The 51,673-nt window shown below is 68.5% G+C and carries 50 protein-coding genes and 2 tRNA genes; 39 read left to right on the forward strand and 13 right to left on the reverse strand.

What is annotated here, in order from left to right:
• The 10 genes from Q0C57_RS17470 to Q0C57_RS17515 form a co-directional block, all read left to right on the forward strand.
• Positions 1-454, forward strand: a 454-nt coding sequence (locus Q0C57_RS17470) for a copper chaperone PCu(A)C (protein WP_296578116.1), incomplete at its 5' end; no start/stop codon positions are given.
• Between the two features lie 398 nt (positions 455-852).
• Positions 853-2,283 carry an aldehyde dehydrogenase family protein gene (locus Q0C57_RS17475; RefSeq protein ID WP_296578118.1) on the forward strand — a complete coding sequence of 477 codons (1,431 nt, stop codon included), beginning with the start codon at positions 853-855 and terminating at the stop codon, positions 2,281-2,283.
• A gap of 214 nt (positions 2,284-2,497) precedes the next feature.
• Positions 2,498-3,451, forward strand: coding sequence for a phosphate/phosphite/phosphonate ABC transporter substrate-binding protein (gene phnD, locus Q0C57_RS17480; RefSeq protein ID WP_296578119.1), 954 nt, complete (start codon positions 2,498-2,500; stop codon positions 3,449-3,451).
• An 84-nt stretch (positions 3,452-3,535) separates the two neighbouring features.
• On the forward strand, positions 3,536-4,375 hold the full coding sequence (gene phnC, locus Q0C57_RS17485) for a phosphonate ABC transporter ATP-binding protein (RefSeq protein ID WP_296578121.1): 840 nt from the start codon (positions 3,536-3,538) through the stop codon (positions 4,373-4,375).
• Between the two features lie 2 nt (positions 4,376-4,377).
• Positions 4,378-5,193, forward strand: coding sequence for a phosphonate ABC transporter, permease protein PhnE (gene phnE / locus Q0C57_RS17490; RefSeq protein ID WP_296578124.1), 816 nt, complete (start codon positions 4,378-4,380; stop codon positions 5,191-5,193).
• Between the two features lie 16 nt (positions 5,194-5,209).
• Positions 5,210-6,028, forward strand: a complete 819-nt coding sequence (gene phnE / locus Q0C57_RS17495) for a phosphonate ABC transporter, permease protein PhnE (RefSeq protein WP_296578127.1) — start codon at positions 5,210-5,212, stop codon at positions 6,026-6,028.
• 210 nt (positions 6,029-6,238) lie between these two features.
• Complete coding sequence (locus Q0C57_RS17500) at positions 6,239-6,937, forward strand: heme-binding protein (RefSeq protein WP_296578130.1); 699 nt, start codon at positions 6,239-6,241, stop codon at positions 6,935-6,937.
• 456 nt (positions 6,938-7,393) lie between these two features.
• A complete protein-coding gene (locus Q0C57_RS17505) occupies positions 7,394-7,606 on the forward strand; it encodes a hypothetical protein (protein ID WP_296578132.1) in 213 nt (70 codons plus the stop codon).
• 96 nt (positions 7,607-7,702) lie between these two features.
• On the forward strand, positions 7,703-7,915 hold the full coding sequence (locus tag Q0C57_RS17510) for a hypothetical protein (protein ID WP_296578132.1): 213 nt from the start codon (positions 7,703-7,705) through the stop codon (positions 7,913-7,915).
• 96 nt (positions 7,916-8,011) lie between these two features.
• Positions 8,012-8,224, forward strand: coding sequence for a hypothetical protein (locus tag Q0C57_RS17515; RefSeq protein ID WP_296578135.1), 213 nt, complete (start codon positions 8,012-8,014; stop codon positions 8,222-8,224).
• Between the two features lie 116 nt (positions 8,225-8,340).
• Here the strand turns inward: Q0C57_RS17515 and Q0C57_RS17520 are convergent.
• The 4 genes from Q0C57_RS17520 to Q0C57_RS17535 form a co-directional block, all read right to left on the reverse strand.
• Positions 8,341-8,417: transfer RNA gene (locus Q0C57_RS17520), tRNA-His, on the reverse strand.
• A gap of 261 nt (positions 8,418-8,678) precedes the next feature.
• Positions 8,679-9,206, reverse strand: coding sequence for a phasin (locus Q0C57_RS17525; protein ID WP_296578137.1), 528 nt, complete (start codon positions 9,204-9,206; stop codon positions 8,679-8,681).
• Between the two features lie 174 nt (positions 9,207-9,380).
• Positions 9,381-9,755 (reverse strand): phasin, encoded by a 375-nt coding sequence (locus Q0C57_RS17530; RefSeq protein ID WP_296578140.1) that lies wholly within the window; start codon positions 9,753-9,755, stop codon positions 9,381-9,383.
• 106 nt (positions 9,756-9,861) lie between these two features.
• Positions 9,862-10,683: an ion transporter gene (locus tag Q0C57_RS17535; RefSeq protein WP_366937852.1), complete on the reverse strand. Its 822-nt coding sequence runs from the start codon at positions 10,681-10,683 to the stop codon at positions 9,862-9,864.
• A 251-nt stretch (positions 10,684-10,934) separates the two neighbouring features.
• Here Q0C57_RS17535 and Q0C57_RS17540 point away from each other — a divergent pair, with 251 nt between their 5' ends.
• On the forward strand, positions 10,935-14,912 hold the full coding sequence (locus tag Q0C57_RS17540) for an ATP-binding protein (protein ID WP_296578142.1): 3,978 nt from the start codon (positions 10,935-10,937) through the stop codon (positions 14,910-14,912).
• 3 nt (positions 14,913-14,915) lie between these two features.
• On the opposite strand, the gene Q0C57_RS17545 is transcribed toward Q0C57_RS17540, so the two are convergent.
• Together Q0C57_RS17545 and Q0C57_RS17550 are read right to left on the reverse strand one after the other, a co-directional pair.
• Complete coding sequence (locus Q0C57_RS17545; RefSeq protein WP_296578147.1) at positions 14,916-15,317, reverse strand: type II toxin-antitoxin system VapC family toxin; 402 nt, start codon at positions 15,315-15,317, stop codon at positions 14,916-14,918.
• Positions 15,314-15,562 (reverse strand): AbrB/MazE/SpoVT family DNA-binding domain-containing protein, encoded by a 249-nt coding sequence (locus tag Q0C57_RS17550; RefSeq protein WP_296578150.1) that lies wholly within the window; start codon positions 15,560-15,562, stop codon positions 15,314-15,316. Before Q0C57_RS17550 ends, Q0C57_RS17545 begins: the two co-directional genes overlap by 4 nt.
• 173 nt (positions 15,563-15,735) lie before the next feature.
• Between Q0C57_RS17550 and trpS the strand changes: the two genes are divergently transcribed.
• From trpS to Q0C57_RS17620, 14 genes are all read left to right on the forward strand, one after another.
• The gene (trpS, locus tag Q0C57_RS17555; protein ID WP_296578153.1) at positions 15,736-16,773 is read left to right on the forward strand and encodes a tryptophan--tRNA ligase; all 1,038 of its coding nucleotides are present in this window, start codon (positions 15,736-15,738) and stop codon (positions 16,771-16,773) included.
• A gap of 120 nt (positions 16,774-16,893) precedes the next feature.
• Entirely contained in the window at positions 16,894-17,931 is a 1,038-nt protein-coding gene (locus Q0C57_RS17560; RefSeq protein ID WP_296578156.1) for an amino acid ABC transporter substrate-binding protein, read from the forward strand.
• Positions 17,932-18,014: 83 nt separating this feature from the next.
• Positions 18,015-19,169 carry an ABC transporter permease subunit gene (locus Q0C57_RS17565; RefSeq protein ID WP_296578158.1) on the forward strand — a complete coding sequence of 385 codons (1,155 nt, stop codon included), beginning with the start codon at positions 18,015-18,017 and terminating at the stop codon, positions 19,167-19,169.
• On the forward strand, positions 19,166-20,245 hold the full coding sequence (locus tag Q0C57_RS17570; RefSeq protein ID WP_296578161.1) for an amino acid ABC transporter permease: 1,080 nt from the start codon (positions 19,166-19,168) through the stop codon (positions 20,243-20,245). The genes Q0C57_RS17565 and Q0C57_RS17570 overlap by 4 nt, the downstream gene beginning before the upstream one ends.
• 82 nt (positions 20,246-20,327) lie before the next feature.
• Positions 20,328-21,548 carry a CoA transferase gene (locus Q0C57_RS17575; RefSeq protein ID WP_296578164.1) on the forward strand — a complete coding sequence of 407 codons (1,221 nt, stop codon included), beginning with the start codon at positions 20,328-20,330 and terminating at the stop codon, positions 21,546-21,548.
• Between the two features lie 107 nt (positions 21,549-21,655).
• Positions 21,656-22,135 carry a nucleoside deaminase gene (locus tag Q0C57_RS17580; RefSeq protein WP_296578167.1) on the forward strand — a complete coding sequence of 160 codons (480 nt, stop codon included), beginning with the start codon at positions 21,656-21,658 and terminating at the stop codon, positions 22,133-22,135.
• Positions 22,135-23,640 carry an ABC transporter ATP-binding protein gene (locus Q0C57_RS17585; protein WP_296578168.1) on the forward strand — a complete coding sequence of 502 codons (1,506 nt, stop codon included), beginning with the start codon at positions 22,135-22,137 and terminating at the stop codon, positions 23,638-23,640. Before Q0C57_RS17580 ends, Q0C57_RS17585 begins: the two co-directional genes overlap by 1 nt.
• Positions 23,637-24,713 (forward strand): ABC transporter permease, encoded by a 1,077-nt coding sequence (locus Q0C57_RS17590; protein WP_296578171.1) that lies wholly within the window; start codon positions 23,637-23,639, stop codon positions 24,711-24,713. The genes Q0C57_RS17585 and Q0C57_RS17590 overlap by 4 nt, the downstream gene beginning before the upstream one ends.
• A complete protein-coding gene (locus Q0C57_RS17595) occupies positions 24,713-25,630 on the forward strand; it encodes an ABC transporter permease (protein ID WP_296578174.1) in 918 nt (305 codons plus the stop codon). Before Q0C57_RS17590 ends, Q0C57_RS17595 begins: the two co-directional genes overlap by 1 nt.
• Positions 25,631-25,874: 244 nt before the next feature.
• Entirely contained in the window at positions 25,875-26,462 is a 588-nt protein-coding gene (raiA, locus tag Q0C57_RS17600) for a ribosome-associated translation inhibitor RaiA (protein ID WP_296578176.1), read from the forward strand.
• A gap of 81 nt (positions 26,463-26,543) precedes the next feature.
• A complete protein-coding gene (ptsN, locus tag Q0C57_RS17605; RefSeq protein ID WP_296578178.1) occupies positions 26,544-27,008 on the forward strand; it encodes a PTS IIA-like nitrogen regulatory protein PtsN in 465 nt (154 codons plus the stop codon).
• Positions 27,005-27,823, forward strand: a complete 819-nt coding sequence (locus tag Q0C57_RS17610; protein WP_296578181.1) for an ABC transporter substrate-binding protein — start codon at positions 27,005-27,007, stop codon at positions 27,821-27,823. Before ptsN ends, Q0C57_RS17610 begins: the two co-directional genes overlap by 4 nt.
• A gap of 127 nt (positions 27,824-27,950) precedes the next feature.
• Entirely contained in the window at positions 27,951-28,508 is a 558-nt protein-coding gene (locus tag Q0C57_RS17615; protein WP_296578183.1) for a hypothetical protein, read from the forward strand.
• Between the two features lie 67 nt (positions 28,509-28,575).
• Positions 28,576-29,358: a hypothetical protein gene (locus Q0C57_RS17620; protein WP_296578186.1), complete on the forward strand. Its 783-nt coding sequence runs from the start codon at positions 28,576-28,578 to the stop codon at positions 29,356-29,358.
• Here the strand turns inward: Q0C57_RS17620 and mutS are convergent.
• The 3 genes from mutS to Q0C57_RS17635 all read right to left on the reverse strand — a co-directional run bounded on the left by mutS (position 29,345) and on the right by Q0C57_RS17635 (position 33,123).
• A complete protein-coding gene (gene mutS, locus Q0C57_RS17625) occupies positions 29,345-32,065 on the reverse strand; it encodes a DNA mismatch repair protein MutS (protein WP_296578188.1) in 2,721 nt (906 codons plus the stop codon). The two genes, Q0C57_RS17620 and mutS, sit on opposite strands and share 14 nt — an antisense overlap.
• Before the next feature lie 131 nt (positions 32,066-32,196).
• The gene (locus Q0C57_RS17630; RefSeq protein ID WP_296578190.1) at positions 32,197-32,985 is read right to left on the reverse strand and encodes an IclR family transcriptional regulator C-terminal domain-containing protein; all 789 of its coding nucleotides are present in this window, start codon (positions 32,983-32,985) and stop codon (positions 32,197-32,199) included.
• 6 nt (positions 32,986-32,991) lie between these two features.
• Complete coding sequence (locus Q0C57_RS17635) at positions 32,992-33,123, reverse strand: hypothetical protein (protein ID WP_296578194.1); 132 nt, start codon at positions 33,121-33,123, stop codon at positions 32,992-32,994.
• On the opposite strand from Q0C57_RS17635, the gene Q0C57_RS17640 reads away from it, so the two are divergent.
• Positions 33,122-33,985 carry a type 1 glutamine amidotransferase gene (locus Q0C57_RS17640; RefSeq protein ID WP_296578197.1) on the forward strand — a complete coding sequence of 288 codons (864 nt, stop codon included), beginning with the start codon at positions 33,122-33,124 and terminating at the stop codon, positions 33,983-33,985. The two genes, Q0C57_RS17635 and Q0C57_RS17640, sit on opposite strands and share 2 nt — an antisense overlap.
• 4 nt (positions 33,986-33,989) lie before the next feature.
• Here Q0C57_RS17640 and lepA read toward each other — a convergent pair whose 3' ends face one another.
• A complete protein-coding gene (gene lepA, locus Q0C57_RS17645; RefSeq protein WP_296578200.1) occupies positions 33,990-35,795 on the reverse strand; it encodes a translation elongation factor 4 in 1,806 nt (601 codons plus the stop codon).
• A gap of 46 nt (positions 35,796-35,841) precedes the next feature.
• Positions 35,842-36,915, reverse strand: coding sequence for an acyltransferase (locus tag Q0C57_RS17650; RefSeq protein WP_296578203.1), 1,074 nt, complete (start codon positions 36,913-36,915; stop codon positions 35,842-35,844).
• 227 nt (positions 36,916-37,142) lie between these two features.
• Between Q0C57_RS17650 and Q0C57_RS17655 the strand changes: the two genes are divergently transcribed.
• Complete coding sequence (locus Q0C57_RS17655; RefSeq protein WP_296578206.1) at positions 37,143-37,640, forward strand: universal stress protein; 498 nt, start codon at positions 37,143-37,145, stop codon at positions 37,638-37,640.
• Positions 37,641-37,647: 7 nt separating this feature from the next.
• On the opposite strand, the gene Q0C57_RS17660 is transcribed toward Q0C57_RS17655, so the two are convergent.
• On the reverse strand, positions 37,648-38,991 hold the full coding sequence (locus tag Q0C57_RS17660; RefSeq protein ID WP_296578210.1) for a hydrolase: 1,344 nt from the start codon (positions 38,989-38,991) through the stop codon (positions 37,648-37,650).
• Positions 38,992-39,150: 159 nt separating this feature from the next.
• Here Q0C57_RS17660 and Q0C57_RS17665 point away from each other — a divergent pair, with 159 nt between their 5' ends.
• From Q0C57_RS17665 to Q0C57_RS17710, 10 genes are all read left to right on the forward strand, one after another.
• Entirely contained in the window at positions 39,151-39,711 is a 561-nt protein-coding gene (locus Q0C57_RS17665) for a NifU family protein (RefSeq protein ID WP_296578214.1), read from the forward strand.
• A gap of 59 nt (positions 39,712-39,770) precedes the next feature.
• Positions 39,771-40,463 carry a tRNA (adenosine(37)-N6)-threonylcarbamoyltransferase complex dimerization subunit type 1 TsaB gene (gene tsaB, locus Q0C57_RS17670; RefSeq protein WP_296578217.1) on the forward strand — a complete coding sequence of 231 codons (693 nt, stop codon included), beginning with the start codon at positions 39,771-39,773 and terminating at the stop codon, positions 40,461-40,463.
• The gene (locus Q0C57_RS17675) at positions 40,460-40,960 is read left to right on the forward strand and encodes a GNAT family N-acetyltransferase (protein ID WP_296578219.1); all 501 of its coding nucleotides are present in this window, start codon (positions 40,460-40,462) and stop codon (positions 40,958-40,960) included. Before tsaB ends, Q0C57_RS17675 begins: the two co-directional genes overlap by 4 nt.
• Before the next feature lie 168 nt (positions 40,961-41,128).
• A complete protein-coding gene (locus tag Q0C57_RS17680) occupies positions 41,129-43,660 on the forward strand; it encodes a PAS domain-containing sensor histidine kinase (RefSeq protein WP_296578222.1) in 2,532 nt (843 codons plus the stop codon).
• On the forward strand, positions 43,657-45,165 hold the full coding sequence (tsaE, locus tag Q0C57_RS17685; protein ID WP_296578225.1) for a tRNA (adenosine(37)-N6)-threonylcarbamoyltransferase complex ATPase subunit type 1 TsaE: 1,509 nt from the start codon (positions 43,657-43,659) through the stop codon (positions 45,163-45,165). The genes Q0C57_RS17680 and tsaE overlap by 4 nt, the downstream gene beginning before the upstream one ends.
• Positions 45,166-45,182: 17 nt before the next feature.
• On the forward strand, positions 45,183-45,881 hold the full coding sequence (locus Q0C57_RS17690) for a nucleotidyltransferase family protein (protein WP_296578247.1): 699 nt from the start codon (positions 45,183-45,185) through the stop codon (positions 45,879-45,881).
• A 100-nt stretch (positions 45,882-45,981) separates the two neighbouring features.
• A complete protein-coding gene (rbfA, locus tag Q0C57_RS17695; RefSeq protein ID WP_296578228.1) occupies positions 45,982-46,386 on the forward strand; it encodes a 30S ribosome-binding factor RbfA in 405 nt (134 codons plus the stop codon).
• Complete coding sequence (truB, locus tag Q0C57_RS17700) at positions 46,383-47,306, forward strand: tRNA pseudouridine(55) synthase TruB (protein WP_296578231.1); 924 nt, start codon at positions 46,383-46,385, stop codon at positions 47,304-47,306. The genes rbfA and truB overlap by 4 nt, the downstream gene beginning before the upstream one ends.
• Before the next feature lie 72 nt (positions 47,307-47,378).
• Positions 47,379-47,463: transfer RNA gene (locus tag Q0C57_RS17705), tRNA-Leu, on the forward strand.
• Positions 47,464-47,594: 131 nt separating this feature from the next.
• Entirely contained in the window at positions 47,595-49,163 is a 1,569-nt protein-coding gene (locus Q0C57_RS17710; RefSeq protein ID WP_296578234.1) for a tyrosine-type recombinase/integrase, read from the forward strand.
• Positions 49,164-49,187: 24 nt separating this feature from the next.
• Here the strand turns inward: Q0C57_RS17710 and Q0C57_RS17715 are convergent, their stop codons facing one another.
• Positions 49,188-50,099: an EVE domain-containing protein gene (locus Q0C57_RS17715; RefSeq protein ID WP_296578237.1), complete on the reverse strand. Its 912-nt coding sequence runs from the start codon at positions 50,097-50,099 to the stop codon at positions 49,188-49,190.
• A gap of 108 nt (positions 50,100-50,207) precedes the next feature.
• On the opposite strand from Q0C57_RS17715, the gene Q0C57_RS17720 reads away from it, so the two are divergent.
• Both Q0C57_RS17720 and Q0C57_RS17725 read left to right on the forward strand, forming a co-directional pair.
• A complete protein-coding gene (locus Q0C57_RS17720) occupies positions 50,208-50,888 on the forward strand; it encodes a recombinase family protein (RefSeq protein WP_296578239.1) in 681 nt (226 codons plus the stop codon).
• 175 nt (positions 50,889-51,063) lie between these two features.
• Positions 51,064-51,579, forward strand: coding sequence for a ParB N-terminal domain-containing protein (locus tag Q0C57_RS17725; RefSeq protein WP_296578242.1), 516 nt, complete (start codon positions 51,064-51,066; stop codon positions 51,577-51,579).
• The last annotated feature ends 94 nt before the right edge of the window (positions 51,580-51,673 follow it).

The raw sequence follows: 51,673 nt of genomic DNA on the forward strand, positions 1-51,673 counted from the left end.
CGTCGCAGCCGCGCCGACATCGCAACCGGCGGCCGCAGCGGTGCGGGCCGGCAGCCTGACCATCGCCCAGCCGTGGGCGCGCGCGACGCCCGGTGGCGCAAGGGTCGCCGGCGGCTACCTGACCGTGACCAATACGGGGGCAGTCCCCGACAGGCTGATCGGCGGCAGCGCGGCCTTCGCCGAGCGGGTAGAGATCCACGAGATGGCGACGCGCGACGGCGTCATGACGATGCGCGCGCTGCCGGCAGGCCTCACCATCGCACCGGGCCAGACGGTCGCGCTGAAGCCCGGGGGCCTGCATGTCATGTTCATGGAGCTGAGGACGCCGCTTGCGGAAGGCCAGACCGTGAAGGTCACTCTGGATTTCGAGAAGGCCGGCAAGGTCTCGCTCGACTTCCGCATCGGCAGTCTCGGCGGCCGGGCAGCCCCCGGGGGAGAGCACCACCACCACTGAGCGCCGGCAAGGCGATCGCAGCGGCGCTGCCCGCATGCCGCCTGATCCGATTGACGCGAGCGGTCGTGCCGGGGTCCGCCCGTCCGCCAATCGGTGCGTGGACGGCGGCCTCACGCGCAAGGCTTTGTCAGCCGCTCCCGACCTTTGGCTCTTGCCGCCTCGGCGCGCTTTTCCAAAGCTGGTCCGGCAGGAATCGCACGAGGTCCTGCAATGGTCCGGCTGCGTCCGCGGGGGCGCGGCCTTTCCTTGGGTTCCCGGCGGGGTGGAAAGGGAGCCCTGCCGGAAAACAGGGCTCCGGCTCTGGCGCGAGGCGTGTGATCGGTGGCAGTTTGCGCGCCCGACCCGGGTCCATCGCCGGACCTGCGGATTCCGTCTTGCACCTACGGAGGACGACAACGATGTCCAACAACCTCAAGTTCTACATCAACGGCGAATGGGTCGCCCCGACCGGCGGCGCGACCCTCGACGTGATCGATCCCTCGACCGAAGAGCCCTTCACGCAGATCGCGCTCGGCACCGAGGCCGATGTCGACAAGGCGGTGAAGGCCGCCCGCGAGGCGTTCAAGACCTTCTCGCAGACCACCAAGGCCGAGCGGCTGGCGCTGATGCGCAAGCTTCTCGAGGTCTACAACAAGCGCTTCGCGGACGTCGCCGACGCCCTCTCCCGCGAAATGGGCGCGCCGAAGAAGCTCGCCCACACCGCCCAGGCCGGCATGGGCACGGCCCACCTGTCGAAGATGATCGAGACGCTCGAGACCTTCGCATTCGAGGAGTTGCGCGGCACGACCCTGATCGCAAAGGAGCCGATCGGCGTCGTCGGCATGATCACGCCATGGAACTGGCCGATCAACCAGATCATGTGCAAGGTCGCCCCGGCGCTCGCCGCCGGCTGCACGATGGTGCTGAAGCCGAGCGAGATCGCGCCGATCAACGCCATCATCTTCGCCGAGATCATGCACGAGGCCGGCGTGCCGAAGGGCGTGTTCAACCTCGTCAACGGCGACGGCCCGACGGTGGGCGAGGCGATCGCCCGCCATCCCGGCGTCGACATGGTGTCCTTCACCGGCTCCACCCGCGCCGGCGTGCTGGTGGCCAAGGCCGCCGCCGACACGGTCAAGCGCGTTCACCAGGAGCTCGGCGGCAAGTCGGCCAACATCATCCTGCCGGATGCGGACATCGCCAGGGCGGTGAAGCTCGGCGTCGAGGGCATGATGCGCAATTCGGGTCAGTCCTGTAACGCGCCGACGCGCATGTTCGTCCCTGCCGCCCGGCACGACGAGGCCAAACAGGTCGCCAAGGAGACCGCCGAGAAGCTGAAGGTCGGTCCGGCATCGGCAGAGGACAGCTGGATGGGCCCGGTGGTCAGCGAGGTGCAGTTCAACAAGATCCAGAAGCTGATCGAGAGCGGCATCAAGGAGGGCGCCGAGGTCGTCACCGGCGGCACCGGTCGTCCGGAGGGGCTCAATCGCGGCTACTATGTGCGCCCGACAGTCTTCGCCGGCGTCACCGACGACATGACCATTGCGAAGGAAGAAATCTTCGGGCCCGTCCTGTCGATCCTGCCTTACGACAGCGAGGCCGAGATCGTCGAGCGCGCCAACAACACGCCCTACGGCCTCGCCTCCTATGTCCAGTCGGGATCCCTGGACAAGGCCCGCAAGCTCGCGGCTCAGATGCGCTCGGGCAACGTTTACATCAACTACCCCGCCTGGGACGCCGGGGCGCCCTTCGGCGGCTACAAGCAGTCCGGCAACGGCCGCGAATATGCCGAGTTCGGCCTCGAGGAGTTCCTCGAGATCAAGGGCACGGTCGGCTACGGCGCCGCCTGATCGGCGCAAACCCTCCCTGACGGCGAAGGGCGGCCCATGGGCCGCCTTTTTCGTTGGTGGTCTTGGCTGCTCTGTCGCTGGGGTCCTCTGCCTCGGCCGCGGAGGGCTGGTCCGAGCAACGGCGCCACTGCCGTTGCGAAACCCAAGCAACCGTGTCACTCAACTGTCATGCAATTCATGTTTCTCGCCGGGACACCTTGATCAGGAGCCATTTATGGGAAGTCTGTTCCGAGCTGCCGCCCTCATCGCGACCATGACGCTCAGCATGCTTTCGAGCGCCTTCGCCCTCGATTCCCGTTACCGCGACACCGATGGTGATCTGGTCGCTGACATTCCGGCCGCCGCAGACCAGGTCGATCCCGCGGTGCTGATCTTCGCCTACACCCCCGTCGAGGATCCCTCGGTCTATGCGCGCGTCTGGGATTCCTTCCTGCAGCACATGGCACGGGTCACGGGCAAGCGCGTCCAGTTCTTCCCGGTGCAGTCCAATGCGGCGCAGATCGAGGCGTTGCGCGCCGGTCGGCTCCACGTGGCCGGCTTCAACACGGGCTCGACGCCGCTCGCCGTCAACTGCGCGGGTTTCCGGCCCATGTTCATCATGGCCGCCAATGACGGCGATTTCGGCTACCGGATGCAGTTCATCACGCATCCCGGATCCGGTGTTGAGAAGATGGAGGACATCCGGGGACGGCGCGTCGCCTTCACCTCCGAGACCTCGAATTCCGGCTACAAGGCGCCGTCGGCGCTGTTGCGCGACACCTACAGGCTTGAGGCCAACCGCGACTTCACGCCGGTCTTCTCCGGCCGGCACGACAATTCGGTGCTCGGCGTCGCCAACCGCGACTATCCGGTCGCCGCCATTGCGAGCGAAGTCGCGCGGCGCATGGTCGCACGCAACGTCGTCCGCGCCGATGCATTCCGGGTGATCTACGAGTCGGACCGCTTCCCGACCACAGCCTACGGGGTGGCGCACAACCTGCGCGCCGACCTGCAGGACAAGATCCGCGAAGCTTTCGCCACCTTCCAGTGGGCCGGCACCGCTCTTGCGGAGGAGTTCGGCAAGACCATTCCGGCCGGTGAGCGTTTCATGCCGATCACCTATCGCGACGCCTGGAAAGTCGTGCGCGACGTCGACGCTTCCGTCGGCGTACAGTACACCTGCCGCTGATCGAAGCTGGCGATCGACTGACCGGTCACCCCGCGCCGCCTGTCGGCGCGGGGTTCCGCCGGAACTGATGAGGATTTGCGCCCGGTGCTGCGGATCGACAGTCTGACGAAGCGCTACAAGACCGGCGACATGGCGCTCAGGGGCGTATCCTTCACGGTCCAGCCGGGTGAACTGGTCGGTCTCATCGGTCCCTCAGGCGCCGGCAAATCCACCCTGATCCGCTGCGTCAACCGACTGGTCGAGCCCACCGCAGGCTCGATCCGCCTCGGCGACGTCGTACTGACCGACCTCGGCGGCAGGGACCTGCGCAAGGCTCGCCGTCGCATCGGCATGATCTTCCAGGAATTCGCACTGGTCGAGCGCCTCACGGTGATGGAGAACGTGCTGTCGGGGCGCCTGGGCTATGTCGGCTTCTTCGCCAGCTGGCTGCGCCGGTTCCCCGAAGCCGATATCCAGCGCGCCTTCTCGCTCCTTGACCGTGTCGGCCTCACCGACCATGTCGACAAGCGGGCTGATGCTCTTTCCGGCGGCCAGCGCCAGCGCGTCGGAATCGCGCGGGCGCTCGCCCAGGACCCCGAATTGCTGCTGATCGACGAGCCAACCGCGAGCCTCGATCCCAAGACCTCCCGGCAGGTGATGCGCCTGATCACGACGCTCTGCGCCGAGAGGGGACTGGCAGGGATCGTGAACATCCATGATGTGGCGCTGGCGCAGATGTTCCTGCCGCGGATCATCGGCCTGCGCGCCGGCGAGGTGGTGTATGACGGACCCGCCGCGGGGCTGTCCGCCGACGTTCTCACGCGCATCTATGGCGAGGAGGACTGGTCGAAGCCGATCGGCGAGGCCGAAGACGAGGACGATCTGCCGGCCGCCACGACACGGTCCGCGGACGGTCCCGTGGGCGACCCGCTGGCGGTGCGCTGAACGTGGACGGACATCTCACCGCGCCAGCCGGGCCGCGTCTCTGGACACGCCCGCGGCTGATCAAGCAGGCATGGCTGCGCTGGGCGATCATTCTCTGCGCGGTTCTCTATCTCGTCCTCGCGATCGGCAGCGTCGAGGTGAACTGGACGCGCGTGTCCGAAGGGCTCGTCCGCGCCGCGCGCCTCTTCGCGGGCTTCCTCCAGCCAGACTTCATCTCCCGCTGGAGCGACATTCAGCAAGGATTGATCGAAAGCCTGACGATGACGGTTTGTGCGACCGTCTTCGGCGTGATCCTGGCGCTGCCCATCGGGCTCGGCGCGGCCCGTAACGTCGCCCCCACCTGGCTCTATGGCATCTGCCGGGCCATCATCGCGGTGGCGCGCGCCTTCCAGGAGATCATCGTCGCCATCCTCTTCGTCGCCATGTTCGGCTTCGGGACCTTTGCGGGCTTCCTCACCCTGTCGCTGTCGACGATCGGCTTCCTGTCGAAGCTGATCGCCGACGACATCGAGGAGATCGACGAAAGCCAGGTGGAGGCGATCCGGTCTACCGGCGGCGGCTTCTGGCAGGTGATCGACTATGCGGTCGCCTCGCAGGTCATGCCGCGGCTGGCAGGGCTGATCGCCTACAAGTTCGACATCAATTTTCGCGAGAGCTCGGTGATCGGGATCGTCGGCGCGGGCGGCATCGGCGCCACGCTCAACACCGCGCTGGATCGCTACGAATTCGATTCCGCCGCGGCGATCCTGCTGATCATCATCGGCATCGTCATGCTGTGTGAATATGCCTCGGGCTGGATCCGCAAGAGGATGGCCTGAGATGAGGACGGGCTGAATGGCGGTTCTGCAGGGAGAGGACGGGGCGCGCGGCTGGCGGCTTCTGACGATGGAACAGCGCCGCTGGCGCTGGTTCGGGTGGTTCGCGCTCGTCGCCGTCACGGTGCTGTCTTGGCGCGTCATGACGCAGGACACGATCTGGGCCTTCATCAGCGACGCACCACGTCAGGCTCAGGACATTTTCGGCCGGATGCTGCCGCCGCGCTGGTCCTACATGGACCGGCTCTGGCAGCCGCTCTGGGATACGATCAACATCGCCACGCTCGGAACGTTGATCGCCATCGTCATCGCCACCCCGCTGGCCTTCCTTGCCGCCCGCAACACCACGCCAAGCGTACTGTTTGTGCGCCCGGTGGTGTTGTTCATCATCGTGGCGTCCCGCTCGATCAACGCGCTGATCTGGGGTCTGCTGCTGGTGGCTGTCCTGGGGCCCGGCGTACTCGCGGGCATCATCGCCATCGCGTTGCGCTCCATCGGCTTCATCGGCAAGCTGCTCTATGAGGCTATCGAGGAGATCGACGAGACGCAGGTCGAGGCGATCCGCGCCACCGGAGCCCATCCCGCGCAGGTGATGAGCTACGGTATCTGGCCGCAGATCCTGCCGGCCTTCGCGACGATCGGGGTCTTCCGCTGGGACATCAACATTCGCGAATCGACCGTCCTGGGCCTCGTTGGCGCAGGCGGCCTTGGGCTTGCGCTGGAAAGCTCGCTCAATACGCTGGCCTGGCCGCAGGTCTCGCTGATCCTGCTGATCATCCTTGGCACGGTGGTGCTCAGCGAATGGCTGACCGCGCGGGTCCGCAAAGCCATTATCTGAGCCTCGGAGGACCGGCATTTCGAGGACCGGCCTTCCCGGCGTGCACCATGGAGCGGCGCAGGCAGCTTCGACGGCGTGACAGGGGTCTCACCATGTGCCCATGTTCTGGCGGCGGTGCGCATGCGACCGGCTTCATCGCCCGCGGGATGGCGCCGGGTGCTCTGACCGAAGCCGGCCGATCGCGTCGGTGCGCCGGCACCGGGATCACACATGGCCGCTCGTAATCCGGCCAATCGTCCCCACATGCACGAGATGACCAGGATCGGAAAACGGATGGGGATCGGCCTTGGCTTGCTTGTCGGTCTGGGGGTGCTGGGCGCCGGCCTCTGGCTCTATCTCATGAGCAATGTCGAGCAGCCGCGCTACGGGCTCGTCATGCGCGACGGACCTGTCGAGGTGCGCGACTATCCGGCCATGGTGGTGGCGGAGGTGACGCGGGCCGGTGACCGGGGCAGTGCGGTCCGCGCCGGCTTCAGACCGCTCGCCGCCTATATCTTCGCCAGGGATCGCGGCGGCGAGAGCGTCTCCATGACGGCGCCGGTGACGCAGCAGCGCGAGACCATCGCCATGACGGCGCCGGTCACGCAGATGCCGGCGCGCTCGGAAGCGGGCGAGGCCTGGATCGTCCGCTTCATCATGCCGTCGAAATACACGCTCGAGACCCTGCCGAAGGCGGCGGGCGACGATGTAAGGCTGCTACCGGTGCCAGCCGCGCGGCGTGCCGCGATCCGCTTTTCCGGGGTCGCAACCGATGAACTGATCGCATCGAACGAGGCGGCGCTGCGGATCTGGCTGGCAGGGCGGGGCTTCACAATCCTCGGCGCGCCGACCTATGCCTATTACAACGACCCCTTCACACCCGGTTTCCTCAGACGCAACGAGGTGCTGTTCGAGGTCGCAGGCCCCTGACCACACCAACCGCGCCCTGATCTCGGCGGTCGCCCGAACCACGATATGACGGGCCGCCGCACATTCCCGGTCAATGCCGCGGGGTGATGCGGCCACGGATCGCCACGGCGCGAAGGCCTGTCTGCGGCCCGGCCGCGTTCTACCGCCCTGCCGGGTGGCGGAGCCGGACCCGCATCTCCCGTGCAAGCCCTCCAGCCTCACACCATGCATCAGCTTGCCTGTCCGCAAGGTGGCGCCGTTCACAGCCGCGCGACTGATCCTCACGAAATTGCCAGTATGCACATATGCAATCGTTTACTTGCGCTCATTATTGCATTTTCTCAAGTTCGTGATTGGCAAGTGAATAGGCCGAGGTCCATTTCAGGGTTGTCGACGGCGGACACCTCCCGCCGACACAGCAACACCTTCCGGTCGGCGCGTGTCCCTCCCCGCCCGGGTTCGAATGGAGTGAAGACCATGAAGAAGATCATCCTCGCCGCCGCTCTGCTGGCCCCCCTTGCAGCCGCGCCGGCCTCCGCCCAGGTCGAGGCCACGGAAGCCAACACCGTGACCCAGTACCAGACGCAGGCGCCGCGCGAGTTCACCGCCCGCCGCGCCGCCTATGCGCCGGTCGCCGCCGTCCGCTCGGACGTGCAGTCCGACCGACAGGGCCCGGCCGGCAATTTCTGACGCAGTCCTTCCCCCTTGACCCGCCGGCGGGCTCTGCTCCGCCGCACCACGACCGGCAGCGCCGCAACGGCACGCCGCCCCAACAGGAGACCCATCATGAAGAAGATCATTCTCGCCGCCGCTCTGCTGGCCCCCCTTGCAGCCGCGCCGGCCTCCGCCCAGGTCGAGGCCACGGAAGCCAACACCGTGACCCAGTACCAGACGCAGGCGCCGCGCGAGTTCACCGCCCGCCGCGCCGCCTATGCGCCGGTCGCCGCCGTCCGCTCGGACGTGCAGTCCGACCGACAGGGCCCGGCCGGCAATTTCTGACGCAGTCCTTCCCCCTTGACCCGCCGGCGGGCTCTGCTCCGCCGCACCACGACCGGCAGCGCCGCAACGGCACGCCGCCCCAACAGGAGACCCATCATGAAGAAGATCATTCTCGCCGCCGCTCTGCTGGCCCCCCTTGCAGCCGCGCCGGCCTCCGCCCAGGTCGAGGCCACGGAAGCCAACTCCGTGACCCAGTACCAGACGCAGGCGCCGCGCGAGTTCACCGCCCGCCGCGCCACCTATGCGCCGATCACCGCCGACCGCTCGGACGTGCAGTCCGACCGGCAGGGTCTGTCCGGCAACTTCTGACGCCGGATCATCGGGCCAACGCAAACGCCGGGGCAGAGCCCCGGCGTTTTCGCGTTGGGGAACCGGAACGCTCCACTGGCAACGGTGACAGCGCTGAATCCTGCCAAGGGGAAGAATGGTACAGCCGCCCCGAATTGAACGGGGGACCTCCAGAGCCACAATCTGGCGCTCTAACCAACTGAGCTACGGCTGCACATGCCCGGCCTGATGGAAAACCAACCGAGCGGCGCGCAACCTAGTCCGAAGGTCAGGGCAATGCAAGGCGCCTGACGCGACCATCGCAGAGCCATGGCCTCTTTTCGCAAGACTTTGACGACGTTGAGGGATTTTGACACCGGAACGGGCTGCACAACAGAAAAAACCCGGGCACTGGCCCGGGCTCGCAGTTTTGACCGCAGCTGCAAGAACGCGGTCGGGAGGAATATCATGCGGCCGCCCGCAGGCGGCGGCATGGTCAGATGGCGGCAGTCTTCATGACCTTGCCAACCTTCTCCTTGACCGGCTCGACGGTGTCGGTGGCGGTCTTCTGGACGACGGCCGAGAGGTCCTTGCCCTGGGCCTGGACGGTCTCGAACATCTTGCGGGCATAGGCCGTCTGCAGTTCGATGAACTCGGCCAGCGACTTGGCGCCCATCAGGTCTCGGGCATGGTCGAAACCGGCATTCATGTTGAGACGGGCGGCCTCGAGGGCCTTCAGGTTGAAGTCCTTCACGCCGGCGCTCGCGGTGGAATAGGTGTCCTCGACCAGATCGGTGGTCTCTTCGGCAGCCGCCTTCATCTTGGCATAGCCGTCCTTGATCTGCGCCACGGCCTTTTCGGCGGCCTCGCGCATGGCGGCGGGCACCTCGGCCTTGGCGAAGTCGAAGGGGGCGGCGTCGAACTTCGGCATCTCGAACTTGGTCAGGTCGAAGGTCGGGAAGGGGAAGATCTGCGCGGCGGTCGCCGGCTTCTCGGTTTTCGGCGCTTTTGCAGCCTGGCTCATGATGGGCCTCCTCGCGGGGTCGCTTGAACGGTATGACGCCGCGACCGTTTCCCCGCCGGAACTGGCACGACGCGCCGGTCCGCATTGAGATTGCAGACCATCACGACGTGGTCATACGCCAAAACATGGTGCGTTGCAACAAATTATTGCATCGCACAAACTGTAGGACAGCCGTCAGTCCTGTCGCGTTGCCGATTTCAGGGCGAGGGCTTCGCCGAGTTCGCGCGCCTGTTCTTCCATCGCCTTCATCTGCTCCTGCAGGAAACGGGTCTGGATCTCCATCACCTCGGACATGTCGCGGGCCTGAACGAGGCGCTGGGCATAGGCAAAGCTGGCGGCAACATTGGTCTCGGCAAAGGCGATGGCCTTGCGACTGACGTCCTGGGCGCTGGACTGCACCGAGCCGCCCGATCCGTCCATCGCCGAGACCGTGCGCTGGGCGGCGCCGACGAAGCCGTCGAACGCCTTGCGCGCCTGCTCGACGCTCTTGTCGGCAAACTCGCGCATTTCCTGGGGAATTTCGTAGGCACCAGGGGTCCTGCCGACCATGCAAACCTCCCGAATCGCGTCGCGCGGGGAACGCGTTCCATCCTAAGCTGCCGCGTGGCATCTGCGATAGCTGTTGTCGGTTACGCCTTCGGGCGGCGGTCGGATCTCACGCGCCGCCGGTCTCGGGCGGGCGCTGGAGGCGCGCCAGTTCGCCGCGCACCAGGGCGAGTTCGGCGACAATGGTGTCGAGACGGGCGTTGAGCTGGGCCTCCGCACCCGCCGGGTGCGTCAGCTTCGGCTGTCCGTCATCCGTTTCGGCGTCGAGCGCCGTGACGACGACACCGATGAAAAGGTTCAGCGCCATGAAGGTGGTCAGCACCATGAAGGTGATGATGATGAACCAGCCGAAGGGGAACCCCTTTTCTGCTAGCGGCTTGACGATGCCGCCGGACCAGTCGTCGAAGGTCATGGCCTGGAACAGCGTGTAGGCGGAGGCGCCGATGCTGCCGAAATGGTCCGGCAGTGCCTGGCCATAGAGCTTCGTGACGATCACCGCGAAGACGTAGAAGATCAGCCCGAGCAGCAGGCCGATGGAGCCCATGCCGGGCAGGGCCGAGATGAGGCCGCCGACCACCCGTCGCAGCGCCGGCACGGCCGTGACCAGGCGCAGAACCCGGAGGATGCGCAGGGCGCGCAGCACCGAGAGGCTGTCGGAGGCCGGAACCAGCGCGATCGCGACCACGAAGAGATCGAAAAGGCTCCAGGGGTCGCGGAAAAAGGCGCCACGCTTCACGGCGATCCGCGCAAGGATTTCGGCGACGAAGATCGTCAGGACGATATTGTCGATCGTCAGCAGGAGGCCGCCCATCTGGGCCATGACTGTGGGACTGGTCTCAAGGCCGAGCGTGATGGCGTTGATGACGATGAGCACGATGATGGCGGTCTCGAACCGCGGATGCTGGATCAGGGCGCGCAGCTTGTCGATCATGGGGGAGGCCGGTGGTCTTAAGGATGGGAATTAACCCTGCCTAACACGGGCTCTTGACTGCCGCCACGGCAGCGCGGGCACAGACGGTTCCGTGATGCATCTGGATTAACCCTAACTGCGGGTTGACGCTCCGGAAGACCCTTCGCGACATGGACGTTTCGGCTCTGTTCCGACACAATTGATCAACACATCCTTTACCAATGCGGCGTGCCCGATGTGGCACGCCTCGCCTCGTGCCCGGAAGCGACCGCATGACATCCGCGTTCCCCAGCCTGTCGACGATCCTGTCGGAGCCGGACGTCGCGCGCCTCATGGCGGAACCTGGCCCGTGGTGGCTGTGGACCGCCGATGCGAGCCGCCTCGTCGTCGCCAACACCACCGGTGCCCGCGCCATGGGCGCCAGCGGCCTCGCCGCCGCCCTCGACCGCGACTATCCCGGGACCCATGCCTTCGCCGCCCAGATCGGGCGGCTCGCGCCAACCCTGCCGGCCGACGGAACGCCGCGCAGCGAGCGCCTGCGCATCGCCGGACGGTTCGGGTCGGAGAGTGTCGTCGCCGAGGCCTGCCGCATCAGGGCCGGCGCGCTCAGCCTCATCGCGGTACGGTTGCCCTCCCTGCGGCGCGAAACGTCCCGCGAGGCGGCCCTCGGCTTCATCGCGACATTGCGGATTCCCGCCCTCGCCTTCGACCGCGCCGGCGTGCCGCTGGCGGCGAGCGACGCCGCCTCCGCTCTGGCGGCGACGCCGCTGCGGGACCTCGTCGGACCCGTCGCCGAATCGATCTTCGACAGTGTCGGCGACACGGGCCGCGCCGCGGTGGACCTCGTAAACGGGCCGATGACGGTCGTCGCGCTGCCGGAAGCAGGGCTTATCGTCGCCCTGCTCGCCCCCCTCGCCAAGAGCCTCCCCGAAGCCGGTCTGCGGTTGGTTGCCGGGGGCGTCGACCCGGCCGCAGCGCCCGACACGGATGCCGCAGCGGAGGAGGCTTCCCCCATCGCCGACCTCGCAGCCGGCGAGGCGGTCGACGACACCGCACAGGCGGCACCGGTCGCGGCGCCGGCAATGCCCCTTGCCGAGGCGGAAGAGATCGCGACGCTCCCGGCGGCGACCAAATCCGAGGCGCCGGTTCCTGCCCCCATCGCCGCCATGGACCCGGCTTCTTCCGTTCGTACCGTGGCGGGCGGCCATGACGAGGAAACGGTTGACGGCGCGCAGGACGCGGCACCCGAGACGGTCTCCCGGGAGATTCTGGCGCAAACGGGTCCGGACCAGCCCGCCAGCGCGGCAATGCCGGAGGTTGAGCCGGCCGAGACGGTCGTCGCCGTTCCCGCCGTGCCGCAGCGGTTCTCCTGGCGGATGGATGGGGACTATCGCTTTCACACCATCGCACCGGAGGAGGTCGCCGGCCTCGCCGGTGAGACTCTCGACGCGGCAACGGCCCGCTTGGGCATCGACCCCAGTGGTGTCCTGACGACCGCCGTGACCGCCCGCAGGCCGTTCAGCGGCGTCGCTGCCCTCTGGCCGCTGGGCCGGGCGGGGCGCAGGCTGGCGGTGACGCTCGCCGCCTTCCCGGCGCTGCGCGACGGCGCCTTCCAGGGCTATTCCGGCTTCGGACTCGTGGTCGAGGAAGCCTCACCGGTCGCTCCGCCGTCGGAAACCGAGACCCTGTCGCCGGACGCGCCGGTCTCCGTCACCGCGGCCGCGGAAACCGCCGTATCGGCGGGCGAGGTCCCGCCAGCGAACGCCCTGAACGAGGCCGTCGCAACCGTGGACGCGGATCCGCAGGACGTGTCGGAGCCTTCCGACGCGGTCACCACCGAGGACGATTCCGCTGTCACGGCTCCGATCGCCGCAGCGGCAGCGGACGACGCCATCGTGGCAGGCGAGGCAGATGACACCGCCGGTGCGACGGAAGCCCCGGCATTCGCCCGGGCGGAAGAGGCTGCGGCCCTTTCCGGCGCGCGCGCGGGCGAGGATGCCGATCCGGTGGCCGCGGACGCTGAGCCGCTGGACCGGTCGGAGCCTGCCGACCCGAGCACCGCCGACGACGATTCTGCGGTCACGGCTCCGATCGCCGCTGCGACAGCGGACGATGCCATCGTCGCAGGCGAGGCAGATGACGCCGCCGGCGCGGCGGAAGCCCCGGACCTCGCCGGGGCGGAAGACGACACGGCCCTGTCCGGCGCGCCTGCGGAGGAGGATGCCGATCCGGTGGCAGCGACGGTTGCGACCCTGCCCGACGTCACGGCTTCCGAGCCGACGGCGACCGGCAGCGGTGAAGAGCTGCCCGAGGAGGCCCAGTCAGGCGACCCCACCCCCGATGCCGATGCGACGCGGCCTGTGGCTGAGACGCGTCCGGTCCTGACTGTCCATACCAATCCGCCCAATGTCGTCGCGCTCCGGACCTCCGTCGGACAGGACAGCAAGCGCCCGCAATTGTCGCCGGGCGAACGCAACGCCTTCCGCGAGATCGCCCGCGCCCTCGGCGCCCGCACCAGCGACCCGATCCCCGCGGACGAGGATGGCACGCGCCCGCCCGAAGCCCCGCCGCCGCCCGCCGAACAGGCGGCCCCCGGCGCGCAGCTCCCGCCGCCAGTGGCTCCGGTTGCAACGGAACCGCTCGACAGCAGGGACAGTCTACCGGAGACGCGATCCCCCGACACGGCGGGAGAAGCGCCGGCCCGCGCCTTCGTCGATTCGGGAACACCTTTCGGTCCGCTGCCGAGCGCCTTTGGCGCCGATCCCGCGGCAAGCGGGCCCGACCAGGGGGCCGATCTCGCCGCGCTCCTCGACAAGGTGCCGACCGGCCTCATCATCCACCGCGGCAATGCGGTGCTCTTCGCCAACCGCACGCTGCTCGACTGGGTCGGCTTCCCCGATGCGGCGGCGCTGGAGGAGGCGGGCGGTGTCTCGCGCCTCTTCGCCGGCGGGCCGGACGACGGCAGTGAGTCGGTGTCGCTGACGACGGTGGAGGGCAGTGCGCTCCCGGTCGAGGCGCATCTGTCGCGGGTCACCTGGGCGGGGCAGTCGGCCTTCCTGTTCACTTTGACCCGGGCACCGGCGGGAGACGTCGCCAGCGACCATGAATCGACGACGCTGAGCGAGTTGCGCGGCCGTCTCGAGGAGGTCGAGCAGATCCTCGATACGGCGACCGACGGCATTGTCATTGTCACCGCCGATGGCGCGATCGAGAGCATGAACCGTTCCGCAGAAGCCCTGTTCGGCTATGAATCGGCCGAGGTGAAGGGAATGTCGGTGACGACGCTCTTTGCTCCGGAGAGCCACCGGTCGGCGCTCGACTATTGCGACGGGCTCCTGTCCAACGGCGTCGCCAGCGTCCTCAATGACGGCCGCCAGATCATCGGACGGGTCAAGCAGGGGGGCCTCATCCCGCTCTACATGACCATGGGCAGGACCGGGCCGGCGGCCCGGCCGAAGCTCGCCGCCGTGTTCCGTGACATGACGCACTGGAAGAAGGCGGAGGAGGACCTCATCGCCGCCAAGCGGCAGGCCGAGCAGGCCTCGTCGCAGAAGTCGGACTTCCTCGCCAAGATCAGCCACGAGATCCGCACGCCGCTGAACGCCATCATCGGCTTCTCCGAGGTGATGATGGAGGAGCGTTTCGGCCCGGTCGGCAACGAGCGCTACCGCGACTACCTGAAGGACATCCACGCCTCGGGCGGCCATGTCCTCTCCCTCATCAACGACCTGCTCGACCTCTCCAAGATCGAGGCCGGCAAGCTGGAACTCGCCTTCACCAGCGTCGACCTCAATGACATGGTGCAGTCGACGGTGGCGATCATGCAGCCGCAGGCCAACCGCGAGCGCGTCATCATCCGTTCCTCGCTGCAGCCGCGCCTGCCGAACGTGGTGGCCGATTCCCGCTCGCTGCGGCAGATCGTGCTGAACCTTCTGTCCAACTCGGTGAAGTTCACGCCGGCCGGCGGGCAGATCATCGTCTCCACCGGCCTGTCGGAGGCCGGCGAGGCGGTGCTGCGCGTGCGCGACACCGGCGTCGGCATGACCGAGACCGAACTGAAGGCCGCCATGGAGCCGTTCCGGCAGGTGGCGACCTCGAACCCGCGCGCGGCCAAGGGCACCGGCCTCGGCCTGCCGCTGACCAAGGCGCTGGTGGAGGCGAACCGGGCGAGCTTCGGCATTTCCTCGACGCCGAACCAGGGAACGCTGGTGGAGGTGGTCTTCCCGCCGACGCGCGTGCTGGCGGAGTAGGTCTCAGGCGGGGGTTATCAGCTCCAGGCCCGGAAACCAGGTGCGGTAGCGGCGGGCACCGCGCGTTATTAGCGGCCAGCCGCGGACCGCCGCGTGGGCGCCGATGAAGAAATCCGGCAGAACGCCGCTGCGCGGGCCGCCCGCGCGGCGATAGCCCCGGAAAGCCTTACCGGCGAGGAACAGGGCCTCGCGGGGGATCGGATCGATTTCTATCCCCGCGCTGGCCAGGGCCGCGTCGACGTCATCGATCCGCTCGAAGCGCACCGACAACCCGGCAAAGACGACGTCGTTGATGGCGACGGGCCCGAGGATCAGGGCAGCGTCCAGCCTGGCGGTCGACCAGTCTGCCCAGACCGGATCATCGGTAAAGATGTCGAGCAGGACATTGGTGTCAGCCAGGATCATTCGTTCAGATCGCCGCGGGTAAGGGCCATGATCTCGTCCGTCGTCATGCCGGGCCCAGCAATGCCGCGCAGATGCGTCAAGCGGCTCGGCCGGTTGCCGGTACCCTCCCCCTCGGCCCTGGTCAGCACGATCTGCCCATCGGCGCCGGACCTGAACTCGACCTTGCTGCCGGGCACGATGCCGAGCGCATCCCGCACCCTTTTCGGGATCGTCACTTGGCCCTTCGTCGTCACTGTCGTCGCCATGGCGAAGCTCCAGTCATACCTCTTGTGGCCGAAGTATTACCGCGTTCGCCACTTCGCCGCCATGCCGGACGGGAGTCGCACCCTTTACCAGCCTTGAATCCCCCCACGCCGCATGCGAGGAAGCCCGCCTTCGGGACGGCAGACAGCTGCCCCTGCTCTGGGAATCCACCACCATGGCGACCTTCAAGCCGCTCGTCTTCTCGGGCATGCAGCCTTCCGGCGACCTGCACCTCGGCAATTATCTCGGCGCCCTGGTGAACTGGGTGGCGATGCAGGAGACACATGACTGCATCTATTGCGTCGTCGACATGCACGCGATCACCGTCTGGCAGGACCCCAAGGCCCTGCAGAAGGCCATTCGCGAGGTTACCGCCGCCTATATCGCCGCCGGTATCGACCCGCAGCGTTCGATCCTGTTCAACCAGAGCCAGGTGCACGAGCACGCCGAACTCGCCTGGGTGTTCAACTGCATCGCCCGCATCGGCTGGATGAGCAGGATGACCCAGTTCAAGGACAAGGCCGGCAAGGACAAGGAGAATGCCTCGCTCGGCCTCTTCGCCTATCCGAGCCTGATGGCGGCCGACATCCTTGCCTATCGCGCCACCCACGTGCCGGTGGGCGAGGACCAGAAGCAGCACCTGGAACTGACCCGCGACATCGCCATCAAGTTCAACAACGACTATGCCACGCGGATCGCCGAACTCGGCCTGGGGGACGCCTTCTTCCCCGTCACCGAGCCGGTGATCATGGGGCCGGCGACGCGGGTCATGAGCCTGCGCGACGGAACGAAGAAGATGTCGAAGTCGGACCCTTCCGACTATTCGCGCATCGCGCTGACGGATGATGCCGACACCATCGCCCAGAAGATCCGCAAGGCGCGGACCGACCCGGAGGCGCTGCCCTCGGAAGAGGCGGGCCTGAAAGGCCGGGCCGAGGCTGACAATCTCGTCGGCATCTTCGCCGCCCTGTCCGGACGGACCAAGGCCGACGTCCTCGCCGAATTCGGCGGCGGACAGTTCTCCGGCTTCAAGACGGCGCTTGCCGACCTTTCGGTCGCCAAGCTGTCGCCGATCACGGGCGAGATGAAGCGTCTCGTCGCCGATCCCGCCGAGATCGACCGCATCCTGGCGAGGGGCGCCGAGCGGGCCCGGGCCATCGCTCGCCCGGTGATGGATTCGGTGAAGGACATCGTCGGCTTCGTGCGGGGCTGACGGAAAACCTCTGGCGCGACAGCGCATCAGACAGTTGACTCTTTCCTCCCACCTTCCGAGTGTGGCGCAGGATTTTCTCCGGCCGGACCATCCCGTCGGAGCCTACCGGGAGCCTCTTCCATGACCCTTCTCGCCCGTGGCGCGCTCGGCGCTGCCATCCTTGCACTCGGCGCCGGCGCCGCCACCGCCCAGCAGCTCGCACCCTCGCCGACGCTGGATGCGATCCGCGCCCGCGGCCATCTGGAATGTGGCGTGCACCTCGGCCTGCCGGGCTTCTCCTTCGCCAACGACAGGGGCGAGTGGACCGGCCTCGATGTCGACTTCTGCCGCGCCGTGGCCGCCGCTGTCCTCGGCGACGCCAACAAGGTGCGCTACACGCCGACTTCGGTGCAGCAGCGCTGGCCAGTGCTGCAATCAGGCCAGGTCGACCTTCTTTCGCGCAACACCACCATCACCTTCTCGCGCAACGCCTCGCTCGGTGTGAACTTCCAGGGCATCAACTTCTACGAGGGCCAGACCTTCATCGTGCGCACCGCCTCGGGCGCGAAGAAGCCGACGGACCTCGAGAATGCCTCGATCTGTGTCGCCGCCGGATCGACCGAGGAGCGCATGGCCGCCGATTATTTCCGCGAGCGCAACCTCAAGGTGTCGATCATCAACTTTCAGAAGAACGACGACGCCATCGCCGCCTATGACGCCGGCCGCTGCGACAGCTACACCGCCGGCATAGGCGCCCTGGCCGGCCAGCGCATCAAGCTGAAGACCCCGGGCGACCATTTCATCATGACCGAGACCATCTCCAACGACCCGCAGGGTCCGGTCACCCGCTGGGGCGACGAGCGCTGGCAGGCCGTGGTGCGCTGGGTGCTCAATGGCATGATTGCCGCCGAGCACCTCGGCGTCACGAGCAGGAATGTCGACGACATGCGCGCCAATTCGCGTAATGCCGAGATCCGCCGCCTGCTCGGCGCCGACGGCAATTTCGGCGCCATGCTGGGCCTTCCGAACGACTGGATGTTCAACGCCATCAAGCAGGTCGGCAATTATGCCGAGAGCTTCGAGCGAACCGTCGGCAAGGGCTCGCCGCTCGGCCTCGAGCGCGGCCAGAACGCCCTGTGGACCCGCGGCGGCATCCTGTTCACCTCGCCGTTCCAGTGAACGGCACAGCCTGAACCCTCCTTCGATCGGCCTCCCGCCCCCCGGCGGGAGGCCTTCTTCCGTCCAAGATCCCGGCCGGTGACGTGACCCGCTATTTCTACGACAAGCGCGTGCGCGAAATCTTCTGGCAGGCCGCCCTCCTGGCCGGTCTCGCCGGCACGATCATCCTGATCGTCCGCAATGCCTCGCAGAACATGGTCAATGCCGGCATGGCCTCCGGCTTCGACTTCCTTTGGCGGACGTCGGGCATCGACGTGTCCTTCGTGCTGACGGCCTACACGCCCGATGCCAATATCCTCGCCCTCCTGTGGGTCGGCGTCGCCAACACGCTGGTCATCACCTTCGTAGCGGCCATCGCCGCGACGCTTCTCGGCTTCGTGGTCGGCATCGCGCGGCTGTCGCCGAACAAGCTGCTGGCGGGCCTCGCCGGCGCCTATATCGAGTTCGTCCGCAACATCCCGCTGCTGTTCTTCGTGCTGTTCTGGTATTTCGGCGTCATTGCCGCGCTGCCGGGACCGCGCCAGTCCATCGGCTTCTTCGCGGTCGCCTTCCTCAACAACCGCGGCCTGACCATTCCGGTCCCGACCGACGGCACCGCCTTCCGCATCGCCGCCCTTGTCGTGCTGGCAGGCTTCGTCGCGCAGGCCGCCATCGCCGTCTGGGCGAAGCGGCGACGCGACGCGACGGGGCTGATCTTCCCGGTCTGGGCCAGCGGCCTCGCCCTCTTCATCGCCCTGCCGGCGCTGGCCTTCGGCATCGCCGCGGCGCTGAGCAGCTGGGACGTGCCGGCGCTGCGCGGCTTCAACTATCGCGGCGGCTTCGTACTGGTGCCGGAATTCGTGGCGCTGTTCGCGGCGCTCGCCACCTACACGGCCGGCTTCATCGCCGAGATTGTGCGCGGTGGCATCCAGTCCGTGGTCAAGGGCCAGTGGGAGGCCGCCTATGCGCTGGGACTCAGGCCCAACCGGGCGCTGAGCCTCATCGTCATCCCCCAGGCGATGCGGGTGATGGTGCCGCCGCTGACCAGCCAGTATCTCAATGTGCTGAAAAACTCGTCCTTCGGCGCCGCCATCGCCTTTCCCGAGCTGGTCAGCCTCTTCGTTGGCTCGGCGCTGACCAATACCGGCCAGGCCATCGAGATCATCGCCATCACGCTGGCCATCTATCTTGCCCTGGGCCTCGCGGTGTCGGGCTTCATGAACTGGTACAATGCCCGCACCCGACTGGTGACGCGATGACGGCCGCCGGCACCCTCGGCGTCAGGCCGGTCCGCGCCTCGCTGCTCCGCCGGATCAAGGCGGATTATTTCGCGACGCCGCTGAACGCGGTCGTGTCGCTCCTGTGTATCGCCGCCATCATCGCTATCGTCGTGCCCATCGTCCGCTGGGCGCTGATCGACGCCCATTTTGCCGGCACGACCCGCGCCGACTGCACCGGCAGCGGCGCCTGCTGGGTCTTCGTCAAGGCCCGGTTCGGACAGTTCATGTACGGCTTCTATCCGCCCGCGGAGCGCTGGCGGGTCAACCTCGCCGCCGTCCTGATGATCGCCGCGGCCGTGCTGTCCTTCTGGCCCGGCCTGCCGCGCCGGGCGCTGGCGGTGCCGCTGATCTGGGCCGGTTTCCTCGTCATCGCCACCTGGCTGCTCTCCGGCGGAGCCGGCCTGACGCGGGTGGAGACGCGCCAGTGGGGCGGGCTAATGCTCACCGTCTTCCTGTCGGTCTATGCCGGAGCACTGGCCGTGCCGCTGGGCATCCTGCTCGCCCTCGGCCGACAATCGGAACTGCCGGTGATCCGGCTGGTCGCGACCATCTTCATCGAGTTCTGGCGCGGCGTGCCGATCATCACCGTCATCTTCCTTGCCTCGCTTCTCCTGCCGCTGGTCATGCCGGCGGGCTGGGATATCGACCGACTCGTCCGCGCCCTGGTCGGCCTGGCCTTCGTCATCGCCGCCTATATGGCGGAGGCGGTCCGCGGAGGCCTGCAGGCCATTCCCAAGGGCCAGGCGGAGGCAGCGAGCGCCCAGGGGCTCGGTTACTGGCAGACCACGGGCCTCGTCGTCCTGCCGCAGGCCCTGCGCATCTCCATGCCGGCGATGACGAACGAGTTCATCGCCCTGGTGAAGAACACCTCGCTGGTCTCCATCGTGTCGATCTTCGATCTCCTGGGCATCGCCCAGGCCTCGCTCGCCGACCCCGCCTGGGTTGGCATGAACATGGAGGCCTATGCCTTTGCCGGCACGGTCTACTGGCTGATCTGCTTCGGCCTGTCGCGCTGGTCGCGGCATCTCGAAGCGGGACGCAAGACGACGCATTGACGGCACGGGTGCCCTGCCGGCGGACCATTGCCCGCCGCCGGCCGCAGGGCTAGGTCTCGGCATCGCCGCGAGAGACCCGACCATGACCGCATCGACCGAGACCCCCGCGACCGGCCCGTTATCCGACATCAAGGTGGTCGAACTCGGCTCCTTCATCGCCGGTCCCTATTGCGGCCAGCTCCTCGCCGACATGGGCGCCGATGTCGTGAAGTTCGAGGATCCCGGCAAGGGCGACCCGATGCGGCAATGGGGCTTTGCCAAGAAGGACGGCGCCTCGGTCTGGTGGCCTGTGATCGGCCGCAACAAGAAGAGCGTCACCATCGACCTGCGCAAGGCCGGCGGGCAGGACATCCTGCGCCGGCTGCTGACGGAGGCCGACGTCCTGCTGGAGAATTTCCGGCCGGGCACCCTGGAGAAATGGGGCCTCACCGTCGAGGCCCTGCAGGCGCTCAATCCGAAGCTGATCATCGCCCGGGTCTCGGGCTACGGCCAGTACGGCCCCTATGCCGAGAAGGCGGGATTTGCTGCCGTCGCCGAGGCGATGGGCGGGATGCGCACCATCAACGGCTATCCCGACCGGCTGCCGACCCGGACCGGCCTGTCGATCGGCGACACGCTGGCCGGCATCTATACCGCCTTCGGCGTGCTGGCAGCGCTGCACCAGCGCAGCCGCGACGGCCGGGGACAGGTGATCGATGTCGGCCTGACCGACGCGATCCTCGCCGCGATCGAGGGGATCGTGGCGGAATATTCGGTGACGGGCCATGTGCGCGGCCGCACCGGCCTGACCTCGCCGGGCTTCGCGCCGTCGAACATCTATCCGACGCTGGACGGCCACCACATCGTCATCGGCGCCAATGCCGACACGATCTGCCGGCGGCTCTTCGCCGTCATGGGCATGGACTTCCTCATGGAGGACCCGCGCTTTTCAACCCACGGCGCCCGCGGCCAGCCGGACAACCAGGCCGAGATCGACCGCATCATCGCCGACTGGACGCGCACCAAGCCGCGCGACACATTGCTGCAGCTGCTCGACGGCGCCTCGGTGCCGGCCGGCGGCGTGAACGACGCCGCGGCGGTCGCCGCCGATCCGCATTTCCGTGCCCGCGACATGATCGTCGAGGTCGACGCGCCCGGTCTCGGCCGCATGCTGATGCAGGGCATCGTGCCGAAACTGACCCGCACGCCCGGCGCCATCCGCTGGACCGGGGCAAAGCTGGGCGAGCATACGGACGCGGTGCTGACGGCCGCGGGCTATTCGCAGGACGCGATCGCGGCCATGCGGAAGGGTGGGGTGCTCTAGGAAACAGGTCGAAGGGCACCGTTCGAAGCTCGCCTTTAAGGCCCGCTCGTCTCACCCCGTTACCGATCCGAATTGACTTCCCGCCACGCCCCGCGTGAGATCGGCCGATGAGCCCCGATCTCGACGCCCTGTTCATGGACCGCACCGTCGCCCTGTCGCGCGAGCATATGCAGGCCGGCCATGGCGGCCCCTTCGGCGCCGTGGTGGTGATGGACGGCCAGGTGGTGGCCGAGGGCTGGAACCAGGTCACGTCGACCAACGATCCCACCGCCCATGCCGAGGTCGTCGCCATCCGCCGTGCCTGCACGGCGCTGGGCCGCTTCGACCTCCGGGGCGCGACCCTCTATTCGAGCTGCGAGCCCTGCCCCATGTGCCTCGCCGCAGCGCTCTGGGCGCGCGTCGACCGCATCGTATACGGCAATACGCGCCAGGACGCCGCCGCCATCGGCTTCGACGACGCGCCCTTCTATGCGGAGATGTCGCGCGCACCCGCCATCACCATGGCACAGATGGAGCATCGCCCCTCGGCCGCGGCGGCCAGCGTCTTCGGCGAATGGGCCGCCAAGCCCGACAAGGTCGCCTATTGATGGCGGCGCTGCTGGAGGCATCGGGTATCGTCAGGCGCTTCGGCGCGCTTGTCGCCAATGACCATGTCGACCTCGTGGTGGCCCCAGCCGAGATCCACGCCCTGCTGGGCGAGAACGGCGCCGGCAAGTCGACACTGGTGAAGATCCTCTACGGCCTGCTGCAACCCTTGGAAGGCACCCTCAGCTGGGAGGGCCGGCCGGTCACCATCGCCAGCCCGGCGGAGGCGCGCCGCCTCGGCATCGGCATGGTCTTCCAGCATTTCTCGCTGTTTGATGCCCTGACCGTGGCGGAGAACGTCGCCCTGTCGCTGCCGGCTTCGACCCCCATGGCGACGATCGAGGCGGAGGTGGCGCAGCTCTCCCGCGCCTATGGCCTGCCGCTGGAGCCGCGGCGCGAGGTCTGGCGCCTGTCGGTGGGCGAACGCCAGCGCATCGAGATCGTGCGGGCCCTGCTGCAGAACCCGAAGCTCCTGATCCTCGACGAGCCAACCTCGGTCCTGACACCGCAGGAAGCCGACCAGCTCTTCGTCACGCTGGAGGCGCTGAAGGCCGAGGGCCGCAGCATCCTCTACATCTCGCACAAGCTCGACGAGGTGCGCCGGCTTTGCGACCGCGCCACCGTGCTGCGCCTCGGCAAGGTCGTGGCGACCGCTGATCCGCGCGCCGAGACGGCGGCGAGCCTCGCCCGCCTGATGGTCGGCACGGAGGTCAAAGAGGCGCGCGCCACGGCCCATGCGACCGGCGCCGAGCGGCTGGTGGTGCAAGGCCTGTCGCTGCCGGCGACCGACATCCACGGCACGGCGCTGAAGGACGTCGCGCTGACGGTGCGCGCCGGCGAGATCGTCGGGATCGCCGGGATCGCCGGCAACGGCCAGGACGAGTTCTTCGCCGCCCTGTCGGGCGAGGTGACGGGCGACCCCGGGACGATCAGCCTCGATGGCCGGCCGATCGGGTCGCTCGGCATCAATGCCCGCCGCCGGCTCGGCGCCGCCTTCGTGCCGGAGGAGCGGCTCGGTCATGCCGCAGCGCCCGGCTTCACGCTCGCCGACAATGCGCTCCTCTCCGGCCATGCCACCAACGGCTTCGTCCGGCGCGGCCTGATCGACCGTAGCGCAGTGACCGCCTGGTTCCGCCGGGTGGTCAGCGCCTTCGACGTCAGGACCAGCGGGCCGAACCCGGAGGCGCGCGCCTTGTCCGGTGGCAATCTGCAGAAATTCGTCGTCGGCCGCGAGATCCTGCGCGAACCCCAGCTGTTCGTCGTCGCGCAGCCCACCTGGGGCGTCGATGCGGCGGCGGCGGCCACGATCCGCCAGGCGCTGCTGGACCTCGCGGCGCGCGGCGCCGCAGTCCTCGTCATCAGCCAGGATCTCGACGAACTCTTCGCCCTCGCCGACCGGCTGGCGGTCATCTCGGAGGGCCGCCTGTCCGAGGCGCGTCCGACTCCCTCGCTCGACCGCGAGACGGTGGGCCTGATGATGGGTGGCATTCACGGGGTGGCGGCATGAGGCTGATCCTCGAACGCCGCGACGACCGTCCCGCCTGGCTCGCGCTGGCCTCGCCGCTCGTCGCTGTGACCCTCACCCTGATCGCCGGGGCCGTGCTCTTCGCCCTGCTCGGCAAGGACCCGCTCGCCGCCCTGAAGGTGTTCTTCGTCGACCCGCTGAGCGACGGCTGGGCGCTGCAGGAACTGGCCGTGAAGGCGACGCCGCTGATCCTCATCGCCGTCGGCCTGACCCTCTGCTACCGCTCCAACACCTGGAATATCGGCGCCGAGGGCCAGTTGGTCATGGGCGCGGTCTTCGGGTCCTGGCTGGCGCTCGCCACCCACGGGTCGGCGAACGGACCCTGGGTCCTGCCGGCCATGCTCCTCCTCGGTATTCTCGGCGGCATGGCCTGGGCGCTGATCCCGGCGCTCCTGAAGGCGCGGCTCGGCGTCAACGAGATCCTGACCAGCCTCATGCTGGTCTATGTCGCCGAACTCCTGCTCGACTATCTGGTGCGCGGCCGCTGGCGCGATCCGCAGGGGTTCAACTTCCCGCAATCGGTGAGTTTCGAGCCGGAAGCGACCATGCCCATCCTGTTCGGCGCCGGGCGCCTGCATGTCGGCTTCGCCATCGCGGTCGTCGTGGCGCTCATCGCCGCGCTGCTGATGGCGCGCAGCCTCAAGGGCTTCGAGATCCGCCTCGCTGGCGAGGCACCGCGCGCCGCCCGTTTCGCCGGCTTCGACACGGCGCGGACGACGCTCCTGGTCTTTGCCGTCTCGGGGGGCCTCGCCGGCCTTGCCGGCATCATCGAGGTGGCCGGGCCGCTCGGCCAGCTCCAGCCCTCGATCTCGCCCGGCTACGGCTTCACCGCCATCATCGTCGCCTTCCTCGGCCGACTGAACCCGATCGGCGCGCTGATCGCCGGGCTGTTCCTGGCGCTCACCTTCATCGGCGGCGAGAATGCCCAGATCGCCATGCGCATCCCCCTCGACGTGACGCGCGTCTTTCAGGGTCTGCTGCTCTTCTTCGTGCTCGGCTGCGACACGTTCCTTCTCTACCGGCTGCGCCGGGTCCCCAGCGTGAGGGCCGCCTGATGGGCATGACGGAAGCGATCCTGCTGACCATCATCACCGCGGCAACACCGCTGCTGATCGCCGCACTCGGCGAACTGGTGGTCGAACGGTCGGGCGTCCTCAATCTCGGCGTCGAGGGCATGATGATCGTCGGGGCCGCCACCGGTTTCGCGGCGGCAATCCTGACCGGCTCGACCGTCATCGGCATCCTCGCGGGGATCGGCGCCGGCATGATCCTCGCCGCGATCTTCGCCGCCCTGGCGCTGGGTCTGGCGGCCAACCAGGTGGCGACGGGCCTGGCGCTGACCATCCTCGGCCTCGGCGCCTCGGGGCTGATCGGCAGCGCCTTCGTCGGCGCCCGGCGCGACGCCCTTGCCAAGATCGACCTGCCCTGGCTCACCGACCTGCCGGTGGTGGGCAAGGTTCTCTTCGGGCAGGACCCGCTCGTCTATGTGTCGGCGCTCCTCGCCGTCGGGGTCTGGTGGTTCCTGTGGAAGACCCGGGCAGGCCTCGTGCTCCGGGCGGTGGGGGAAAGCCATGGCGCGGCCCATGCGCTCGGCTACTCGGTGCTGAAGATCCGCTTCCTGGCGGTGCTGTTCGGCGGTGGCTGCGCCGGCCTTGCAGGGGCCTATCTGTCACTCGCCTACACGCCCTTCTGGTCGCCCGGCATGACGGCGGGGCGCGGCTGGATCGCTCTGGCGATCGTCGTCTTCGCCTCCTGGCTGCCGCTGAGGGCGGTGATTGGCGCCTATCTCTTCGGTGGCGTCACGGTGCTGCAGCTCCATGCCCAGGCGCGCGGCTGGGGCATTCCGAGCCAGGCCATGTCGGCGCTTCCCTATCTGGCGACGATCCTGGTGCTCGTCCTCATCAGCGTGCGGCGGCGCGGCGATGCGCAGGCGCCGGCATCCCTCGGCACACCCTTCGTCCCCGACCGGTGAGGGCCGCGCCGTCACCGGCTCCCACAGGCGCGACACCGGCGCTGTCCCTGTCGACGATTCGGCGCGATTTCAATGGCTTGCATCTTCGCTGACGCCGGCGCAGGACGCAGGCGCAGCATGGCTCCGGCTGCTGGTCGCATTGACTTGTCCCAAGGCAGACCTTACCCGTTGTGACCATAAGAAGACGGCTTCGGGGTGCTGCCCTTCGGCGGCGCAGGATCGAACAGACAATCGGAGGAGCCCCATGGCTCTGCGCATTTCCGGCAAGAATCTCGACATCGGCGATGCCCTGCGAGAGAGGATCGCGGGGCGAGTCGGAGAAGCGGCGCAGCGTTATCTCGACGGGCGGGTGACGGGCCATGTGACCGTCGAAAAGGAAGCCCACGGCTTTCGCACGATCGCAGCCCTGCATCTTCCCACAGGCACGTCGCTCCAGGCCGAGGCCTTCGCTGCGGATGCCTATGCCGCCTGCGATCTGGGCGTGGAGCGGATCGAGAAGCGGCTGAGGCGCTATGCGCGCCGGCTCAAGGACCGGACCGGCCACCAGGCCCATCCGATCGCCATGGAGATGCCCTATGTCGTCATCGAGGCGCCCAAGGAGGCACCCGAGGACGAGTCGGAAGGGCCCTTCGAACCCGTCATCATCGCCGAGCAGACCTCGTCGATGCGGCGGATGACCGTGGCGGATGCAGTGATCGAACTCGATCTGACGGGGGCCGCCGCGCTGGTCTTCCATCACGCTGTTCACGGTCGTGTGAATGTAGTTTACAGGCGACCGGACGGTCATGTCGGCTGGATCGACCCGCCGGCCGTGGCGAGCGGCTCCGCCTGAGCGCGTCATGGCACCGTCATTGCATGGAGATTAATGGCGGGCCTGACGAATCGGTCCGCACCTTATTCGAGAAGGCAGCCCATGCCGCTTCCAGACATCATTGCCGACGGCGCGATCATTCCCGCCCTGCGGGCGACGTCGAAGAAACATCTGCTCCAGGAGCTCGCGGAACGCGCGGCCACCCTGACGGGCCGGCCCGCCAAGGACATTTTCGACACGCTTGTCGAGCGCGAGAACCTCGGCTCGACGGGGGCGGGGAGCGGCATCGCGATTCCGCACGGCAAGCTGCCCAAGCTGGAGAGGGTGTTCGGCCTGTTCGCACGGCTTGAGCGTCCGGTGGATTTCGACGCGATCGACGGCCAGCCGGTCGACCTCGTGTTCACGCTGCTCGCCCCCGAAGGCGCCGGCGCGGACCACCTGAAGGCGCTGTCGCGCATCGCCCGGCTCACCCGCGATCCCGCCAATGTGCAGAAGCTGCGCAGCGCCCGCGATGAAGCGACGCTGCGCGCCCTTCTGGCGAGTTCCCCGGAAACCCACGCGGCGTGAAACGCCCCGCCATCGCCGCGGCCCTGCTCGCCGCCGGTTTCGCCCTCGCCGCAGCCCCCGCCGGCGCGTCGCCCCAGCGCGTCGTCTCCCTCAATCTGTGCGCCGACCAGCTCCTGCTGGCGCTCGCCGACCGCAGCCAGATCGCCGCCCTGTCGGCGCTCGCCCGCGACCCCGTCGCTTCGGCGGCGGCCGAGGCGGCGCAAGGTCTCCCGCAGACGCGCGGCACGGCCGAGGAGGCGCTGGCGCTGGCGCCCGACCTCGTGCTTCTCGGCCCGCTCGACCGCCTCGGGACAGGGCGGGTACTGGCCGCACGGGGCCTTCGTGTCGAAAGGCTCGCCCTCCCCGCCTCTCTCGCCGAGGCCCAGGCGCTGGTGCGCCGGACGGCGGCGCTGCTCGGCCATCCCGAACGGGGCGAGGCCCTGGCACGGCAGATGGACCTGCCCCCGCCGCAGGACGGGCGGACGCCCTCGGCGCTGCCCTATGAGCGGCGCGGCTATGCCGCGGGTCCGCAGTCCGTTCTCGGTGAACTGATCGCACGGGCGGGCTTCCGCCATGCCGGACCTGGCACCGGTCTCGGCGGGTTCGTCAGCCTCGAGACGGTGGTGGCACGCCGCCCCGATGTTCTGATCGTCGGGTCAGGGACAATTGGTGCCGCAGACCAGGGCGCGGCCCTCCTGGCCCATCCGGCTCTCGTCCGCGTCTATCCCGCAGAGCGGCGGATCGTCGTGCCGGATGCCCTGACCGTCTGCCCGGGACCGGGCTTCCTTGCCGCCATCGCGCGGCTCCGGCAGGCCCGCGAGACCCTGTCACCCTGACGGCGGGCATGGTCACGCCGCAATTGGCCGCCAGCATCCGCAGCACTCTCGACTTGCCCGCGGCGCCGGCCGCGATAAAGTCCTCCGGGGACGCATCGCCCTTATCCGATGCCAGAGCGGAGCCAGCGTGTCCGACCGGATTGCCTTCGACGAATGCCTGCAGCTCGTGCTGAAGCTCGACGCCATGAAGCCGGCCAAGGGCCAGCCCAAGCGGCTCGACGCGCTGTTCCGCGACCTCGCGCGGTTCAAGCCGCACCTGCCGGCCTATGAACTGCAGGACCTCATCTGGGCGATCTGGACCAATCACGAGGACGGCTATGCCGACGAGGCGATGGAACAGGCGATCAATGCCATCGCGGTGAAGGATTACGACGTCGCCCAGCTCGTGCTCGATGCGCTGGTCGATGCGCGGCCGGAATGGTCCGAGGCCTGGAACAAGCGGGCCACGCTCAATTTCATCCGTGGCGACGACGCCTATGCGGTGCGCGACGTGATGGAGGCGCTGCGGCGCGAACCCCGCCATTTCGGTGCGCTGTCCGGCTTCGCCCAGATCTGCCTGCGCCATGGCCGCGAGATGGAGGCCCTCATCGCCTTCGAAGCGGCGCTGGCGGTGAACCCGCATCTCGAGGGCGTGGCGGCGCTGGTCGCCGAGATGCACGCCAATGGCGGGCGCGTCCTGCACTGAGACAGCTGCCTCACGGCCGGGGAAGCGGCTAGACCTCGGGTCCCTCCGGCCGGCGCGTGCTGATCCCGTGTTTCTCCTCTCCCTCATCCTGAAGGCTGCGACGACGGCGATCATCGTCGTCACCGCCTCGCTCGTCGCCGAGCGCTCCCGGCCCTTCGTCGCCGCCCTGGTGCTGGCGCTGCCGGTTTCGACCGGGCCGGCCTATGTGCTGCTGGCGCTCGATCACGACGCCGCCTTCATCGCCGATGCGGCCTTGTCGAGCCTCGCGGGCAATGTCGCCATCGTCCCGGCGGCACTCGCCTATGCCGTCCTCGCCCGCCGCGGCGCCGGCCTTGTCCCTGCCTATGCCGGCATGCTGGCCGCCTGGCTGGCCGCAGCGCTGGCGGTGAAGGCCTTCGACTGGACCATCGTCTCGGCGCTGGTGCTCAATCTGGTCGTCTTTGCCGGCGCGGGGGCGATCACCTGGTCGTGGCGGGGCGGCGAGAAGCCGCCGGCCATGCGGCGGCGCTGGTACGACGTGCCGCTGCGCGCGGCGATCGTCGTCACGGTGGTGGTCGGCATCATCCTCGTCTCCGAGCGCGTCGGGCCGGCGGCGACGGGCATAGCGGCGCTGTTCCCGGCGAGCTTTTCCAGCTTCATCCTGCTAATGCATCGGCGCCTCGGCGGTCCGGCGGTCGCCGCCGCCTTCATCAACGGCATGACCATGATCTTCGGCTTCACCGGCTACCTGCTGGTGATGCATCTCTTCGCGCTGCGCGGCGAGGTCTGGGCCGGCATGGCGATCGGCCTCGCCATTCCGCTCGCCTGGTCGGCGCTGCTGCTGGTGTTCAACCGGGTCAGGGCACCCTGATCCGCCGCGCCTTCAGCGCATAGAGCGCCTCGTGCGCCTCGCGCGGCGTCATGTCGTCGGGGTCCATGCCATCGAGCAGATCGAGGACCGGATCGGGCGCAGGGGCCGCCACCGGCCGCGGCGCCGCCGCGAAGAGGGGCAGATCGTCCACCATGCGTCGGGCCGGCGCCGACCGGTCGGTTGCCTCCAGTTCCGCCAGCACCTGCCGCGCCCGTTCGACCACGGCGGCGGGAAGGCCGGCGAGCTTGGCCACCTGGATGCCGTAGGAGCGGTCGGCGGCTCCCTCGGTGACCTCGTGCAGGAAGATCACGTCGCCGCGCCATTCCTTCACCCGCATGGTGGCGTTGGAGAGGCGGTCGAGCCGGTGCGACAGCACGGTGAGCTCGTGGAAATGCGTGGCGAAGAGCGCCCGGCAGCGGTTCGTCTCGTGCAGATGTTCCACCGCCGCCCAGGCGATGGAGAGGCCGTCGAAGGTCGCCGTGCCGCGGCCGATCTCGTCGAGGATGACGAGGGCGCGCGGCCCCGACTGGTTGAGGATCGCCGCCGTCTCGACCATCTCGACCATGAAGGTGGACCGGCCGCGGGCGAGGTCGTCGGCCGCGCCGACGCGCGAGAACAGCCGGTCGACGATGCCGATATGGGCGGAGGCCGCAGGCACGAAGGCGCCGGCCTGGGCGAGCACGGCGACGAGGGCGTTCTGCCTGAGGAAGGTCGACTTGCCCGCCATGTTGGGGCCGGTGACGAGCCAGATGCGGCCGCGCGGCTCTTGGCCCCTGGCCTCGCTGCCCGAGAGGTCGCAGTCATTGGCAACGAAGGGCGCACGGCCGCGGATTGCCTGTTCCACCACGGGATGGCGCGCCTGTTTCACCGCGAAGGCGAGGGAATGGTCCACCAGCGGCCGGCACCAGGCCTCTTCCGCCGCCAGCGTGGCATTGGCGGCGGCGACGTCGAGCACGGCGATGGCCGCCGCTGCGGCGCGGATCGCCTCGGACCTGTCGAGCACGGCGCGGGCGAGATCAGCGAAGATGTCGAGTTCGATGCCAAGTGCCCGGTCGGCAGCACCCGCTATCTTCGCCTCCAACTGGCCAAGCTCGGTGGTCGAGAAGCGCATCGCGCCGGCCATGGTTTGACGGTGGATGAAGGTCTCGTTGAGCGGCGCCTTCAGGAAGGTCTCGCCGTGCTGCTGCGCCACCTCGACGAAATAGCCGAGAACGTTGTTGTGCTTGACCTTGAGGGCGCGGATGCCGGTCTCCTCGGCGTAGCGGGTCTGCAGCGAGGCGATGACGCGGCGGCTCTCGTCGCGCAGGGCCCGTGTCTCGTCGAGGCCTGCCCGGAACCCCGGGCGGACGAAGCCGCCGTCACGCTTGAGGAGCGGCAGGTCGTCGGCCAGCGCCGCCGCGAGATGGGCGGCCAGCGCCCCGTCCGGGCGGGCGAGGCCTTCGGCGGCAAAAGCGAGTTCGCCGGCGGAGGCACCGGCGAGGAGATCGGCGAGGCTCGCCGCGGCGACAAGGCCCTGGCCGATGGCGGCGAGATCGCGCGGACCGCCGCGCTCCATGGCGATGCGGGTCAGGGCGCGGGCCATATCCGGTGCGTTATGCAGGCGGGAGCGGATCTCGGCGCGCAGCGCAGGCGCCTGGACGAGCCCGCCCACCGCATCGAGCCGGGCGTCGATGGCGACGGGGTCGGTCAGGGGGCTGGCGAGGCGGGCCGCGAGCAGGCGGGCGCCGGCCGCCGTCACGGTCCGGTCGATGGCAGCGAGCAGCGAGCCCTGACGCTCGCCGGCGAGGGTGCGGACGAGCTCGAGATTGGCGCGCGTCGCCGCGTCGATGAGCATGGCGGCGCCGGCCGGCTCGCGCACCGGCGGGGAGAGCGGCGCGCGCGTGGCGATCTGGGTGCGCTCGACATAGGTGGCGACCGCCGCAGCCGCCGACAGTTCGAGCCGCGAGAAGGCGCCGAATCCGTCAAGCGTGCCGACGCCGAAATAGGCGGCGAGCCGACGCTCGGCGCTCGCCCCGTCGAAGAGGTCGCGCGGCGCCGGGGAGACCGCCTTGAAGCCGCGCCAGAAATCGGCGAGGGCGGGATCGGCGTGGAGCGCGTCGGAGATGACGATCTCGCGCGGGTCGACCCGGGCGATGTCGGCACCGAGGCGACCGCCATCGGTCTCAGCGACGCGGAACTCGCCGGTGGAGATGTCGACCCAGGCAAGGCCGAAGCCCTCGCCGCTGCCGACCGAGGCTGTACGGGCGCGGGCGACCGCCAGGAGGTAGTTGCTGCGGCGCGGCTCGAGCAGCGAATCCTCGGTCAGCGTACCCGGCGTGACAAGGCGGACGACGTCGCGCTTCACCACCGATTTGGAGCCGCGCTTCCTGGCTTCCGCCGGGTCCTCGACCTGTTCGCAGACCGCCACCTTGAAGCCGAGCTGGATGAGCCGCTGGAGATAGTCGTCGGCGGCGTGGATGGGCACGCCGGCCATGGGGATGTCCTCGCCGAGATGCTTGCCGCGCTTGGTCAGCGCAATGCCGAGGGCCCGCGAGGCGGCCACCGCATCATCGAAGAACAGCTCGTAGAAGTCGCCCATCCGGTAGAACAGGAGCGAATCCGGGTTCGCCGCCTTGATCTCGATATACTGCTCCATCAGCGGCGTGACGCGGCTGTCCGGCTCGGCGGGCGGGGTCGGCGCAGGCTGATGGTCAGGAGCGTCGGGCATCGGCGGCGACGCTCGCAGGTGGGGCCTTCGGATTCAACCGCCGCGGCGCAAAGCCCACAGGCTTTGGGGCAGCCGAGGCCGACACGTGCCGCGCAAGGGCCTCTCACCCTTGATGGCCCCTCACCCTCGGCTCACAGGACGCGCGCGAGGTCCGCCTGGACCGACTGCAACCGCGGCAGGAATTCCCGGACCAGAGCCGCGGGAGGGAAGCGAGCCGCCTGGGTGCCGATATTGATGGCGGCGAGGACACGGCCGGCCCGGTCGGCGACCGGCACGGCGATGGAGGTGAGGCCGATCTCCAGTTCTTGGTCGATGACCGCATGGCCCTCGGCGCGGGCACGGGCAAGCCGCGCCATGATCGCCTCGACGCCGGTGACGGTGCGGGCGGTCAGCGCCCGCCGGTCAGCGGCCTCGACCAGGGCCCGCGCCTCTGCCTCAGGCAGGGCCGCGAGCAGGACACGGCCCATCGAGGTGCAATAGGCCGGCAACCGCGCCCCGACGGCAAGGCCGACCGACATGATGCGCTTGGTGGCGGCGCGGGCGACATAGACGATCTCGCCGCCGTCAAGGATGGAGGCGGAAGAACTCTCGCCGATCGTCTCGCTCAGCCGCTCCAGCGCGCTCTGCAGGACAGCGGTGAGCGGGGTGGCGGCAAGATAGGCATAGCCGAGCTTGAGGACGCGGGGCGTCAGGGTGAAGAAGCGCCCGTCGGTTTCGGCATAGCCGATGCGGACGAGGGTGATCAGGCAGCGGCGGGCGGTGGCCCGCGTCAGGCCGGTCATCCGCGCCACGTCGGCGATGGTCAGGCGCGGATGGGTGCCGTCGAAACAGGCGATGCAGGCCAGGCCCTTCTCGAGGCCGAGCATGTGATCGCGGTCGATCTGGCGAAACGGGACGGCCGGCGGGTCCGAGGAAGGCACGAGGGCTCACATGACTGTGCGGTCACCGCACAGTGTCGCGCCTTCCTGCGATGCCGGCAATGGCCGCGCCCCATTTTCCTCCGCAGCGCGATGTGCCATTTCAGGGCCGATCGTCACCCCCCGCAGCAGGCCCTTCATGTCCCTCCGCCTCCTCGTCGTCGAAGGCAATACGGCCACCGACCGCGCCCGCCATGCCGGCAGCCGCGGCGCGACGCCGTCACAAGCCTATGCCGAGGTGCTGCGCGACCTCGCGCCGGACGCCGTGATCGACATTGCCTTCCCGGCCGATCGCGGCGCCAACCTGCCGGATTCCGGCGGGCTCGCCGGTTATGATGGCGTGGCGCTGACCGGGTCCTCCCTGAACCTCTACGACATGACGCCGGAGATCCGCGCCCAGGTCGATCTGGCCCGCGAGGTCCTGGCCTCGGGCACGCCGGTCTTCGGCTCGTGCTGGGGATTGCAGGTGCTGACGACGGCGGCCGGCGGGGTCGTCAGGCGCAATCCGAAGGGCCGCGAAATGGGCTTCGCCCGCAAGATCGTGCCGACGGAAGCCGGCCGCAGCCATCCGATGCTGGCGGGCCGGCCCGCCGCTTTCGACGCGCCGGCGGTCCACCAGGACGAGGTGGAGACCATGGCGCCGGGGACGGTGCTGCTCGCCTCCAACGGCATGAGCGAGGTGCAGGCGGTGGAGATCCGCGTCGGCCAGGCGGTGGCCTGGGCCGTGCAGTATCACCCGGAGTTCTCGCTGGCGGAGGTCGCCGCGATCGGCAGGGCGATCGGCCCGCGGCTGACGGAAGAGGGCTTCTTCGAGGACGACGCGGCCGTGGCCCGGTGGAGCGCGGATCTCGTCGCCCTTGATGCCGACCCTGCCAACCGGACCATTGCCTGGCGCCACGGCCTCGACGGCGAACTGCTCGATGCGGGCCGGCGCCGGACTGAAATCGCCAACTGGCTCGCCGCGCAGGTCCGGCCGACGAAAAGCCGGCGCGGGCGGGGCTGACGGGTCACGCGTCCATCTTCAGGGCGGCGATGAAGGCTTCCTGCGGGATGTCGACCTTGCCGAACTGGCGCATCTTCTTCTTGCCCTCCTTCTGCTTGTCGAGAAGCTTGCGCTTTCGGGAGATGTCGCCGCCGTAGCACTTGGCGGTGACGTCCTTGCGCAGGGCCGAGATGGTCTCGCGGGCGATGACCTTGGCGCCGATCGAGGCCTGGATCGGGATCTTGAAGAGATGCTGCGGGATGAGATCCTTCAGCTTCTCGCACATGGCGCGGCCGCGACTCTCGGCGCGGTTCCTGTGGACCAGCATGGAGAGGGCATCGACCGGCTCGCCATTGACCAGGATCGACATCTTCACGAGGTCGCCCTCGCGGTAGTCGGTGATCTGGTAGTCGAAGGAGGCATAGCCCTTCGAGATCGACTTCAGCCGGTCGTAGAAGTCGAAGACCACCTCGTTGAGCGGCAGGTCGTAGGTGACCATGGCGCGCGAGCCGACATAGGTCAGGTCGATCTGGACGCCGCGGCGGTCCTGGCAGAGCTTCAGCACCGAGCCGAGATAATCGTCCGGCGTCATGATCTTGGCGCGGATCCACGGCTCCGAGATGATCTCGATCTTCATCGGATCGGGCATGTCGGCGGGGTTGTGCAGTTCGAGCAGCGTGCCGTCGCGCTGCATGATCTGGTAGACGACCGAGGGGGCGGTGGCGATCAGGTCGAGATTGAACTCGCGCTCCAGCCGCTCCTGGATGATCTCCAGGTGCAGGAGGCCGAGGAAGCCGCAGCGGAAGCCGAAGCCCAGCGCCGCCGAGCTCTCCATCTCGAAGGAGAAGCTGGCGTCGTTGAGCCGGAGACGGCCCATGGCGGCGCGCAGGTCCTCGAAATCGGCGGCGTCCTGCGGGAAAAGGCCGCAGAACACCACCGGCTGCGCCGGCTTGAACCCGGGCAGGGCCTTTTCGGTCGGCTTCTTGTCGTCGGTGATCGTGTCGCCGACGCGCGTGTCCGCGACCTCCTTGATCGAGGCGGTGATGAAGCCGACCTCGCCGGGGCCGAGATCGCTGACGTCCTTCATCTTCGGGGTGAAGACGCCGATCTTGTCGATGTCATAGACCGCGTCGGTGCCCATCATCTTGATGCGCTGATGCTTCTTCATGACGCCGTCGATGATGCGGACCAGCACGACGACGCCGAGATAGGGGTCGTACCAACTGTCGACCAGCATGGCCTTCAGCGGCGCGGCGCGGTCTCCCTTCGGTGGCGGCAGGCGGGTGACGATGGCCTCCAGCACGCCCTCGATATTGATGCCGGTCTTGGCGGAGACCTCGATGGCTTCGGAGGCGTCGAGGCCGATGACGTCCTCGATCTGCTGCTTGACGCGCTCCGGCTCGGCGGCCGGCAGGTCGATCTTGTTGAGGACGGGCACGATCTCGTGGCCGGCATCGAGCGCCTGGTAGACATTGGCGAGGGTCTGCGCCTCGACGCCCTGCGAGGCGTCGACGACGAGGATGGAGCCCTCGCAGGCGGCGAGCGAGCGCGACACCTCATAGGCGAAGTCGACGTGGCCGGGCGTGTCCATCAGATTGAGGACATAGGTCTTGCCGTCCTTGGCCGGATAGTCGAGGCGCACGGTCTGCGCCTTGATGGTGATGCCGCGTTCCTTCTCGATATCCATGTTGTCGAGGACCTGTTCGGTCATCTCGCGCGCGGTAAGGCCTCCCGTCACCTGGATGAGGCGGTCAGCGAGGGTTGATTTCCCGTGGTCGATATGGGCCACGATCGAGAAGTTGCGGATCAGGTCGAGCGGCGTGTCGGTCATGGTCCGCACATAGCAGCGAAGCGGCCGGTTTGGAAGGATTGCGACACTAACGTTCGCCTGATGGGACAGCTATGCCGCCGATACCGGCGGCGACCGGCGGCAGCGGTCTCGGCCGGGCGCTGCGCAGGAACCGCATCAGCGGCTTTTCGACGATCAGGTGCACGCCGATCCCGACCGCGACGGCAGCCGTTCCGATCGCGAGTGCCAGGACCGGCTGATCGAGAGCCGGGCCGGTCGCCCAGCCGGCCCGGCGGCTGGCGAACGAGAGGACCGATATGGCGATGCCGTGGCTCAGATAGACGGCATAGGAGGCATCGCCGAGAAGCAGCGGGAAGGGGTGCGCGCCGATCCGGCGGGCATCGTCGAGGATTACGGCGCCGGTGACGAGGGCAAGCGCCGGCAGGCCCCACCAGAAGATGCGCGGCCAGCCTTCGGGCGCGCCCGCGAAGCCGGCTGCGGCAATGAAGCCGATGACGCCGAACCCGACCAGCAGCTGGCCCGATGCGGCAGGGAGCCTGCCGCCGGCCTGACGCCAGGTCCCGAAGAGATAACCGGCGAGAAACTCGAGGAGCAGCGGGCTGGTGAAGGAGATGCCCATCGGGCCCTGCGGCTCCAGGATCGCTCCGATCGCCACCAGGGAGAGCAGGACGACCGAGAGGATGACCGCCTGGTGGCGGCGCGACACGAGCATGGCGGCGAGGACGAGGAGGTAGAACAGCGCCTCGAACCACAGGGTCCAGCCCTGATAAAGGAAGGGAAACCGGTCGGCGGTGCCCGGAACGACGGTCGGGATCAGCAGGAACGAGCTGACGATCCAGCCTGTATCGAGGGGCAGCCGCGGCAGAAGGTCGGGCGCCAGCAGTTTGGTCGCGACCAGAAGCGCCGTGAACAGCCAGTAGAGCGGCAGGATGCGCGCGACCCGGTCATAGGCGAAGATGACCGGCCGAACCGGCTTCACGGCCGTGACCATGGCGATCACCAGACCGCTGATGACGAAAAACACGTCGACGCCCGCCGACCCGACGACCGCGACATCGCCGAACACGTGATAGGCGACGACCATCAATGCGGCGGCCGCCCGGAGATACTGGATCGATGCGAGGCGGTCGTTCGGTGTCATGCGGTCCCGTCGGTCGGCTGTTGTGCCGCAGATGCGCTTGCCTAAGGTCATTCCGGCACAGGCCTGCGCCGAAAGGAGCCAGACGGGAGGCGCCATCCCGCCGGCGCCGTTTCAACCGCAAGGACCGCGCCAGAGCCGGCCGGCGCGCCCATCACGACCCGAGCTGCTTGCCAAGCCCGAGCGCCGGGTGCGACATAGCGCCTGTTGCGGTGCAGAGAGAGGCCCCGATGACCCGCAAACGCGAAGCCTATCAATCCGGCCACACGCCGAAATTCATGGTCGTGATCGACGATTCGCAGGAATGCGACCGCGCCATCGTCTTCGCCGCGCGCCGGGCGTCCCGCACCGGCCACAGGCTCCAGATGCTGGCCGTGGTGGAACCGCGAATCGGCGACGGCCAGGCGCTGTTCGGCGTCGCCGACGTCATGCGCGCGGAAGCCCATGCCGATGCCCGCGCCAAGCTCGATGCGGCCGCCGACCGCGCCATGAAGCTCGTCGGCGTCGAGCCCGAACTGGTGGTGCGTGAGGGTACGCTGGCCGAGGCGATCCTCGCCCAGATCGAGGACGACCCGGACATCTCGATCCTGGTTCTCGCCGCCAGCGCCGGCAAGGACGGGCCGGGACCCCTGGTCTCCAGCCTCGCCCGCACGGCGGGGTCCTATCCGATCCCCGTCGCCATCGTGCCCGGCCAGCTTTCCGACGACGAGATCGCGGCGCTGGCCTGAGCCGGCCTCACCAGGTCAGTTCGGCGATGGCGACTCGGTTCTCAGCGACGCCCCAGGCGCGCAGGGCAATCCGCTCCTCGTTGAACAGGCCGACGATCGTCCGCCCGATCTCCGCAGCGGGCAGCCGGAGGACGGTGGCGGAATCGGTGGCCACGCCCTTGGTCACGTCTGCGGGTTCCTTGCCGTCGAGGAGGACGACGTCGCGGGGAATGCCGAAATAGCCACGCGGCCGCGTCATCTGCACGACGGCGCCGGCGGCCCGGTCGGCCTCCGACAGGGGGCGCGCCGGGCGCAGATGCACCACCTCCGAGGACCGGAGGAAGGGCGAACGGTAGATGTGCGTTAGCGGATGGCCGGGCACGGCGAGGACGAATTCCAGCGGATCGGAAGGGCCGGCGACGAGCGCGCCCCAGGCGCCGTCCGGTCCCGTGGTCTGCTTCAGGAGGACCTCGCCCTGTCGCGCGCCGGTCACCGGATCAACGCGATGGACTTCGATGGTCGCACCCTCAACCGGGCGATTGCTGGGTACGCCGCCGGCATTGCCGGTGACGAGACCGGAAAGACGGACGCGTGGTTCCGGCGCCACCGCCAGCATCGCGGGCTCGCGACCGGCGATGAAACGATAGATCTCGCGGAAGGCGCGTGGGTGAAAGGCCACCTCGCGGTGGTCGAGCTGGCCGAGCACGATATTGGTCGCGCCGCGGAGCGCCGGGCCCTCGGCGGTGATGCCCGTCGCCACCCCCGACCGCCCGATGAGTCGTCCGTCGGGCTGCGCGAACTTGTCGTTGCCGTCGCTCCGCAGGGTGAGGAAGGCCGTGCCGGGCACAACGTCGCTGTCGCGGCGGTTGAGCATGGTGAGGAAGGGACCGCGGCCGTTGAACTCGCTGCCGGGGCTGGCCTCCCAGTCGAACACGCCACGGTTCGGCGTGCCGCACAGCACGGCATGGCTGACGCGGGCGGCACCGCCGGATTCGACGACGTAGTTGCGCACCGCATTGCCGCCGCGCGAACTGGCGACGAGGGCGATGCGGTGCGCCCCGGTGCGGGCACAGAGGGCCTCGACCGCCGCGGCGAGCTCGCGCAGCTGGTCCGCGGTGCCCGAACGGCCCGGCTGGGCCGCAGCGTCGTCGCTGCGGGACAGGGGATCGGTGAAGTTGAAGGCGTGCAACCGGTCGCGCGGCCAGCCATTGGTCTCGAAACGCCAGAGCGTCGTCATCCACAGCGCCGCATGATCGCCGTTGCCATGGACGAAGAGGATGGGGACAGGCGGGGCAGACTGGGCGCGCAGGGGGCCGGTGGTGGCGAGAGCCAGGGCGGATCCGCCCAGCAGGATGGTCCGGCGTGTCGGCATGGATGGTCTCCCGATCCGGCGATGCGCGGCAGCCGGCCCGTCCGGCCGCGGGTCTTTGCGGTTGACGGCAGGCCCTAGCATCGCCACATGCTGTTTGGAAGAATTCGCTTGAATCATTCCAGTCCGCTCGGCCTTGAACCGGAGCGCGTGGAGACACCCATGTTCATCCAGACGGAAGCGACCCCCAACCCGGCGACCCTGAAGTTCCTGCCTGGCCGCACCGTGCTCCCCGAGGGCACGCTCCACATGCCCAATGCGGAGGCGGCGCGCCAGTCGCCGCTGGCCGAGAAGCTCTTCGCCATCGACGGCATCGCCGGCGTCTTCTTCGGCAATGACTTCATCACCGTGACCAAGGGCGCGGCCGAATGGCCGCACCTGAAGCCCGCCATCCTCGGCGCCATCATGGAACATTTCATGTCGGGTCAGCCGCTGGTGCGCAGCGATGCCTCGCTCGCTCCGGGCGGGGACGAGGAGTTCTTCGACCCGGCCGATGCCGGCACGGTCGAGACGATCAAGGAACTCCTGGAGACGCGGGTGCGCCCGGCGGTCGCCGCCGATGGCGGCGACATCACGTTCCGCGGCTTCAAGGACGGCATCGTTTATCTCGCCATGCAGGGCTCCTGCGCCGGCTGCCCGTCCTCCACCGCGACGCTGAAGCACGGCATCCAGAACCTGATGCGCCACTTCCTTCCCGACGTGCGGGAAGTCCAGTCCATCTGACGCGGGCGATCCGCCGCCAGGCTCTTTCCGCTCCGCCTTGGACGGTGTAGCACCGGCAGATGCTCGTTCTTGCCCTCGACACGGCGCTCGGCGCCTGTTCGGCCGCCGTCCTCGACACCACGTCGGGGCAGCTGCTTGCCGTACGGTCAGAGCCCATGGAGCGCGGCCATGCGGAACGGCTGATCCCGCTCGCCGCCGAGACCTGCGCGCAGGCCGGCATCGCACCCGGCGCCTGCCGGCGGTTCGTCGCGACGACCGGGCCCGGCAGTTTCACCGGCCTGAGGGTCGCCGTCGCCGCGGCGCGGGCCATGGCGCTCGCGACGGGGGGCGAGTCCGTCGGCCTGTCGACCCTCGCCGTGCTGGCGGAACCCTATCTCGCGGCGGCGGAGCCCCTGGCCGTGCTCGTCGCCATCGATGCGCGCCACGGCCATGTCTATGCCGCGCTCACCGCCGCCGACCGGTCGCAGATCCTGCCCCCCGCCTATGTTCCGGTCGCCGAGGCGGCCCGGCGCGCGGCCGCCATGCCGGTGGCCATCGTCGGCCCGGGCGCCGAGGCCATCCTCGCCGCCTGGCCGGAGGGCGCCTCCGCCCCGGTGATCCTCGACGGACGGGCGGCGCCTGATATCGGCCTCCTCGCCCGCCTCGGCGCCACTGTCGCGGCCGCGACGGCGCCCTGCAAGCCGCTTTACCTGAAGGCGGTGGACGCCAAGCCGCAGGCGTCGCCGCCGGCGATCAGCGGGCCCATGACATGACCCTGATCTCCGATCTGGTGTTCTGGTGGCCGCGGCCGGACCCTGTCGTCGGGCGGGCGACGACGGCCGATTGTGACGATCTCGCCGCCATCCATGCCGCCTCCTTCCATCGCGGCTGGGGGGCGGAGGACCTCGCCGCCATGCTGACGGAGGCCTCCGTTATCGCCCATGTCATCCGCCGCCGGCCGGCGGCGTCCCCCGCAGGCTTCATCCTCAGCCGCATCGCCGGTGACGAGGCGGAAATCCTCACCGTTGCCGTCGCGCCGCGGCTGCGCGGCCGGGGCTATGCCGGCCGGCTGATCGCTGCCCATCTGCCGGATCTGATGCGGGCCGGAGTGCGCACGCTTTTCCTCGAAGTCGAGGCGGAGAACGCAGCCGCCCTGAAGCTCTATGCCCGCACCGGGTTCGAGCCTGTCGGCCGGCGGAAGGCCTATTATCGGACGGCGCAGGGGGCGGCGGATGCCCTGACGATGCGGCGGCTGCTGCCCGCCATCTGACGCCGAAGCACGCCGGGAGGCCGGAAAATTCCCGCTGCCGTTCCCGTTCTGGACTCTTAGACCGCGAGTCTCCGCAAGGTTAGATTGATCGTGATTCGCGCCGCGGGCGGCACTGGCGCGGATCCCTCATCCCGCACCCGTGCCGCATCGTGGACGTAAGGATACGAGATGCCGGGCCTGCCAAGGGTCGACGACGCATCCTGCCGGGAGAGCGCGCCGCAGCCGAAGCCGGCATCGCGGGCCATCCGGCTCGCCCCGGCGACCGCGGCCGCCCTGCTGGCCAGCACGGCGCTCGTCGCCGCGAACGAAGCCTCTCCCATGCTGTCGCGCCTCGTCGGCGCTATCCCGGCCCATGAATGGGCGGCCTTCGGGCTCAATGTCGGCGTCGTGGTCTTCGGCGTCGTTACCGCCATCGGCCTCCTGCGGACCCGCGCGAACGCCGCCGCGGCAGCCCGCCAGTCGCGCCGGGAAATCAACGAGTTGCGCCTTGCCCTCGATCGCAACGCCGAGCTGCTGACGCTCGATCCGCATGTGGTCGTCGTCTGGGGTGGCGATCGCGACGAGCCGGAGATCGCCGGTGACGTGGCGCTCGTCACCGATCTGCCGGTGGCGCGACGCGTGCTGGCCTTCGGCACCTGGCTGCCGGCCGAGAAGGCCGCGGAGCTGGAGCGGGCGGTTGATGCGCTGCGGCTGTCGGGAACGCCGTTCCGCCTTGACGTTGTCAGCCAGGCCGGCCGGCCGATCGAGGCCGAGGGCCGCCCCATCGGCGGGCGTGCCGTGCTGCGGCTGCGCCTCGTCGCCGGCGTGCGCGAGGAGCTGATCCAGCTTCGGGCGAGCCATGACGCCCTGGTGCGCGAAACCGCGACGATCCGCTCCTTTCTCGGTGCGCTCGCCCTGCCGGTCTGGCTGCGCGATGCGGAAGGCCGCATCACCTGGGTCAACACCGCCTATGCCGCGGCCACCGATGCCGCCGACGGCCAGCGCGCCGTGGCCGCGGGGGTCGAACTGCTCGACCCCGCCGACCGCCACGAGGCGGCGCGCCACCGCTCCGCGCGCAAGCCCTTCGCGCGCCGGGTCGCGGCGGTCGCCGCCGGCCAGCGGCGCATCTTCGACATCATCGAGACGCCGGCCGGGGCCGGCTCGGCCGGGATCGCCGTCGACGTCACCGATCTCGAGACCGTCCGTTCCGAACTCTCGGTGGAGATGGAGACGCACAAGCGCACCCTCGACCAGCTGGCGACGGCGGTGGCGATCTTCGACGCTGGCAAGCGCCTGGTCTTCAACAACGAGGCCTTCCGCCAGCTCTGGGACCTCGAGCCCGCCTTTCTCCACCAGGCGCCGACCGATGGCGACATCCTCGACCGGCTGCGCGAGCGGCGGCTCCTGCCGGAACAGTCCAACTACCGCGAGTGGAAGAAGACGCTGCACTGGGTCTACGAGGCGGTGGATACCGAGCCGCGCATCCTCGAATGGCCGCTCCCCGACGGGCGGTTCCTGCGCGTCGTCCAGAACCCGGATCCGGCCGGCGGCGTCACCTATGTCTTCGAGGACCTGACCCAGCGGCTGCAGCTGGAGACCCAGGTCCAGGCCCTCGGCCGGGTCCAGCGCGAGACCATCGACAATCTCGACGAGGCCGTGGCGGTGTTCGGATCGGATGCCCGCCTGTCGCTGTCAAACCGCGCCTTCGCCACCCTGTGGGAGTTCGACCCGAAGGTCCTCGACGGCCGGCCGAAGATCGACCAGGTCGCCGGCCTCTGCATGCCCTATGTCCGTGACGGCGGCATCTGGGCGGAGGTGCGCGCGGCCGTCACCGCTCTCGCCGACGAGCGGCGCCAGCGTAGCTTCCGCATCGAGCGCACCGACGGCTCGGTGCTCGACACCGGCACCGCCCCCCTGCCGGGCGGCGCGACGCTGGTCACCTTCAGGAACGTCACCAACATGGTGATGGTCGAGCGGGCCCTGACCGAGCGCAACGAGGCGCTGGAATCGGCGGCCAAGCTGCGCAACGACTTCGTCCACCACGTTTCCTACCAGCTGCGCACGCCGCTCACGACGATCATCGGCTTCGCCCAGGTCCTCGACGACCCCTCCATCGGCCCGCTCAACGACAAGCAGCGGGAATATCTCGGCTATATCGGCGCCTCCTCAGCCTCGCTGCTGTCGATCATCAACGACGTGCTCGACCTCGCCACCATCGATGCCGGCGTGATGGAGCTCGAGCTCGGTGAGGTCGACATCCGTGCCACCATCCAGGCGGCGGTGGACGCGGTGCGCGACCGCATCACCGAGAGCCAGATCCGCATCGAGACGCGCATCACCAAGGATATCGGCACGTTCCGCGCCGATGCCCAGCGCGTCAGGCAGGTGCTGTTCAACCTCCTGTCCAACGCCATCGGCTTTTCCGATCGCGGCGGCCTCGTGGTGCTCGATGCGACACGCGAGGGCGAGGAGATCGTCTTCAAGGTGCGCGACCAGGGCGCCGGGATCGCCCCCGACATGGTCGGCCGCATGTTCGAGCGCTTCGAGACGCGGTCCACCGGCACCCGCCACCGCGGCGCCGGCCTTGGCCTCTCCATCGTCCAGAGCTTCGTCCAGCTGCATCGCGGCCGCATCGAGGTCGAGACCGCGCCGGGCAGCGGCACCCAGGTCAAGGTCACCTTCCCGGCCCATCTCGAGGATTTCTCCAAGGCCGCCGAATGACCGAACCCTTTCGTCACCACCGCATGCTCGCCAACGAGGCGGAGACGCGCGAACTCGCCATGGACCTTGCCATGGCCGCCCAGCCCCATGACGTGGTGACGCTGGAAGGCGATCTCGGTGCCGGCAAGTCGACCCTTGCCCGCGCCCTCATCCGCGCCATCGCCGAGGACGAGAAGCTGGAGGTGCCGAGCCCGACCTTCGCGCTGATCCAGCCCTATGACCTGAAGCGCCTGCCGGTCATCCATGCCGATCTCTACCGGGTGACCTCGCCCGACGAGATCGCCGAACTCGGCTGGGACGAGGCGGCCGAGGGCGCCCTGCTCATCGTCGAATGGCCGGACCGCCTGGGCGGCGCGCTCTCCGGCGACCGGCTGGAGATCGCCCTGGCGCTGGTCCCGGCCCGCGGGCCCAATGCCCGCAGCGCCACCCTGACGGGCCATGGCGCCTGGGCAGGGCGGCTGGCGCGGCTCGTCGCCCTGCGCGGTTTCCTCAACAATGCGGGCTGGGGCGGCTCGCTGCGCCGGCACCTGCAGGGGGACGCATCTTCGCGGTCCTACGAGCGGCTGCTCGACGGCCAGCGCCGCGCCGTGCTGATGAACGCGCCGAAGAAGCCGGACGGGCCGCCGGTGAAGAACGGGCTTCCCTACAGCCGCATCGCCCATCTCGCCGAGGACATGGTGCCCTTCGTCGCCATGGCCGAGGGCCTGCGCGACATCGGGCTCTCGGCGCCGGAGATCGAGGCTGTCGATCTCGACCAGGGATTCCTCATCATCGAGGATCTCGGCGGCGAAGGCGTCATCAGCGACGGAATGCCCATCACCGAGCGCTACATGGCTGCGGTGGACGTGCTGGCACTGATCCATGCGCGGCCGCGCCCCGCGACTCTGGCGACGCCGAAGGGCGCCTATGCGCTGCCGGCCTATGACAAGGAGGCGCTCAGCATCGAGGTGGAACTCCTCCTCGACTGGTACCTGCCGATGAAGGACGCGCGCATTCCGGCGAGCGAGAAATATGTCTTCCTGCAGCGCTGGGGCGATCTCTTCGCCGAGGTGGAGGCGGCGACGCGGACCTGGGTCCTGCGCGACTTCCATTCGCCGAACCTGATCTGGCTCTCCGGCCGCGAAGGGATCGAGAAGGTCGGCCTGATCGACTTCCAGGACGCGCTGATGGGCCCTGCCGCCTATGACGTCGCCTCGCTCCTGCAGGATGCGCGCATCACCGTGCCGGAGGAGCTCGAGCTGCAATTGCTGTCGCGCTATGCCGCGGCGCGCAGGGCGGTCGATCCCGGCTTCGACATGGCCGCCTTCGCCCGGCTCTATGCCATCATGGGGGCGCAGCGGGCGACCAAGATTCTCGGCATCTTCGCCCGCCTCGACAAGCGCGACGGCAAGCCGCAATACCTCGCCCATCTGCCGCGCATCTGGGCCTATCTGCAGCGCTGCCTCGCCCATCCGGCTCTCATTCAGGTGAAGCGCTGGGTCGACGACCGGGTGCCGCCGCCGTGAGCCCCATCGACACCGCCATGGTGCTGGCGGCGGGCCTCGGCACGCGGATGCGGCCGATCACCGACCGCATCCCGAAGCCGCTGGTATCGGTCGCCGGCAAGACCCTGCTCGACCATGTGCTCGACCCGCTGGCGGAGGCCGGCGTGAGGCGCGCCGTGGTCAATGTCCACCACCTGGCCGACCAGATCGAGGCCGCCGTGGCGGGCCGCACGGCCCCGGCCGTGGTCATTTCCGACGAGCGGGCGGAGATTCTTGACTCCGGCGGCGGCGTCACCCGCGCCCTGACGCATCTCGGCGAGGCCTTCATCATCCGCAACGCCGATTCGTTCTGGACCGACCGGCAGGGTGCGAACCTGTCGCGGATGATCGCCGCCTTCGATCCCGCCCGGATGGATTCGCTGCTGCTGCTGGCGGCGATGGAGGGAAGCGTCGGCTTCGACGGGCCGGGCGACTTCTTCCTCGGCCCGGACGGAGGCCTGACCCGGCGCGGATCGGCGGCGCGGGCGCCCTATGCCTATGCCGGGGCCGCAATCATGCGGAAGGCGGACTTCGCCGGCCGGACCGACGGCGATGTCTTCTCGCTCAACGCCCTTTGGAACGCCTCGCTGGCGCAGGGCCGTCTGCACGGCCTGGTGCTCGACGGGCTCTGGCTGCATGTCGGCACGCCCGCGGCCATCGGCGAAGCGGAACGGGCGATGGCGGCAGGCCGCGGATAACGGCCCCCAACCCTTCCCTTTCGCGCCCTCAGGGTGTATGTGCCCGCCTCCCCTTTCCACTTCCACCCGGTCCGACCCCGGGCGAAGGACACGAGCGACCATGGCCAAGCGTTTCGACACGGGCACCGGCCCGTCCCAGCGGCAGTTGCGCGTCGGCGAGCTCATGCGGCACGCCCTCTCCGAGGTGCTCGCCCGCGGCGAGATCCACGACCCCGTGCTGCAGACGAACGTGGTGACCGTGCCGGAGGTGCGCATGTCGCCGGATCTCAAGATCGCCACCTGCTTCGTCATGCCGCTGGGCGGCAAAGACCAGCCGGAGGTGATCCAGGCTCTGGCCCGCAACAAGCGCTACCTGCGCGGCGAGCTCGCCCATCGCACCAACCTGAAATTCGCGCCCGACCTGCGTTTCCGCATCGACGAGTCCTTCGAGGAGGGTTCGCGCATCGACCGCCTGCTAGAGAGCGACGAGGTGCGCCGCGACGTCCAGAAGGACGGCGAGGCATGAACCAGCCGCGCTCGAAGAAGATCGACGTCCATGGCTGGGTGATCCTCGACAAGGATCTCGACCAGACCTCCACCCATGCGGTGTCGCAGGTGCGGCGCCTGTTCAATGCCAAGAAGGGCGGCCATGCCGGCACGCTCGACCCGCGCGCCACCGGCCTGCTGCCGATCGCGCTGGGGGAGGCGACCAAGACCGTCCCCTTCGTCATGGACGGCCGCAAGACCTATCGCTTCACTGTCGCCTGGGGGACCGAGACGGCCACGGACGACACCGAGGGCGGTGTCACCGCCCGCTCCGACCTCCGGCCCACACGCGAGGCCGTGGAGGCGCTGCTGCCGCGCTATACCGGCACGATCATGCAGGTGCCGCCGCAGTTCTCCGCCATCAAGATCGGCGGAGAGCGCGCCTATGACCTCGCCCGCGACGGCGAGGCGGTGGTGCTGGAGGCCCGGCCGATCACGGTGGACAGCCTGCGCCTCACCGCCTTCTCCGCCGAGAGCGCGGAATTCGAGGCCGAGTGCGGGAAGGGCACCTATGTGCGCGCCATTGCCCGCGACATCGGCCGTGATCTCGGCTGCCTCGGCCATGTCACGGCGCTGCGCCGCACCCGTGTCGGCCCCTTCGGCGAGGACGACACGGTGACGCTCGAGGAGTTGCGCGAGCTCGCCGAGGGCAAGATCGCCGGCCAGGCGCTGGAGGACGCTCTGCTGCCCGTCGAGGCGGCCCTCGCCGAGGTCCCGGAGGTCAAGGTGACGCGGGACGTGGCCGCCCGCCTGCTGCGCGGCCAGAGCGCAATTCTGCGCGGCCGCGATGCGCCGATCGCGGGGGCGGTCTGGGCCTCATCGGCCGGCGATCCCATCGCCCTCTGCGAGGTCGAGGCCGGCGAACTCGTGCCCAGACGCGTCTTCGTCTTCGGGCCGTGACGCCGGTGCAGGCCCTGTCCTGCAAAGAGCACGTTGACGGGTCCCGCCACACTCGCTATGAGAGCCGCCTTCGCCCAGATGGCGGAATTGGTAGACGCACTGCTTTCAGGTAGCAGCGCCGCGAGGCGTGGAGGTTCGAGTCCTCTTCTGGGCACCATTCCCTTCTTAAGTCCTTGATCGGACGAAAGAAGCAGCCGAAACAACGAGTTGGCTTCCCGCGACAGGTACACGCGGGAGGCACACATGGTAATCCGAATGCCCCGTCCATGGTCCCATCCCAAGACGGGGATGTTCTACTTCCGGGCTCGCATCCCCGCAGACATCAGCAACAAGGTCCTCGGTGAGTCGCTCACCGTGGTCATCGCTGATGGCGTGGTGTCGAAGACCAAGCTCGGGCCCGGCCCAGTGAAGCTCTCCCTGCACACCAAGGACTCTCGCGTGGCGAAAGTGCGCCATGCTTCGGTGGAGGCCCTCATCCAGAAGCGGTGGGATGCTGTTCGCCAAGGTCCTGCTGAACTGTCCCACAAGCAGCTCCGTGCCCTCGCCGGGGAATGGCACCGGGCGCTGGTCAGGCAGCATGAGGACGAGCCGGGGAGCGAGGTCGGCTGGGATGCCACCCGGGACGTGCTCATCGACGCGCTTCGGTACCTCTACCCCGACAGCGATGGCTCCGAGGCACCTGCGCATGACCCAGACCGGGGGTACAAGCTGTTGGCTCGGGTGATCGATCTCGATGCGTTTCTCGATGAGCGGTCGCTGGTCGTCACGGAAGCCTCCCGGCTGGCGCTCCTGCACCAGATGGCCTTGGCGCATGTCAAAGCCGCAACGACCCTCATCAAGCGTGCCGAGGGCGACTACAGCCGCGACCGAGAAGCCGACCGCTATCCAGACTTCGAGCAGGCCAAGCCGAGTGTGGCCACCCGGTCAGCGGTTCCGTTCAAGACGCTGATCGAGGGCTGGGCCAAGGAGAAGCAGCCGAAGCCGGCCACCCTCCAGCTCTACACCACGTACATCACCCGCTTCTCCGAGTTCGTCGGGCACGACGATGCCAGCCGTGTCACGAAGAAAGACGTGGTGGGGTGGAAGCAGCGCCTGCTCGATGCCGGGGATGCCCCGAAGACGATCAACGGGGCCAAATTGGCCGCTGTGAAGGCGGTGTTCTCATGGGCCGTCGAGAACGACCTCGTCAGCGACAATCCCGGAGCCCGTGTCTCGGTTGTCAGGAAAGCCAAGCCGAACGACCGGATGCAAGCGTTCACCCCTGAGGAAGCCAGGGTCATTCTCACGGCTTCGGCCAAGGAGAAAAGTCCCGTTCGTCGGTGGGTACCCCTCCTCTGTGCCCAGTCGGGAGCCCGGGTGGCGGAAGTCTGTCAGCTCCGCAAGGAGGACATCCGGGAAGAGAAGGGCATCTGGTTCATTCGGATCACCGGCGAGGCTGGGTCCATCAAGAACGCGAACTCCGAGCGAGACGTGCCGTTGCACCCTGATGTGATCGCCGCCGGCTTCCTCGACTTCGTGAAGGCGAAGCCCGAAGGCCCCCTCTTCTACGACCCGAAGAGACGGCGGGAGGGTTCCACCAGGCCCCCGGCCAAGATCATTGCCAAGAACCTCGCCTCGTGGGTCCACACGCTCGGGCTCAAGGTCGGTCGGGAGCATCGGAAAGACCCGAACCACGCATGGCGGCACTACTTCAAGACGGTCGCCCGTGCGCATGGGGTGCAGGACAGCGTGTCCGACCGGATCACGGGACATGCCGCTGCGAACGAGGGTCAGAACTACGGCGGCCTGTGGCTGGAGACGCTGCATGAGGCCGTGGCCAAGCTGCCCCTACCCGGAATATCTGCAGAGCAGATGTGAGAGTTCATCGATCCTGCGGCGCGGTCAGGGTTTCCCCCCACCGGGGGAGGCCCCTCGCCGCAGTGCTTGAAGCTGTGAACGGATTGCATCCCGCTGCTTTCCGCAATGAGCCTCGCGATGGTGGGCAGGGCAGAGGCACGCAACATTCTCTTCGATGTCCGGGCCACCTTCGGCCAAGGGGACGATATGGTGGACCTCGCAGTAGGCTGTTTCATCGTCCATGAGGAACGGCAGCACCGTGCAACCCGGCAACTCGCAGCGGTTCTTGGCTCGATCCAGCGCGTAAGCCTTCACAATCTCGGCACGCTGGTAGATGCGAACGGCTGCGACGCGCGTTGACGGCCCGGCCGGCCGCCGGGACGCGTATTCATCGTAGAGCCTCCGCAACTCTGCGGTCGAAGTCGTTCTGGCAAGATGGCGTGCAACTTCATCGGACCGTTCCAACGCCTCCTCTGGAACACTGACACGCAGTTCCAGCGGAGCAGCGGCCTCCCATACTGCGGCAAGATGAGCAGCCATCGCTGCCGGTACGAGGTACGTGGTCTTGGAGAGAAACCGAAGGTTGGGGAGGTCCCGTAACACCGGATCACTCTTCAGGAGTTCAGCCGGTAACACTCCGCCCGATGGAGCAACAGCGTCGAGCCGCAGCGAGGCTCTCATCTCATCGACCGCTCCTCGCGCATCCCCGCCTCTCCAGAACGGCTTCGCGTCCTCACTCTCAGGCCTCAGTCGAGGGCGCTCGATGACGGTTGCGGATGCGATGATGCCTGCTGGGCTGCGCTTCTTGCCTGCCGCCCGCCATAGAAACACCCTGTCGCCAACGGCCATCTCCCTCGCATGATGGCTGACGTACCACAGGACGGGGTGTGGACTTGTCGCCATATAACCGTCGATGTCGAAGCTGTCCGGGTTCCCCTGAAAGATGAAGGTCCTCACGCGACGCGCCTTTCTCGTTCCGCCGATGTGGCGCACGTTACCCGAGTTGACCCTCGCTGCAAGATGTGTGACACATCTGACAACGCTCGTTGTTGGAACCGTCACACCATGGCTCAGGGCTTGTTCGTCGCGTACTACCGCGTCTCCACCGAGGATCAGGGTCGGTCGGGCCTTGGGCTCGAAGCCCAGCGTGCCAGTGTCCACCGTTTCCTCAGCGGCGGGGACTGGACCTTGGTCGGTGAGTTCACCGAGGTCGAGAGCGGTCGCAAGAACGACAGGCCGATGCTGGAGCAGGCGCTGCGGGCCTGCCGGGTACATCGGGCGACCCTCGTCATCTCGAAGCTGGACCGCCTGTCCCGCGATGCGCACTTCCTGTTCGGGCTGGAGAAGGCCGGGGTGGAGTTCGTCGCGGTGGACAACCCCCACGCCAACAGGCTGACCATCGGCATCATGGCCGTCATCGCAGACGAGGAGCGGAGGGTCATCTCGGAACGGACCAAGGCGGCCCTTGGGGCGGCTAAGGAGCGTGGTCGGAAGCTCGGTGGCTTCAGGGGCACCATCATCGCCCCGGAGACGCGGGAGAAGGCCCTGAGGGCCAAGAAGGCCAAGGCTGATGGACGTGCGTCCGACCTCGCTCCGGTGGTCGAGGAGGTCATGGCTTCCGGCCTGTCGTCGCTGCGGGAGATTGCTGCGGCACTCAACGAACGGGGCATCCCCACGGCCACGGGTCGAGGGGCCTGGCAGGCAACGCAGGTGCGCCGTCTCATGGATGCCATGACCCGGGCCTGAGCCTCCGGCAGCCGGCCGGGAGTGGCCCCACTCAAGGAAAGCCCGCGCCGGTCCAACACCCCCCACTAGGAGAAACACAGCTCCGGCACGGGGTTTATCACCCCGCCAGAGATGTTCGCGTCCGCCTGCGGGACAGGACGCCTAACCCTTTTGCCCTTCACTCAGAAAGCAGCGCATGCCGAACCCGCCGAAGCTCTCCTCGTCGCCCAAGACTGACCTCATCGAGCTGGAAACCATCGTGGTGAACGACCGGTGGCAGGTGCGAGGCGCGTTGGACAGCGCCACGGTCAAGAGATACGCGGACGCGATGAGCGCCGGAGCACAGTTCCCGCCCATCGTCTTGGCCAGCCTCAACGGTGCCCTGATCCTCGTCTCTGGCTTCCACCGGTACCATGCGGCGAAGCTGGCCCGGCAGACTGCCCTCATGGCTGAGGTCCATCAGGCCAAGCCTGAGCGACTTCTCTGGCGGGCCGCGGCGGAGAACCTGGCACACGGGCTCCCAATGAAGGCTAAGGACCACCGAGGCGCGTTCCGGGCCTACGTGCAGTCGGGAATGCACCGTCTTCCCAACGGCAAGGTGAAAGCATCACGCACCATCGCTGAGGAGCTCAACAACATCCGCAGCCATGCCACCATCCTCAACTGGATGCGGTCGGACTTTCCATCGGTGTCAATCGGCGTCCAAAGTTGACCCCTTTTCGGCGTCCAAAGTTGACCCCCTTGCAGTCCGGCAGCGGACGCCCCGACGCAGCTGGTCGGGATTGCGCAGTCGGGGCGACCGCGGT

This window comes from Phreatobacter sp. (assembly GCF_022843985.1).
In the GTDB taxonomy this organism is placed as follows: Bacteria; Pseudomonadota; Alphaproteobacteria; order Rhizobiales; family Phreatobacteraceae; genus Phreatobacter.

Coding starts and splice junctions, on each gene's coding strand:
- phnD (WP_296578119.1), top strand. CDS start 2,498: ATGGGAAGTCTGTTCCGAGCTGCCGCCCTCATCGCGACCATGACGCTC.
- Q0C57_RS17675 (WP_296578219.1), top strand. CDS start 40,460: ATGACCCTGATCTCCGATCTGGTGTTCTGGTGGCCGCGGCCGGACCCT.
- Q0C57_RS17640 (WP_296578197.1), top strand. CDS start 33,122: ATGTCCCTCCGCCTCCTCGTCGTCGAAGGCAATACGGCCACCGACCGC.
- Q0C57_RS17595 (WP_296578174.1), top strand. CDS start 24,713: ATGGGCATGACGGAAGCGATCCTGCTGACCATCATCACCGCGGCAACA.
- Q0C57_RS17535 (WP_366937852.1), bottom strand. CDS start 10,683: ATGATCGACAAGCTGCGCGCCCTGATCCAGCATCCGCGGTTCGAGACC.
- Q0C57_RS17525 (WP_296578137.1), bottom strand. CDS start 9,206: ATGAGCCAGGCTGCAAAAGCGCCGAAAACCGAGAAGCCGGCGACCGCC.
- Q0C57_RS17690 (WP_296578247.1), top strand. CDS start 45,183: ATGGTGCTGGCGGCGGGCCTCGGCACGCGGATGCGGCCGATCACCGAC.
- Q0C57_RS17725 (WP_296578242.1), top strand. CDS start 51,064: ATGCCGAACCCGCCGAAGCTCTCCTCGTCGCCCAAGACTGACCTCATC.
- Q0C57_RS17635 (WP_296578194.1), bottom strand. CDS start 33,123: ATGAAGGGCCTGCTGCGGGGGGTGACGATCGGCCCTGAAATGGCACAT.
- Q0C57_RS17585 (WP_296578168.1), top strand. CDS start 22,135: ATGGCGGCGCTGCTGGAGGCATCGGGTATCGTCAGGCGCTTCGGCGCG.
- Q0C57_RS17655 (WP_296578206.1), top strand. CDS start 37,143: ATGACCCGCAAACGCGAAGCCTATCAATCCGGCCACACGCCGAAATTC.
- mutS (WP_296578188.1), bottom strand. CDS start 32,065: ATGCCCGACGCTCCTGACCATCAGCCTGCGCCGACCCCGCCCGCCGAG.
- raiA (WP_296578176.1), top strand. CDS start 25,875: ATGGCTCTGCGCATTTCCGGCAAGAATCTCGACATCGGCGATGCCCTG.
- truB (WP_296578231.1), top strand. CDS start 46,383: ATGAACCAGCCGCGCTCGAAGAAGATCGACGTCCATGGCTGGGTGATC.
- Q0C57_RS17570 (WP_296578161.1), top strand. CDS start 19,166: ATGACGGCCGCCGGCACCCTCGGCGTCAGGCCGGTCCGCGCCTCGCTG.
- Q0C57_RS17500 (WP_296578130.1), top strand. CDS start 6,239: ATGGCCGCTCGTAATCCGGCCAATCGTCCCCACATGCACGAGATGACC.
- Q0C57_RS17590 (WP_296578171.1), top strand. CDS start 23,637: ATGAGGCTGATCCTCGAACGCCGCGACGACCGTCCCGCCTGGCTCGCG.
- Q0C57_RS17665 (WP_296578214.1), top strand. CDS start 39,151: ATGTTCATCCAGACGGAAGCGACCCCCAACCCGGCGACCCTGAAGTTC.
- Q0C57_RS17650 (WP_296578203.1), bottom strand. CDS start 36,915: ATGACACCGAACGACCGCCTCGCATCGATCCAGTATCTCCGGGCGGCC.
- Q0C57_RS17560 (WP_296578156.1), top strand. CDS start 16,894: ATGACCCTTCTCGCCCGTGGCGCGCTCGGCGCTGCCATCCTTGCACTC.
- Q0C57_RS17540 (WP_296578142.1), top strand. CDS start 10,935: ATGACATCCGCGTTCCCCAGCCTGTCGACGATCCTGTCGGAGCCGGAC.
- Q0C57_RS17505 (WP_296578132.1), top strand. CDS start 7,394: ATGAAGAAGATCATCCTCGCCGCCGCTCTGCTGGCCCCCCTTGCAGCC.
- Q0C57_RS17575 (WP_296578164.1), top strand. CDS start 20,328: ATGACCGCATCGACCGAGACCCCCGCGACCGGCCCGTTATCCGACATC.
- tsaB (WP_296578217.1), top strand. CDS start 39,771: ATGCTCGTTCTTGCCCTCGACACGGCGCTCGGCGCCTGTTCGGCCGCC.
- Q0C57_RS17530 (WP_296578140.1), bottom strand. CDS start 9,755: ATGGTCGGCAGGACCCCTGGTGCCTACGAAATTCCCCAGGAAATGCGC.
- rbfA (WP_296578228.1), top strand. CDS start 45,982: ATGGCCAAGCGTTTCGACACGGGCACCGGCCCGTCCCAGCGGCAGTTG.
- ptsN (WP_296578178.1), top strand. CDS start 26,544: ATGCCGCTTCCAGACATCATTGCCGACGGCGCGATCATTCCCGCCCTG.
- phnE (WP_296578127.1), top strand. CDS start 5,210: ATGGCGGTTCTGCAGGGAGAGGACGGGGCGCGCGGCTGGCGGCTTCTG.
- Q0C57_RS17680 (WP_296578222.1), top strand. CDS start 41,129: ATGCCGGGCCTGCCAAGGGTCGACGACGCATCCTGCCGGGAGAGCGCG.
- Q0C57_RS17515 (WP_296578135.1), top strand. CDS start 8,012: ATGAAGAAGATCATTCTCGCCGCCGCTCTGCTGGCCCCCCTTGCAGCC.
- Q0C57_RS17510 (WP_296578132.1), top strand. CDS start 7,703: ATGAAGAAGATCATTCTCGCCGCCGCTCTGCTGGCCCCCCTTGCAGCC.
- lepA (WP_296578200.1), bottom strand. CDS start 35,795: ATGACCGACACGCCGCTCGACCTGATCCGCAACTTCTCGATCGTGGCC.
- Q0C57_RS17720 (WP_296578239.1), top strand. CDS start 50,208: ATGGCTCAGGGCTTGTTCGTCGCGTACTACCGCGTCTCCACCGAGGAT.
- Q0C57_RS17710 (WP_296578234.1), top strand. CDS start 47,595: ATGTTCTACTTCCGGGCTCGCATCCCCGCAGACATCAGCAACAAGGTC.
- tsaE (WP_296578225.1), top strand. CDS start 43,657: ATGACCGAACCCTTTCGTCACCACCGCATGCTCGCCAACGAGGCGGAG.
- Q0C57_RS17545 (WP_296578147.1), bottom strand. CDS start 15,317: ATGATCCTGGCTGACACCAATGTCCTGCTCGACATCTTTACCGATGAT.
- Q0C57_RS17580 (WP_296578167.1), top strand. CDS start 21,656: ATGAGCCCCGATCTCGACGCCCTGTTCATGGACCGCACCGTCGCCCTG.
- Q0C57_RS17475 (WP_296578118.1), top strand. CDS start 853: ATGTCCAACAACCTCAAGTTCTACATCAACGGCGAATGGGTCGCCCCG.
- trpS (WP_296578153.1), top strand. CDS start 15,736: ATGGCGACCTTCAAGCCGCTCGTCTTCTCGGGCATGCAGCCTTCCGGC.
- Q0C57_RS17660 (WP_296578210.1), bottom strand. CDS start 38,991: ATGCCGACACGCCGGACCATCCTGCTGGGCGGATCCGCCCTGGCTCTC.
- Q0C57_RS17550 (WP_296578150.1), bottom strand. CDS start 15,562: ATGGCGACGACAGTGACGACGAAGGGCCAAGTGACGATCCCGAAAAGG.